This is a genomic window from Neisseria sp. P0020.S003 (genome assembly GCF_051957095.1).
Taxonomy (GTDB): Bacteria; Pseudomonadota; Gammaproteobacteria; order Burkholderiales; family Neisseriaceae; genus Neisseria; species Neisseria subflava.
The window spans coordinates 1-53,447 of sequence record NZ_JBQCWU010000015.1 but is presented as its reverse complement, the minus strand read 5'-3'; the positions used below and the strand labels follow the sequence as shown (position 1 = coordinate 53,447).

Below are 53,447 nucleotides of genomic sequence, written 5' to 3'. Positions count from 1 at the left end.
GCTGCTGGCTGCGTATATGCAGGTAGTGGAGTACGGCTTGGTATTTGAAGTGTAATGTATATTTGCTCATAAAAAAACTGCACCTTGTGAGTTGGAGGGGATGTCCAACTTTTGGGGTGCAGTTCAATTTTCAGACGGCCTTTTTTATAAGAAAGATTTAATGTATCAAATTCCAAGCCATCTTGGCGGCAATCAGCAGCAACATGATGCCGAAGGCGATTTTGAGTTTTCGGGCGGGCAGCTTGTGCGCCGTTTTTACGCCGAGCGGAGCAAAGAGGATAGTGGCAACGCTCAATATGGCCACGGCCGGAAGATAGATAAAGCCTGCTGCGCTTTCAGGCAGGTTGGCAATATGCAAACCGTTGGCAAAATAGCCGATGGTACCGGCAATCGCAATCGGCCATGCTAAACCTGAAGATGTGCCGATGGCACGGTGCGCCGGAAAGTTGCAATACAGTAGAAATGGAACGGATAGTGAACCGCCGCCGATACCGACCCAACTTGAAGCCGCCCCAAAAAGCGTGCCGACGGCTGTCAGGCCGGGGAGGGCAGGCAGGGTGCGTGAAGGTTTGGGTTTGGAATCGCGTAGGGTTTTGAGTGCGATAAAGGCAAGAAATGCAATAAAGAAAACCTGCAAAGCCAGCGTCGGCATATATTTTGCCGTTGCCGCGCCGAGGAGTACGCCGAGTATCATGCCCGGCGTCATCCGGCGGACGGTCGCCCAATCGATGGCATACTTTTTATGTTGGGCGTACATGCTGGAGAAGGTGGTAAACACCATTACGGCAAAGGAAGTGCCAATGGCGAGATGCTGGGCATAGGGGTGGCCACCTATGCCTTGCAGCTGCAACGCCCATAAGACAACGGGAACAATTAACGTGCCGCCGCCTACGCCGAATAATCCGGCAATAAAGCCCGCCGCGCTGCCGACGGCGAGCAGGGAAAGGATGATGTCCCAAGACCACATTTCAGACGGCCTTATCGTGTTTGTGAGTTTTGTAGCGTTTTTTAAACCAGCGGATGACTGCCATCACATAACCGGACAGGCTGTAACCGAGGAAGAACAAGAAGAGGACGAGCGAAGGCTTCCAGTTGATGAGCAGCAATACCAACACGGCCAATACCATGCCCATAAACGGCACTTGGCGGCGGATGTTGATTTCTTTGAAGCTCCAAAACGGAATCTGCACAATCATGGAAATACCGGCAAACAGGGTAATGCCCAATGCCCACCAATGCACGCCGGGGAAGCGTTCGATGCTGTGGTTGACCCAAATCAGGCCGACAATCAACGCAGCGGCGGTCGGGCTTGGAACGCCGATAAACCAGCGTTTATCGACTTTTCCGATGAGCGTGTTAAACAGCGCCAAACGCAGGGCGGCGCAGGCGCAGTAGATAAAGGCGACGGAATAACCGATTTTGCCAAACTGCCAAAGTTGCCATTTGTAGGCAATCAGGGCAGGCGCCACGCCGAAGCTGACCATATCGGCAAGGCTGTCGAGCTGTTCGCCGAACGCGCTCTGGCTGTTGGTCAAACGGGCAACGCGTCCGTCCATGCCGTCGAGCAGCATGGAAAGGAAAACTGCAATCGCCGCCGTTTCATAACGTCCGTGCATGGACTGGGTAATGGCGAAGAACGCGCAAAACAGTGCGGCGATGGTAAAGGAATTGGGCAGCAGGTAAATGCTGTTTTTGCGGATGGAGTTGCGTGGAGGAATCGGATTTTCTGTATTTTGTGCGTTGTCCATAATGTTTCCGTATATGCTGCGTGTGCAGATGAGGCATTATACCGCATTGGTTGGTTAAGGATTTTTAAAAGGCAGACATAGTTTCACTTCAATCGCATAAAGTTTCAGACGGCCTTTATTTTGTCAGTCAAATAACTCGCCCTGCGCCTGCTCTTTGGTTACGCGTACGTCGGTTTCGCCGTCGGCAAAAGTGATGTGCAGTTTCTGCCCTTGTTTCAACATATCGGCATTGCGGATGACTTGTCCGCGTGTGTTTTTGACGACCGAAAAGCCGCGCTCCAGAATATGTTGCGGCGATACGGCTTCGAGCAATGCGGCTTGGGCGGTCAGGCTTTGACGTCGGTGGACAAGCAGCTGGCGGAAGGAGTGCGACAAGGCCGTCTGAAAGCGGTCGATATTTTGTGTGTAACCAGAAACATCAGGACGGCAATGTTTCAGGGTTTGGGTTTGGCGTTCAAAACGGGCGGTGTGGGCGCGGAGGTTTTGCGTCATCGAGTAAGACAGCGTTTGCGCCAGCTTGCTGATTGAGGCGCGCTGCTCGTCAAGTTTTTGGCGCGGATGACGGATTTGCCGCGCCAGCCAGTCGAGTTTTTGGCTGGCATCGAAATAGCGTTGTTCCAAAACGGTTTTCAGACGGCCTTGCGCTTGGGCGAGGCGATGTAGCGATTCTTGGCGGTTGGGGCTGACCAGCTCTGCCGCGCCGGTCGGTGTCGGTGCGCGTACGTCGGCGACGAAATCGGCAAGCGTGAAATCGGTTTCGTGTCCCACGCCGCTAACGACCGGAATCGCGCAGGCTTCGATGGCGCGTACAACCGGCTCTTCATTAAACGCCCACAAGTCTTCAATGCTGCCGCCGCCGCGACAGACAATCAGCACATCACATTCGGCGCGTTGCGAAGCGGTTTTAATCGCTTGGGCAATTTGCAATTCGCTGCCTGTGCCTTGTACGGGCGTCGGATAAACGATAACGGGGATTTCGGGCGCGCGGCGGTTTAAGGTGGTCACGACATCGCGCAAAGCCGCCGCCGCCAGGCTGGTGACGATGCCGATACATTGCGGACGGGCAGGCAACGGTTTTTTGCGTTCCGCTGAAAACGCGCCTTCCGCCTGCAACTGCGCTTTCAATCGTTCATAGGCTTCGTAAAGCTGCCCCAAACCTTTGAGCCGTACTTCGTTCACGGTAATTTGAAATTCACCCCGCGCTTCATAAATGCTGATTTTTCCTGATACTTCGATATGGTCGCCTTCTTTCAAAGGCTTCGCCAAGCGCATGGCCGCACCCTTAAACATCGCGCAACGCACCTGCGCGCGGCTGTCTTTGAGCGAGAAATAATAATGTCCGCTGGCGGCACGGGTCAGGTTGGATACTTCACCGGCAATCCACAAGCCTGCGAGATGGTCTTCCAGCAAGGCTTTGGCAAGGGCGTTGAGCTCGGATACGGAAATGGAGGAGGGCGAGAAAAGTTCGGACATTGCGAAACGGAAAAATTTGGGAAAGCTGAATTATAAGGGTTTTAGAGCGACTCGTTGTATTCGTTTTCATGAAACTTGCGCCGTTTGTTTTAATATTATCAAAGCCGCATGTTCAGACGGCCTTGTCTGGGCGGGCTTGTGTTATATTATCGTTTGATTTTCGCCTCAAAAGCCGTGCGTATGCCCAAACTCCACCAAATTATCGAAAGCCATTGGCAATCTCCCAATCCGTTTCTGTCTTTGCTGTTAAAACCATTGTCCAAGCTGTTTGCCAAAATTGCGGTGAAACGGCGCGATGATTTTGTTTCAGGCCGTCTGAAAAGCGAAAAATTACCTGTGCCTGTGGTGGTGGTCGGTAATATCCATGCAGGCGGAACAGGGAAAACGCCGATAGTTGCCGCACTGGTGTCGGGTTTGCAGGAAAAGGACATTAAGGTCGGCATCATCAGCCGAGGTTACGGGCGCAAGAGTAAGACGGTTCATGTATTGAATACAGCCAGTAGTGTGGCAGATGCAGGTGACGAGCCTTTATTGCTGTTTCGCCAAACCGGTGCGCCGACGGCGGTAAGCAGCAGCCGTGCAGAAGCAGGCAGGGCATTGCTTGCAGCGCATCCTGAGCTTGAATTGATTGTGGCCGACGACGGCTTGCAACATTATGCCTTGCAACGCGATATGGAAATTGCCGTATTTCCAGCGGCAGATACTGGTCGCACCAATTTGGATTTACTGCCCAACGGCAGCTTGCGCGAACCTTTGTCTCGGTTGGCTTCCGTTGATGCGGTCGTCGTCAGTGGCGGAAAAGCAGATACGGCATTCAGGCCGTCTGAAAATATGTTTGCCAGCCATATTGAAACAGGACAGATTTACCGTTTGAACAGGTCGTCTGAAAAATTGGATTTGGCGGGTCTGGGAAATCAAACCGTCGCCGCCGTCGCCGGTATCGCCAAGCCGGAGCGTTTTTTCAATACGTTGCAAAGCATGAATATTGCTTTAAAACAAACCGTTGCCTTACCTGATCATGCAGATATTACGGCGGCGGATTTGCCGAATGCAGATGTGGTGATTATCACGGAAAAGGATGCGATCAAATTTTCAGACGGCCACGGTCTGAATCATGTGTGGGTCTTGCCTGTTTATGCGATAATTGAGCCGGGTTTGGCGGCGTTTGTATCCGCGAATGTTTCAATCTAAATGCTTATAGATGTTTCACAGATGTTTTAAAGATGATCTTCAAACTACGCGATAGGAGTAAATCATGAAGTTAAAATATTTGTTGGTCGCTTGTGCAGCTTTATTTGAATCTACTCAAAGCCTGGCTGCTAAACCAAGTGATGAATCTGCAATGAAATGGTTGGAGATTCAAGGGATAAGCAATAATTATAGCGAAAAAGTACAACGTTCTTTGGAGATGGTGAATAAAGAAGACAATGAACGCTTGTTAACGATGACGCCCAAAGCTCAAAAAGCGCAGATGAAGGCGGTCATCAGCCGTTATATGAAAACATGCAAGACGATTTGAGCCGCCCTGAGTTGAAAAAGCAATGGTTGGATGAAGAAAAGCGTGCCGTACAGAAAGTATTTACACAAGAAGAAGTCGATGTAACCAACCGTTTTTTCTCTTCGGCTCAGGGGAAAAATATTTTGAAAAAGATAAGAAGTTTACAACAGCATGGTGGAAATCTTGAGGATATGTTGAGCCAATCGGATATAGAAAAGATGGCTGAAGCATTTGGGCATGGTGCCGGTAAGTCTGCGCTCGAAAAAGTCAAACATTTCGATAAGCTGAGTGATGAGATTATCCACAAAACCATGAGTCAAAACTACCTCAATGCAAGCGATAAATATACGCCCGCTTTTGAGGCACAAACGCGTGATATTTTGTGTAAGGGCAATAAACATTCTTCGGAATGTGCCAAATAATTTTCCGACTATCTGAAAATATTTTTTTATTGAAAAGGAGAAAAAATGAAACTGAAAACTTTATTGTTGCCTTTTGCTGCTTTGGCCTTGTGTGCCAATGCGTTTGCCGCGCCGCCCAGTGATGCGTCGCTGGAAAAATGGTTAAATACGCAGCATTATGAGCAAGATATTGAGATAATTTTGAATGAGATTTTTCAAGAGGGATTTAAACCGCTTTCCGATACCTTGGTGGCTGAAGTCTCCAAAGAAAAAAAGGGAGAAGTAGAAAAAGCAGTTGTTCGTTATCGGGATATTGTTGTAAAGGAGGCGTTTACGCCTGAATTGAAACAGAGCATCCGCAACCGATTGTTGAAAAGTGCTAAAGCATCACTTACCCAAAAAGAAGTCGATGCTATGATTGCCAATCCGTCCAGTAAGGCTGTTGAGTCTTTCCTTGATAAGAATATGGGCGGGCTGGAAGAATTATTGCCGAAAAAAATACAGGAAGCTGCAGATTGGCATAAGCCTGAGTTTATCAAAGAATGGAGGCGGATTGCTTGCGGTGGCAAAAATCCTGAGCCAGTTTGTGCAAAATCTGATTCAAGTAGCAAGCGATAACTTCGAACTGTCCGAATCATTTCAGACGACCTTGATATAACTACCGAAAGTAAACCCCATGGAAAAAAAATTCTTAGACATCCTCGTTTGTCCTGTGACTAAAGGCAAACTCGAATACCATCAAGACAAACAGGAATTGTGGAGCCGTCAGGCAAAGCTCGCTTATCCGATTCGTGACGGCATCCCTTATATGTTGGAAAACGAAGCACGAGCGTTGAGCGAAGAGGAACTGAAAGCATGACCGAATTTGTCGTATTGATTCCGGCGCGGTTGGATTCTTCACGTTTGCCGGGAAAGGCTTTGGCCGATATTCACGGTAAACCGATGGTTGTTCGCGTTGCTGAGCAGGCGGCGAAAAGCAAGGCAGCGCGTGTTGTCGTTGCCACCGACCATCCCGATATTCAGACGGCCTGTCAGGCGCATGGTGTCGAAATGGTCATGACTTCCAATCAACACGAAAGCGGTACAACGCGCCTTGCCGAAGCGGCCAATACGCTGAAACTGCCGCAGCATCTGATTGTTGTGAACGTACAAGGCGACGAGCCTTTAATCGACCCTGAGCTCATCAACCGTACAGCCGAAGTTTTGGTTGAAAACAATGTGCAAATGGCAACTGCCGCCCACGAATTGCACGATTTTGACGAGTTTATGAATCCTAACGTCGTCAAAGTCGTCCTCGATAAAAACCGCAACGCCATCTATTTCAGCCGCGCCCCGATTCCTTATCTGCGCGATGTGATGCGTGCCGAAAAACGCGAATTGCCTTCCGAAACAGCCGTTTTACGCCACATCGGCATTTATGCCTATCGTGCAGGCTTCCTGCAACGCTATTCGGAAATGGATGTTTCTCCTTTGGAAACCATCGAATCGCTGGAACAGTTGCGCGTCCTGTGGCACGGTTATCCGATTGCTGTTGAAATCACCCAAGAAGCGCCTGCTGCCGGTGTGGATACGCAGGAAGATTTGGACAGAGTACGTGTTGCGTTTAAAGCTTAAGGCCGTCTGAAAGGAAAAGACATGAATGATTTCCGCCATTTGAGCCGTGAAGAACAAAAATTGCTTGCCGAAGTAGCGAAGCTGGTAAGAGAAGACGAGCAAGAATTCAACTATGACATGTTGAAAATAGAGGCGCCGGAGCAGGCCAGCGGCGAGTTTTGGTTCCGCATGGCAGAAATGCTCAGCACTTTACCGCCCAACCAGTCGTTGGACTTGCGTATGAACGGCGGACGTTTGACCGTTGCTGTATCGATTTTGTCGGTATTGCTGCAAGACAATCCCGATATTCCGCAGCTTTGGGCACAAAAAATCATTGCGCTCAACTATTTGGCTCATGGCCATCAAACCCGTGCAATCGGTTTGGCGCAGCAGCCTGACAAAGCAGCGGAAGCCAATGAGGAAGAATATTTGGCGAAAGCCTTATCGCAAAACTTGCTTTCCACTTTGAAAGACGCAATAGAGCGATTCCCTGAAGACTTATGGTTTATCGAAATGCGCGACGATGCATGGAAGCATTTCGGCCCGAAAGAGGCCGTCTGAAGTTTTGAACGATAAACACAAGCTGTGTAAAATTATCTGAACATTAAATCCGTCAACCAAAAGGACTCATCATGAAAGTATTATTGTTGGGCGCGCCAGGCGCCGGCAAAGGCACACAGGCTCAATTCATCACTGCTGCATTCGGCATTCCTCAAATCTCTACCGGCGACATGCTCCGCGCTGCCATCAAAGCAGGCACTCCGCTGGGTTTGGAAGCAAAAAAAATCATTGATGAAGGCGGTTTGGTACGCGACGACATCATTATCGGCATGGTTAAAGAGCGCATTGCCCAAGACGACTGCAAAAACGGTTTCCTGTTTGACGGTTTCCCACGTACATTGGCACAAGCCGAAGCCATGGTTGAAGCCGGTGTGGATTTGGATGCCGTGGTTGAAATTGATGTGCCTGACAGCGTGATTGTCGACCGCATGAGCGGCCGCCGCGTGCATTTGGCTTCCGGCCGTACTTATCACGTTACCTACAATCCGCCTAAAGTCGAAGGCAAAGACGACGTAACCGGTGAAGACTTGATTCAACGCGACGACGACAAAGAAGAAACCGTGAAAAAACGCCTTGCCGTTTACCACGAGCAAACCGAAGTTTTGGTTGATTTTTACAGCAAACTGGAAGGCGAACACGCGCCTAAATACATCAAAGTTGACGGCACCCAAGCAGTAGAAGCCGTGAAAGCCGAAGTATTGAAAGGTTTGGGCAAATAAGTTTTGCCGAAGTAAAATCATGAGGCCGTCTGAAAAAATATTTTCAGACGGCCTTTTGTGTACAAAAGCTGTTAAAATCGAAGCTATAACCGTTTATCCGCAGGCATCTTATGAATCCCTTGATCTCCGACTTCCAAACTCAGCAACAACGTACTCCCGTTATCGTCGCCCTCGATTTTGCCAACGAAAAAGATACGCTCGGATTTGTCCGCAATCTTGACCCGACACTGTGTCAAATCAAAATCGGCAAAGAGCTGTTTACCGCAACCGGCCGTAGTTTGGCAGAAAGCTTAATCAATCAAGGTTTCAAACTTTTCCTCGATTTGAAATACCACGATATTCCCCACACAGTCGCTCAGGCCTGTAAAGTTGCCGCCGATATGGGCGTTTGGATGGTCGATATGCACGCCTCAGGTGGCCGCCGTATGATGGAAGCCGCAGCAGAAGCCGTTGCCGGATATCAAACCCAGCCGCTCTTGATCGGCGTAACCGTGTTGACCAGCATGGAACAAAGCGACTTGGCAGAAATTGGTTTGAACATCGCCCCTGAAGAACAAGTCATCCGCTTGGCGAAACTAGCGCAAAGTTCAGGTTTGGACGGCGTGGTATGTTCCGCTCAAGAAGCCGCACCATTGCGCCGCGAATTGGGACAGGATTTTGTCTTGGTCACGCCGGGTATCCGCTTGGACGTTGCAGGCAATAATGACGACCAACGCCGCATCATGACACCGGCTGAAGCCTTGGCTGCCGGTTCAACCTATTTGGTAATGGGTCGCCCGGTAACCAAAGCTGCCGATCCGGTAGCGGTATTGCGTGAAGTCAATCGAGTAGCCAACGCTTAAGGCCGTCTGAAGTATGAAGGCGATTATAATTGGTGCCACAGGAGCGACAGGGAAATCTTTGTTGCCTCTGCTGGCTGCTCATTCAGAAATGGAGCGTATCGACTGTTTCGGTCGCAGGCATCCCGACTTTTCACATCAGAAGCTGAATAGTCATCAAATTGATTTTACTCAGCCTAATATTTGGCACGAAGAAGTGCAGGGCGATGTATTGTTTGCCTGCTTAGGCACGACTTTGAAAGCGGCTGGCAGTAAAGAAGCGCAATGGGCTATCGATTATGAAGCGAATCTTGAATTTGCCAAAGCAGCCAGACAAAACGGCGTCAATGCTTTGGTTTTGGTTTCCGCTTCCGGTGCAAATTCTGCTTCGCGCCTGTTTTATCAAAGGATGAAAGGCGAATTGGAACAAGCAATTATCGCTTTGAATTTTCCGCACCTTATTATTTTCCGCCCGCCCTTATTGATTCGTCCGAATAGCGATCGATTGGGTGAGAAAATTGCCGAACGGATTTTTCGCGTACTCAACCGCATCGGCATGCTGAAAAGCCAACGTCCGCTTGCTGTCGAAAAATTGGCACAAGCCATGCTGAAAGCGGCGTTGTTGTCATCTCATGAACAGGCGTCGTACTCGAAAAACCATATGCAGGTATATGAGCCTCAAGATATTTTTAGGCTGTTAGATCAATAATCTGATAACAAGCCTTACACAGAGATTTTAATGGAGCCAGTATGGTAACCAAGTTCCAACAAGAAACCCTCAAATCCCGTTTTGCACAAGCCAAAGTCCTTGTTGTCGGTGATGTGATGCTCGACCGCTATTGGTTTGGCGATGTGTCCCGTATTTCTCCTGAAGCCCCTGTGCCGGTGGCGAAAATCGCCCGTATCGACCAGCGGGCGGGCGGAGCGGCGAACGTTGCGCGCAATATCGCTTCGTTGGGCGGCAAAGCTGGGCTGCTGTCGGTAACCGGCGATGACGAAGCCGCCAATGCGCTCGACGCGCTGATGGCGCAGGACGGCGTTACCTCCTATCTGATGCGCGACAAGCAAATTGCGACTACTGTCAAATTGCGCGTTGTTGCCCGTAATCAGCAGCTTATCCGACTTGATTTTGAAGAATCGCCTCATCGTGAGGTGTTGGAACAAATCAAGCATCAATATCGAGAAGTGTTGCCTGAATACGATGCCATTATTTTTTCAGATTACGGCAAGGGTGGCCTGTCGCATATTTCCGATATGATTGATTGGGCGAAACAGGCTGGTAAACCCGTTTTAATCGACCCGAAAGGTGATGATTACGAAAAATATGCCGGCGCTACGCTGATTACGCCTAACCGTGCAGAGCTGAAAGAAGTGGTGGGAAGCTGGAAAAACGAAAACGATTTGACCGAAAAAGCCCAAAATCTGCGCCGTCATCTCGACTTGACCGCTATTTTGCTGACCCGAAGCGAAGAGGGTATGACCCTGTTCAATGAGGGTGAGTCGATTTATCAGCCTACACGGGCCCAAGAAGTCTATGATGTATCCGGTGCGGGAGATACCGTTATTGCCGGAGTGGGCTTGGGTTTGGCTGCTGGTTATACCATGCCCGAAGCCATGCACCTTGCCAATACTGCGGCAGGGGTTGTCGTAGCGAAACTTGGTACAGCGGTTTGCTTGTTTACCGAATTGACCAAGGCGTTGGAAGAGCAATAATTGCTGTTTCAGACGGCCTTAAAATCTAAATGCCGTCTGAAAATGGAGTTGGAAAATAATCCAGACAGACAAGTTTTTATTTTCAGACGGCATGATTTCTTCAAGGCCGTCTGAAAAATCAAAATAAAGGAAATTCATTATGACCATTATCGTAACAGGCGCGGCCGGCTTTATCGGCAGCAACATCGTCAAAGCACTTAACCAGCGCGGTATTACCGACATTGTTGCCGTCGACAATCTGAGCAAAGGCGAAAAATTTAAAAACCTTGCCGAGTGTGAAATTGCCCATTATCTCGATAAACACGAATTTATCCGCCAAGTGCGCGGTCATCTTCTGCCTTACGACGATATCGAAGCCATTTTCCATCAAGGCGCATGTTCCGATACCATGAATCATGACGGCCTTTACATGATGGATAACAACTATCAGTACACGCTCGATCTCTTGGATTGGTGTCAGGATGAACGTATTCCATTTCTTTATGCTTCCAGCGCTGCTGTATATGGCAAGGGCGAAATCTTCCGCGAAGAGCGCGAACTGGAAAAACCGCTCAATGTATATGGCTACTCTAAATTCTTGTTTGACCAAGTGTTGCGCCGCCGTATGAAGGAAGGTCTGACAGCCCAAGTTGTCGGCTTCCGCTACTTCAATGTTTACGGACAACAGGAGCAACACAAAGGCCGTATGGCGTCAGTCGCCTTCCATCATTTCCACCAATACCGTGAGCATGGCTATGTCAATCTGTTTGGTGCCAATGACGGCTATGGCAACGGCGAGCAAACACGCGACTTTGTCAGCGTAGAAGACGTGGCCAAAGTTAACCTTTACTTCTTCGACCATTCTGAGCTTTCAGGCATCTTCAATCTCGGTACAGGCCGTAGCCAACAATTTAACGAACTTGCCGCCGCAACCGTCAACGCTTGCCGTGCAGCCGAAGGCAAGCCTGAAATGAGTTTGAAAGAGTTGGTTGAAGAAGAACTTATCCGTTATATCCCATTCCCCGATGCACTTAAAGGCAAATATCAGAGCTTTACTCAAGCGGATATCACCAAGCTGCGCGAAGCCGGGTATAAAGAAGAATTCTTGGATGTAAAACAAGGTATCAGCCGTTACGTTAAATGGATGCTGGAGAACTTGGTTTAATAAATAGTACAGTAATGTTGTCAGAGAATAAAACCGACTTACCTTTTTGGGTAAGTCGGTTTTATTTTACTAAGATAGTATAAAAATTTAGTTGTATTCTTAGTGATGGGTAGTTGCAATACGGTTAATTTGCCAATCTAAAAATTGAGTGTAAACACTACCTCGTTCAATAAAAGGTATATCTTCAGCAGGTGGTTGGCTGATTTCAGCTTCTGCTGTTTGCAGCCCCTGATTATCCCAACGATGGAACTCCTGATTGTTTAAATTATAAAAACCATGTTTGGTGATTAAAACTTCAGGATTATAACCATAGCCACACCATGAGGAATCAACAGTAGGTGCAGTCAAATTACAACCGGTTTGATAATAAGGTATTTCTGATAGGCTAAGATTATATAACGTTGGCAAAATGTCTTTATGTGAGCCTGCCCGCTCAGGATGATATTCTGCATTGGAGCGGTAAGTAGGTGGAACATAAAGATAGAATGGTACACTGTGGCCAAGGGCAATTTCATTAGGTGCAGGATAACTGATTGCTCGCATATTATGGTCTCCAGTTGCAGCAATAATAGTATCCGGTGCAATAGATTTTGTATGACTAATGAAGCGTCCAAGTTGGTCGTTGCTATATCGGAATGTGTTAAAAATCTCATTCAATTCTTTTCCTGTTGCTAGACTGGAAAGTCGCTGTTTTTCTTGCTCAGTGAGATGAAAATCTTTAGTTGGGTTAGGTTTAGGTAATTGATATGGGGGGTGATTAGTTACTGATAGCATCATGACGAATACGGGGGTATTATTTTTTTTTGCTTGTTTCAACTCGTCTTCTGCATATCGGAACATAAATTCATCAGGTACTCCCCATGTGCTGGATTGGGCTTCAGGGTAGCGTGCTTTGATCGCATTTTCATCAATAATTTCATGTACACCCAAATGACGCAGAAAACTATCAAAATCACGCCACCCCCCATTACCGGCAGTGATATACACAATACGATATCCTGCATCAAGATATGGTTTAAACATGTTTCCAGGAAAAGTTTTATTTTTAGCAGCAGATTGGCTAAGGTTAAGGCGTGGGCTACGAATAAAAAAACGGTGTAGTGAGTCGCTAGTGCCATCACCCTCAGAGATAAAACGTGAATAAACCCAATCTTCTTTCCAATGTTTATCTAATTCACCTAATAGATCTCGTTCAGGCGTATTTAGAGAAAGCAAGTGAGTGCTCATACTTTCCATAACAGCAAATACAACGTTGGGCTTATGTTGTTCAACAATCAAATTTTTATTAGTTTGTGTAAATAAGCGATTTAAATTGGCATCAGCTTTTTGATTTTGTAGACGATTCATCAGTTCAATACCATCTGAATCGGTAACTTCGATAAAATTATTACTGTTTCGATGTTCTGCAAAAGCCCAATTTAAAGAAATTAGTGCATTGGGAACTAATTTATTTATTTGCGGTAAGGTTGAAATTTGCATGGAGGTTTGTCGTAAAGGGAATTTACCAAATGAACCACGTATACCAATACTTAAGATTAAGATAGGTATCATTATGATAGCAACCCAAGTTGCTTTGCTTGTAGTAGTAGCAGAAAAAGAGCATCTGTTAATTTGGGAAAAACATTTCCAAAAAAGTGTTACTGCTATGGCTAAAGCAATTAATCCCCAAATAATTGGAAAATCGGACCAAATAGTTTTGAGTACGGCTACAGTATCTTCCTCTGCAAGACCAAAAATAAAAACATCGAATTGGCGTTCGTAGACTCCATAATAAAACCAATTCCCTATAGTCAGAGCAGAAACGATAGATAACAATACTGTAGACAATAGAGCTTGAATCCGTCTATATGCTACAACAGTTTTTGAATTTAATAAGCTGAATAATCCCAGTAAAAATGGTAATGCCGTTAATACAGAAGCAGCTTTGATATCAAATAATAACCCTTTGAGCATAAGCTGGATAATATCCTCGGAATAACGACTACGGATATCATCTGATAGATAATATTGTGACATTAAACACCGTTCAATAAAAAGAATTAGAACAGTGCAAAGCCATAATGAAAAAGAATTACATAGAATTTTTTTGTAGGTAAGTAGACGAGACATTTTTTAGATATGTAATAAGTATTTAAAACGGCGTTATTTTATAACCTTTTAAGGGTTTTAAACTAGCATATAATTTTTATAGAAATCATATGATATGATGATTTGAGTTTGGAAAGGAGATAGACTGGTTTAAATGAATTTCTTGTCCTAGATAGAATAGTGGGTATTTATAACTACAAAGCTGTTAATGGGCTATCTTTTCTATTATTAGGCGTGGGTACTAGACAAAAAAATAACCGCTTAAAAGCGGTAAATGGTGCCCGGAGCCGGAATCGAACCGGCACGGCCGGTTTAGGGCCGACGGATTTTAAGTCCGTTGTGTCTACCTATTTCACCACCCGGGCGTAGACAATAAATCGAGAGATTGGAGGCGGGGGCGCGGATTTTAACCGGCCTATATAAGGGTTGCACCCCTTATAGCATAAACACTCTGCCACCCCGCCATGAAATGGATGGAGGCGAGAGTCGGAATCGAACCGGCGTAGACGGATTTGCAATCCGCTGCATAACCACTTTGCTATCTCGCCAAATAAACTACTTTGGAGTGTTTGTAGTATTGAAACTGGAGCGGGAAACGAGTCTCGAACTCGCGACCTCAACCTTGGCAAGGTTGCGCTCTACCAACTGAGCTATTCCCGCGTATTCGGATGCATGATTTAATGGAGCGGGAAACGAGTCTCGAACTCGCGACCTCAACCTTGGCAAGGTTGCGCTCTACCAACTGAGCTATTCCCGCATTTGAGTGCATCTGAAATTAAACTGGAGCGGGAAACGAGTCTCGAACTCGCGACCTCAACCTTGGCAAGGTTGCGCTCTACCAACTGAGCTATTCCCGCATATTGAAAAAGAACAATCAACAAGTAATCAAGATGGAGCGGGAAACGAGTCTCGAACTCGCGACCTCAACCTTGGCAAGGTTGCGCTCTACCAACTGAGCTATTCCCGCTCTGATATTTGTTGCTTCGTATATCGAAGAAGACGCAATTATTATGGATTTAATCGTGTGCGTCAAGTGTTTTGTTTTTATTTTTTTAAAAATTTTATTTGAATTCTTTCCACGCCATTTTCAGGTAGTAGCACATAGACCAGATGGTTAATACGGATGCTATAAACATCAATATGTTACCAATGAGATAGAAAGGGTCGTTATATTTGTCCGTACCGATAAGCAAAAGGAAGATGGCAATCATTTGGGCAGTGGTTTTGAATTTGCCGATAGTAGCTACGGCGACGCTGCCGCGTTTGCCCATTTGTGCCATCCATTCGCGCAGGGCGGAAATGGTAATTTCTCGGCCGATAATAATCATGGCGAAGATGGCGTATGTTCTGCCAAGGCTGACGAGCAGGAGTAGGGCAACGGCAACCATGAGTTTGTCGGCAACGGGGTCAAGGAATGCGCCAAAGTCGGAGGTTTGTTTCCAGCGGCGTGCCAAAAAGCCGTCAAACCAGTCTGTAACAGCTGCGAGTGCAAAGATGATGGCGGCTGTCCAGTTGACGGTTTGTGGTTGAATCCATGTGTTCGGTAAGTAGAATAGGATGGTGAACACGGGGATTAATAGGACGCGCATCCAGGTAAGTAAAATAGGTATGTTCCAAGGCATAGTTTGGGACCTTTTGGACGATGTGTCGGATTGTCCATTATAGCTTATTTGCTCGCTGGGCTTTTTAGAGTGTTGTTTTTTTGTCGACAAGTAACGTGGGCATAGGATTTTGTTATGCGGGTTGTGAAGGAAGTCTGCTAAGGCCGTCTGAAAAATGGGTTGTTGAGGGGTGTAAATATTTTTGGGCAGGTAAGTGGCTGCAAAATAGTGAGCAACGAGGTCGGCTTGCTGCTCGATATTGAGTTGGTTGAAGTGAGGCAAAGGCATGGGATAGGCGTAAGCTGTGCGTTTCCTATATCCGCCTTTGAGCATAATGAATAAACCGGATAACCAAACTTTGTGACCGCGCTGGTGTTGCCAGACGTGTGTCAGTTCATGAATCAGCCAGATTTTGTAGGTGATGCCGGCTTGAGTGAAATCATCAGGGCAGTGTTTGCGTGGGAAATATATATTTCCATTGGGGGCGATAGCGGTATTGGGGTTGGGCAGGAGGGGGATGCCGCGATATATTTTTATGCGGTTGAAGTCTATGCTGTCGGCAAAAACCTGTTTTGCCATACGGACTTCGTTTTCGGTCAGTCTGCGCCAATTGGAAAAAATCATATTTTAAAGATGATAGAGGATATAAAGATTTTCAGGCCGTCTGAAAGGTTTCAGACGGCCTGAACATGGGATTTATTGTTCTTCTGAAGCGGCTTGTTTGCCGTTGTCGAACAATTTGTCCATAGGCGTCAGATTAACTGCGTTGCCTTGGCTGACTATCCATTTGTTTTCAACACGCCACACGCCTGAGGTATCTTCAACTCGCAAGTACCAATGGTTGGTTTGGTGGAGGGGTTTGAAGATGGCTTCGTATTCCATGCGGCCGTTTTGTGGTTCGGACGTTACGGCGCGCAGCTTGACGGTTTGGTCGTCAGCTTTGCGTGTCGGGTGCATCAGCAGCAGGTTTAATGGCTGTTTGGGATCGAATTGTCCACTGACGAATACTTTGGCTGCATTCATGTCCGGACTGATTAAAACCTGCACCTGAATCTGCCGTTTAACGGCTTCTTCATCGCGGTGAAGCTGGATTTCGATGTGTTTGCCGTCTTTATAGTAATCGTCGGAAACCAAGTCTGTCGTATGTTCTTTTGCGACGAAGAACATGGAAACGCTGGCGATAACGACAAAGATGGGACCTGCCATCAGCACCCAAGGCCAAGTGTGTTTATACCAAGGCTTAGTGGGATTGGGTTTGGACACCGTTGTTATTCTCCAATAAAGGTTGCTTTTTCATTCAAGACAGTCGGTTCGGCATCAGCGGCATCGGTTTCACGATATGTGAAAGTAAATTCAATCGGCTGGCTGCCTTTTTCGGCGTACTCAGGAATGGTGGACACTTGAACCGGAATGGTCACGGTTTCGCGTGGCGCAATTTTAATACCGTTTTCTGGCAAGCCGGTCAAGGCGATATCATCAAAACCTTTGACTGTGGCAGTAACGGTCTGCTCATGTTCACTCTTATTAATAATGCGTAGGTTGTAGGCATTTTCCAACCAGCCTTGGCTGTTTTCACGCACCATCACGCCGCGGTCTTTCAGAATATCCACTTCGATCATTTTACGGGTAGAAATGCCGGTTAAGAAAGCAATAATAACTACAAACAATACTGCACCATAACCTGCGACACGAGGGCGTTTCAGGCGTTTTTTGATGTCGCTTTCAGGGTATTCATGCTCCATTGCGCCTTCGGTAGTGTAACGGATCAGGCCGCGCGGATAACCCATTTTGTCCATGATTTCGTCACAAGCATCAACACAGGCTGCACAACCGATACATTGGTATTGCAGGCCGTCGCGGATGTCGATGCCGACGGGGCAGACTTGTACGCACATGGTGCAGTTGATACAGTCGCCCAAGCCGCTGTCTTCTTTGTTGGCGGTTTTTTTGCGTGCACCGCGAGGTTCGCCGCGTTCGGTATCGTAGGAAATAATCAGCGTGTCTTTATCAAACATCGCACTTTGGAAGCGTGCATACGGGCACATATGCAGACACACTTTTTCGCGCATGATGTGGGCAAAGAAGAAGGTCATGAATCCGTAAAACGCTGCGGCAAACATTGCACCGCCGCCTGCTGCTCCGGTGAATAAATCGGGAACAAACTGGCGGATAGGGACAAACCAGCCTGCAAAAGTGATACCTGTCCACGCACAGACAAGGAAAATCAGTAGGTATTTGGTGGCCTTAATGCGGATTTTAGTAAAGTTCCAAGGCGATTTTTCCAGTTTTAAACGTTTGTTGCGGTCGCCTTCAACTAAGTTGTCGATCCAAAGCATGATTTCGGTGTAAACCGTTTGCGGGCAAGAGTAGCCGCACCACAAACGACCGGCAATGGTTGTCCACCAAAACAGGCCGAAAGCACAGATCATTAACAGCAGGGCAAGATAAATTAAGTCGCCCATGCCCAGTGACAGGCCGAAAATGAAAAAATGACGGTCAGGGATATTAAATAAAACTGCCTGACGGTTACTCCAGTTAAACCATGGAATTACGTAAAATACAAACTGGGTCGCCAATACGGCGGCGATACGAAGTTTGGCAAAGCGTCCTTCTGCTTTTTTTGGATGGATGCGTTCGCCTTCGGGATGAATTTGAATTACGCTGGATTTGGGTTTGGAAGGTTTGGGCGGAGTGGCTTTTGCCGTTTTTTCTGTTGAGGGTGTGGTGTTTTCAGCTTGGTTTTCGGGTGACATAATCAGTGTTCCTTAATCGAAGTGCACACAAGCCTTTTGTCATGGTAGTAGTTTGATGCGAGTATTTTCAGACGGCCTTGGGCGTGCATATAAAATCATAACATTTGACTCTATGCAAAGCAAAAGCGGGGCTTGCCCTTAACAATAGTTGCGGTACTCTTGCTTCATACAAGGCCGTCTGAAAAGAGCAGTATTCAAAGACTTACGGAATAAGCGCTGGTTTATGCTTATAGTGATTTCCTATTTATCTGATAAAAAATTTACAACATACTGTTTCAAAACGAAATAACAGTTAATATCATCTATCCTGTCCATTTCAGACAGCCTATTGGAAATCATGCCGTCTGACAATGCAAATATAAAAGGCTATTCTTGAAAGCACGGCTGATTCAGGCGATAATCGACACACTTTTTTCAAATTCCCAATCTTGTCCAAGGAAGGTCAAACCATGTCTCAACTGGCAAACGCAATCCGTTTCCTCTCAGTCGATGCCGTACAGAAAGCCAACTCCGGCCACCCGGGTGCGCCTATGGGTATGGCGGAAATGGCGGAAGTATTGTGGACGAAGTTCCTCAATCATAATCCGGCCAACCCGAAATTCTACAACCGCGACCGTTTTGTCCTCTCCAATGGTCATGCTTCCATGATTCTTTACAGCCTGTTGCACCTGACCGGCTACAACGTTTCTATTGATGATCTGAAAAACTTCCGCCAACTGCACAGCAAAACCCCCGGTCATCCTGAATACGGCTACACCGACGGCGTGGAAACCACTACCGGCCCATTGGGACAAGGTATTGCCAACGCTGTGGGCATGGCTTTGGCCGAAAAAATCTTGGCTGCCGAATTCAATAAAGACGGCTTGAACATCGTTGACCACCACACCTACGTCTTCATGGGCGACGGTTGCATGATGGAAGGCGTGTCGCACGAAGCCTGTTCGCTCGCCGGCACTTTGGGCTTGGGCAAGCTGATTGTTTTATATGATGACAACAATATTTCCATCGATGGTAAAGTGGATGGTTGGTTTACCGAAAACATTCCGCAACGTTTTGAAAGCTACGGCTGGCATGTGATTCCAAATGTAAACGGTCATGACACTGATGCCATTCAGACGGCCATTGAAGCGGCCAGAGCCGAAACCGGCAAACCTTCCCTGATTTGCTGTAAAACCTTAATCGGTAAAGGCAGTGCCAACAAAGAAGGCAGCCATAAAACCCACGGTGCGCCTTTGGGTGCGGACGAGATCGAAGCCACGCGCAAACATTTGGGTTGGGCTTATCCTGCGTTTGAAATCCCTCAAGAAATCTATGCAGCATGGGATGCAAAAGAAAAAGGCGCGAAACTTGAGGCTGAATGGAACGAACTCTTCGCTCAATATCAAGCCAAATATCCTGCCGAAGCCGCAGAATTTGTGCGCCGCATGGATAAAAAACTGCCTGAAAACTTCGACGCTTACGTTCAAGCCGCATTGAAAGAAGTGTGCGCCAAAGCAGAAACCATCGCCACCCGTAAAGCCAGCCAAAACAGCATCGAAATCTTAGCAAAAGAGCTGCCTGAATTGGTGGGCGGTTCTGCCGACTTAACCCCGTCCAACCTGACTGACTGGTCAAACAGCGTTTCCGTTACCCGCGAACACGGCGGCAACTATATTCACTACGGCGTGCGCGAGTTCGGCATGGGCGCAATTATGAACGGCCTTACCCTGCATGGCGGTGTGAAACCATTCGGCGCGACTTTCCTGATGTTCAGCGAGTACGAACGCAACGCCCTGCGTATGGCTTCACTGATGAAAATCAACCCTGTATTTGTGTTCACCCACGACTCTATCGGTTTGGGCGAAGACGGCCCGACCCACCAACCTATCGAGCAAACTGCCACTCTGCGCCTGATTCCAAATATGGATGTATGGCGTCCATGCGATACCGTTGAATCTTTGGTAGCGTGGTCTGAAGCCGTTAAAGCGGCCGATCATCCGTCCAGCCTGATTTTCAGCCGTCAAAACCTGAAATTCCAAGCGCGTGATGAGCAACAGTTGAACGACATTAAACGCGGTGCTTATGTAATCAGCGAAGCTCAAGGCAATGCGCAAGCTGTTGTAATTGCTACCGGTTCTGAAGTTGAATTGGCTCTGGAAGCGCAAAAGGTATTGGCAGAACAAGGTATTGCCGTGCGCGTTGTTTCCATGCCTTCTACCAATGTATTCGACCGCCAAGATGCCGCCTATAAAGCCGCGGTTCTGCCGGAAGGCTTGCCACGCGTAGCCGTAGAAGCAGGACATGCCGACGGTTGGTATAAATACGTCGGTTTGAACGGCGCGGTGGTCAGTATCAACCGCTTCGGCGAGTCTGCACCTGCTGACTTACTGTTTAAAGAATTCGGCTTTACCGTAGACAATGTGGTTGCCACTGTTAAATCCGTTTTGTAAATCAGATTTTTGATTGAGATAAAAAGGCCGTCTGAAATTTCAGACGGCCTTTTATTTTTTAACCGGTTAAACAGTTTCTGCTTCAGGTTTGACCTTGCTTTTCTTAAACTTCAACACGGCTTCTTCTTTTGCCGCATCCCAGTCTATCCGTACGAAGCCGCCGTCGGCGAGTTTGCCGAACAGGAGTTCGTCGGCGAGTGGTTTGCGGATTTTTTCCTGAATCAGGCGGTTCATCGGGCGCGCACCCATTTGTGGATCGAAACCCTTTTCCGCCAGATATTTGCGCAATGCCGGTGTGAATTCGGCTTCGACTTTTTTGTCGAGGAGCTGATGTTCGAGCTGGAGCAGGAATTTGTCCACGACTTTAACGATGATGGGCTCGGACAAGGGTGCAAACGGGATAATCGCGTCCAAGCGGTTGCGGAACTCGGGTGTGAAGAGTTTGTTGATTGCCTGCATTTCGTCGCCGCGTTCGCGTTTGGCGGTAAAGCCGAGGCTGGGTCGGCTGAGGCTCTCCGCGCCTGCGTTGGTGGTCATAATCAGGATGATGTTGCGGAAGTCGGCACTCTTACCGTTGTTGTCGGTCAGTTTGCCTGCGTCCATGACTTGCAGGAGGACGTTGAAAATGTCGGGGTGGGCTTTTTCGATTTCGTCCAAGAGCAACACGCAATGCGGCTGCTTGTTGACGGCTTCGGTTAAAAGGCCGCCTTGTTCAAAGCCGACGTAGCCCGGAGGAGCGCCGATGAGGCGCGATACGGCATGGCGTTCCATGTATTCGGACATATCAAAGCGTTGCAGCGGTACGCCCATCGAGTAGGCAAGCTGTTTGGCGACTTCGGTTTTGCCGACGCCGGTAGGGCCGGAGAAGAGGAAACTGCCTATCGGTTTGTCGGGCAGGGCAAGGCCGGAGCGCGACATTTTGACGGCGGCAACCAGCGCGTCGATGGCGTTTTCCTGACCGTAAACCATGTTTTTCAAATCGCGGCAGAGGAATTGCAACACTTGTTTGTCGTCGTGCGACACGGTTTTTTCTGGAATCCGCGCAACTTTGGCGATGACGGTTTCGATTTGCGCTTTGCCGATGACTTTTTTCTGTTTGGATTTGGGTAAAATCCGTTGCGCCGTTCCTGCTTCGTCCATCACGTCGATGGCTTTGTCGGGCAGGAAACGCTCGTTGATGTAGCGGGCGGAGAGTTCAGCGGCGGCTTCAAGTGCGCCTTGCGTATAGCGGACTTGGTGGAAATCTTCAAACATCGGTTTCAAGCCGCGCAGGATTTGTACGGTTTCGGAAACGGTGGGTTCGACCACGTCGATTTTTTGGAAGCGGCGGCTTAAGGCGTGGTCTTTGTCGAAAATGGTGCGGTATTCGTCGTAGGTGGTCGCGCCGATGCAGCGCAATGAGCCTTTCGCCAATGCAGGTTTGAGCAGGTTGGACGCGTCCATCGTGCCGCCGCTGGTGCTACCCGCGCCGATGATAGTGTGGATTTCGTCGATAAACAAAATGGCGTGCGGGATTTTTTCGAGCTGCTTTAAGACGGACTTGACCCGCGCTTCAAAGTCGCCGCGGTATTTCGTGCCCGCCAAAAGCGAACCCATATCCAGCGCGTACACTTCGGCTTCTTTCAGCGCGTCGGGAATGTCGCCGTTGACGATTTGATGCGCCAAGCCTTCTGCCAGCGCGGTTTTGCCCACGCCTGCCTCGCCGACCAAAAGCGGATTGTTTTTACGGCGGCGGCACAGGATTTGCACCAGTCGTTCCATTTCGTGTTTGCGACCAATCAAAGGGTCGATACGGCCGGCTTTGACTTCGGCGTTGAGGTTGACGGTGTAGTCGGAAAGGGAGCCGGTTTTCTGTTCCGCTTCCTCGCCCTCGCGTCCCAGGCCGTCTGAATCATTGCCATCCTCGTCATCGGGCGAGCCATGGGCAATGCAACGCAAGACTTCAAAGCGCGTAATGGATTGCAATTTGAGGAAATAAACGGCATGGCTTTCAGATTCGCTCATCATGGCAACCAAAATATCTAAAGGCTCTACTGCGGCTTTGCCGGCAGACTGGGTATGCACCATTGCCCGTTGGATGACGCGTTGGAAGCCCAATGTCGGCTGGGTTTCGACCGTATCTAGAAGATGATCGGGAATTTGCGGCGTGTTTTCAGCAACGCTGGCCGCAAGCTGCTCGGACAGGACTTTTAAATCCGCACCACACAGTTTCAAGACGTTCGGCACAGCCGCATCTCCTTCTATCAGCACCAAAAGCAGGTGTTCCAAGCTGATAAACTCATAACGAGCGTTGCGTGCTTCACGATAGAGCAGTTGCAGGATGTGTTCCAATTCGGGTGAAAGCATGATTTAAACCTCTTCGACTATACATTTGAGCGGATGCCCTTCAGCTTTGGCACGTTCCATAACCTGATGTTGCTTGGTCTGGGCAATATCGCGCGTGTAGGTGCCGCACAGGCCTTTACCTTCGTGGTGTACCAGAAGCATGACGGCCACTGCCTGTTCCTGTGCAAGCATAAAGACTTCGGTCAGGATTTCGACGACAAATTCCATGGTGGTGTAATCGTCGTTCAATAAAAATACGCCGTAACGTTTCGGCGGCTGTGTGTTGATATCGCTGAGCAGGGTATCGGATTGGTGGTCGGTATTCGGATGGTTCATAATCTTAGGTTTCAGTTTTCAGACGGCCTGTTTTAGAGTGTAAACCGTTTTCTGTTGTATTTCGGCAATTTTTTTCTATTTTCCCACTTTTTTGAAAACATAGCTTGACGTTTTGTCTTAACAAATGTAAAAAGACAGTTAAGCAGAAGTTGGCACTCGACCACGTATGCAATACGGGGGAGAAACGCTGAACGTTTTAGTTTGCTGTATGCCTTGTTTTGCTGATTTTGTTAATTTTTAAGTATAGGAAGTTTCTAATGGCAACCGGTATCGTAAAATGGTTTAACGACGCTAAAGGTTTTGGTTTCATCACTCCTGATGAAGGTGGCGAAGATTTGTTCGCTCACTTCTCAGCGATCAACATGGATGGTTTCAAAACCCTGAAAGAAGGTCAACGCGTATCTTTCGACGTAACCACCGGCCCTAAAGGCAAACAAGCTGCTAATATTCAAGCTGCTTAATCAAATGCACGGCGTAAGCTGTAAAATCATGGCGGGGTTTCCCGCCATTTTTTATGGGCGTTCGGGTCAAAAATTATGAATCAAAATTCATCTTATCAAAATGCTTTAAACCAGTTGGACGAGCTTATCCGTCATTTTCGCAGCGAAGGCGAGGTCAGCTGCGCCGTTGCCGAGCGTGAAGACCAAATCTTGATCCGCCTTGCCGATTTGAAACTGGATTTGCGCCCTGAAGATGAAAAAGCGATTGCTGATATCGACCGCTTTTACCGCCGCCATGTTTTAAGCGAATAAACGTTTCAAAACCGTTTGCCGTTTTATTTTTTAAGCATGCCTGATAAAATAGGCCGTCTGAAAAGTTTGTAAAGAATCAGCACAATGAGTATTGCCAATAATAAAAAAGCCTTTCACGATTTCTTTATCGAAGACCAAATCGAAGCCGGTATAGTATTGGAGGGATGGGAAGTCAAAGCCATCCGCGCTGCACGCGTTCAATTAAAAGAAAGCTATATCTACTGGAAAAAAGACGCATTCTATTTGGTGGGTTGCCACATTACCGCATTGCCCACTGCCTCGACACACGTCAAACCCGATCCTGTCCGTCCGCGTAAGTTGTTGTTGAAACAATCGGAAATCAACAAGTTAATCGGCAAAACAGAACGTGCCGGTTATACGATTGTGCCCTTAAACCTGCATTACACCCGCGGTAGAATCAAAGTGGAAATCGGTTTGGCTAAGGGTAAGAAACAGCATGACAAACGCCAAAGCCTGAAAGAAGCGGATTGGAAGCGTGAGAAACAGCGTTTAATGAAAAACGTACGTTGATTTTTTCAGACGGCCTTTTTATAAAGGCCGTCTGAATATTTATTGTTTGAAAATTTTAAAAAGGAAAACAGATGAAAACTATGATTTTAGCCGCGGCTTCTGCCGTATTGTTGTTGGGCGCGTGTTCCACTACGGAACAACGAGTATTGAAACCTGAAGAGCTGACCGGCATCAAACATGTCTGCATCATTCAAAATGCAAAAGTAAGACCGCATGATTTGGATCGTGCTTTGTCTAAAGCTTTGGCAAAACGCGGCATTGGCAGCACTATTGTGACAGCGGATAACCGCGGCAAACTGTATGATTCTTCTTGCCCGTATAATCTGCGTTACAAAACCAAAGGCAATAATGAAATCTTGCGTAAAGGCGTATTTGTGTTGAGAAGCACGAAGTACGCGGTTTCGACTGTCAGCTACTCTTTGAACGATGAAAACCACTTCCGAACCAACCCTGATTTGGTGAAACAGGCTGAAGGCGTTGTGGCCAAATTGTTGGAAAAAAACAGCAAATAAAAGCCAGAATAAAAAACCGGCTTGCCGTGATATGGAGAATATCGGGCAAGCCGGTTTTATTTTCAGACGGCCTTAAATGGATTTGATTTTTTCCCAAAGGGTTTTGACCGTACCTTGATAGTAGATTTCGGAAGTGCAATAGACTGTTTCTAAAGCACATTGTCCTTGTGAGCCGTATTTTTTGATGCACTGGTTCAAGGCAATTTGATGTACGGTTTTGAAACGAGGGGAGGTAATGGCTACCACGTTTTGAGCAGTCAATTTGCCCATGGCTTTAGGGTAGGCAACAGCGATACAGGTGTTGTGCAGAGGGACAACTGTTTTACAGCCTGTTGCTTGACCTGCGCCGATACCGGCTAAGGCATCTTGGCCTTTGCAGAATGTTTCGAGTTCGGCTGTTGCATCCAGTTGGGTGGCATTTTCTTTGGTGGTTTTGATTTGCAGCACTTCATTGCTGTCGGCAGGGTTTTGCCACATCGCCAGGTAGCCGTAAGTATCGGCAGCCAGGGCGGCAGGAGTCAGTGCGCAAAGGATAAGTGTCGTTAGTGTTTTTTTCATGTTTGTTCCCTGTTTGTTGGGTATTTGTCGTTATTATAAAGCAAAAGTACTTATTTGATATAAATTTGCTTTTAAAATGAATATTTGAGTGTGGCAGATAGATTATAGGCCGTCTGAAATTTCAGACGGCCTTCTATTATGTTTTAAAGAATAGGGCGTAGCTTAGAGGCTCATACGCCGTGGCGGTAGAGCCAACGCTCGGCATCCAGCGCGGCTTGGCAGCCGGAAGCTGCGCTGGTGATGGCTTGACGGTAGGTATGGTCTTTGACATCGCCTGCCGCCCATACGCCTTCGATATTGGTTGCGCCGACATTGTCGCCGGTACCGCCTTTGGTTTTCAGGTAGCCGGTTTCATCCATATCGAGTTGGCCTTTGAAGATATCGGTGTTGGGTTTGTGGCCGATGGCGATGAAAACGCCTTTTACAGCGATTTCTTCAGTGCTGCCGTCATTGTGTTTCAGGCGTGCACCGGTAACGCCACTTTCGTCGCCCAAGATTTCATCAACCGAGCTGTTGAGCTTGAGGATGATTTTTCCTTCTTCGACGCGTTGCATCAGTTTGTCCACCATGATTTTTTCAGCACGGAAGCTGTCACGGCGGTGAATCAGGGTAACGGTGTTGGCGATATTGGCAAGGTAGAGGACTTCTTCCACAGCGGTATTGCCACCGCCGACTACGGCAACATCTTGTTTTTTATAAAAGAAACCATCGCAAGTTGCGCAGGCGGAAACGCCTTTGCCTGCAAAGGTTTCTTCGCTTGGCAAACCTAAATATTTGGCGGATGCGCCGGTGGCAACGATGAGCGCATCGCAGGTGTATTCGCCCATATCGCCTTTGAGGGTAAACGGACGGTTTTGCAAATCAACGGTATGGATTTGGTCGAAAATCATTTCAGTACCGAAGCGTTCGGCATGAGCTTGGAAACGGGCCATCAGTTCCGGACCTTGTACGCCTTCTGCGTCGGCAGGCCAGTTGTCCACTTCGGTGGTGGTCATCAGTTGTCCGCCTTGCTCAACGCCGGTAATGATCACAGGGTTGAGGTTGGCACGGGCGGCATAGACGGCGGCAGTATAGCCGGCAGGGCCAGAGCCGAGGATGATGAGTTTATGATGGTTGCTCATGATGGTTTCCTTGCTGATAAATGATTGAATTTTGTCGTATCTAAGCTTTCAGATGGCCTGAATTTTACTTGAATCTGCTGCCGTCTGAAATATGTTTGTTGCTTGGGTTTAGTGGCTGTCTTTCCATTGATAGTATTTTGAGCCGAGGAAAGAGCCGAGTTTGCGCAGGAAAGGCTGGGTAATGATATTGCTGTGGCGCAGTTGCTCAAAAGGTTTCAGACGGCCGTCATCGCCCATGATGGCTTCGGCAATCGCCAAACCGGCAATGCCGGTAATCGCCATGCCGTGTCCGGAATAGCCTTGGGCGTAGAAAATGGTAGGGGCAAGGCGGCCGAAATGTGGGGCGAGGTTGCGCGTAATGTCGCATTCGCCGCCCCAAGAATGCTCGATTCTGACATTGGCAAGTTGCGGGAAAACTTTCAGCATGTCTTGGCGGACGAGTTCGGTCATGCGGTCAGGGTCATCGATAAACTCGTTGTCTTTGCCGCCGAAGAGCAGGCGGCCGTCGGCGCTGAGGCGATAGTAGTCGAGGACGTGGCGGTTGTCGCAGATGGCCATATTGTTGCGGATCAGGTCTTTGGCGCGTTCGCCCAGAGGCTCGGTGGCGATGATAAAGGTGCTGACTGCAATGGCTTTTTGTTCCAATACTTTGAATTTCGGGTGTAAGCCTGCATAAGTGTTGACGGCATAAACGAGGTTTTTGCATTCAACGCTGCCATTGGGCGTATGAACCAGCCAGCCGTTATCGCATGGCTCGATACGCGTCATCGGGGATTGCTCAAAAAGTTGTGCGCCTGCATCGGCTGCCGCTTTGGCAATGCCCAGGGTGTAATTGAGCGGGTGCAAGTGGCCGGATAAAGGATCAAATTGCGCGCCTTGATACATATCGCTGGCAAGTTGCTGCTTCAGAGTGGCTTTATCCCAAAGCTGGTAATGGCTTGCGCCATAATGTTTTTGGGCGTGCTCATGCCATTGTTGCAATTCTTCCCAATGCTGAGGACGGACGGCGACGGTAGCGTAGCCGCGTTGCCAATCGCATTGGATGTTGTGTTTTTGAATACGCGAGTCAACCAGTTCAACGGCTTGCAGAGATTGCTGCCAGAACCATTGGGCCTGTTCTAAACCGACTTGTTTTTCGATTTCTTCCATGCCACAGGCAAAGTCGCTGATGACTTGTCCGCCGCTTCGGCCTGATGCGCCGAAACCGATACGGGCGGCTTCAAGTACGATGACTTCATGGCCGTTTTCGGCAAGAGGTAGGGCGGTGCATAAGCCGGACAGGCCGCCGCCGATAACGCAGGTTTCAGTTTTCAGACGGCCTTCAAGCGTCGGATAAGACGGATGGGGATTGGCCGTGCTGACATAGTAGGAAGGAAGATATTCTTTGAAGCTGGGATTGATCATGATTTGAGCTTTAGGTTGGTTTTCACTTCATTGAAATTGGTTTTCAGACGGCCTGGAATGTGGGTTTGGGTTCAGGCCGTCTGAAAGGATAAGATGCAGTTAATAAAACAGGCTGTTCCGACACTTTATCGAACAGCCAGTCTGCATATTAGGCGGCTTTCTCGGCTGCCAATTTTTCTTGGCGGTAGGCTTCGGCAGCCTCGCGTTCCCGTTTGGTTGCTTGACGCATCATCCAGTAGTTGACGACAATCACCAGCGTACCGATGATACCGATCAGGATAGTTGCTAAAACGTTCATCTGAGGGTCAAGGCCGAGTTTGATTTTGGAGAAAATCACTTGCGGCAATGTCGATGAACCCGGGCCTGACAGGAAGGAGGTAATCACCAAGTCGTCCAAAGACAGGGTGATGCCCAAGAGGAAGCCGGAAGCAATCGCAGGGGCAATCAGCGGCAGGGTAATCACGAAGAAAATCTTCAGCGGACGGGCACCCAAGTCCATAGCCGCTTCTTCCAAGGATTGATCCAATTCCACCAAACGCGAGCGGATAACGACGGTAATGTACGCCATGCAAAGCGTGGTGTGGCCGAGGAAGATGGTGAAGAAGCCGCGATCGAAGTAGAGCGATTGCAGCAATTCACTGCCTTGCAGGAACATTTGCACCTGAATAATCAACAGCAGCATGGACAAACCGGTAATCACATCAGGCATCACCATAGGTGCGGAAATCATACCGGCAAACAGGGTGCTGCCGCGGAAGCGCTTGATACGTGCCATGGCGTAACCTGCCAATGTGCCGAGTGCTACGGCGGCAAGTGAGGAAACGATGGCGATACGCAATGACAGCCAGGCCGCTTCCAAGATGGTGTCGTTTTCCATCAATGCGCCGTACCATTTGGTTGAGAAACCGCCCCAAACGGTAACCAGTTTGGATTCATTGAAAGAATAGATGACCAAAACCACCAGCGGAATATAGAGGAATGCCAGCGAGAGCAGGAGCATCAGTTTCAAGAACCAGGATAATTTGGTTTTCTGCATTATTTGCCTCCTTCTTCCAATTCGCGGTTTTCATAGTGCTGGAACAGGGCAATCGGTACAACCAGCAGGGCAACCATAACGACGGCGACGGCAGAAGCCAGCGGCCAGTTGTTTTGGTCGAAGAATGCCTGCCACAATACTTTACCGATCATCAGGTTTTCAGAACCGCCCACCAATTCAGGAATCACAAATTCGCCGACGGCCGGCACGAAGACCAGCATAGAGCCTGCAATGATGCCTGTTTTGGATAAAGGCAGGGTAATGGTAAAGAAGGATTTGATCGGACCTGCGCCCAAGTCGGAAGCAGCTTCGAGCAGACGGTTGTCCAGTTTTACCAGTTGTGTGTACAGCGGCAAAATCATAAACGGCAGATAGGCGTAAACCATCACCAAATTCAGCGAGAAAGCATTGTAGAACAGGTTTAAAGGCTCGCTGATGATTCCGTATTTGATTAAGAAATTATTGATGATGCCGTTGTGTCCCAATAAACCCATCCATGCGTAAACACGCAACAGGAAAGAGGTCCAGAAAGGCAGCATGATTGCCAACAGCAGGCCGTTGCGCGCAGCCGGATTGGCGCATGAAATGGCATAAGCGGTCGGATAACCAATCAGCAGGCAGATGATAGTCGTTGTCAGCGCAGTCTTAATCGAAGACCAGTAGGTCATCAGATAGATATTGCTGTTTTCACTGTCGCCAAACGGATTGAGCGTATTCCAAAAATTTTGGAAGATGTCGGCGTAGTTCTGATAGCTGATGGCAATGTTCAGACGGCCTAAATCTTCATCAATCGTTGTCAACGGCGTAAATGGCGGAATGGCGATTTCTTGTTCGGCAAAGCTGATTTTCAAGACGATGGCGAACGGAATCAGAAACAGCACCAAGAGCCAGATATACGGCACGGCAATCACTGCACGCTGTCCAGGGCGGCGGAACAGTTTATTTTTCAGTTTTTTAAGGTTCATCGCATTTCCCTCAAATTAACTGAACAGAGGTGTCGGTTGGTTTTCAGGCCAGCTGATATAGACGGTTTCATCCCAAGTCGGCGGCGTAATGTTACGCACATACCAATAAGGTGCGGGAACTTGGCTCTTGACGACACGGCCGTTGGCGAGTTTGATGTGGTAAATCGCAAAGCTGCCCAGGTAGGCAATCTCTTTGACTGTGCCTTGAGCCCAGTTGTGCGCGCCTAAGTGTTCTGGTTTTTCTTTGTGCAAATCAATGTCTTCAGGGCGGATGCTGATCCAAATTTCATGGTCGTTCGGAACGCCCAAGCCGTGGTCGATGCGGACGTGGTTTTCCAAGCCGTCACATTTGACGATGGAGAAATCGGCGCGGTCATCAACAACGACGCCGTCAAAAATATTGGTTTCGCCGATAAATTCGGCAGTAAAGCGACTATTAGGATAATCGTACACGTCGCTAGGCGTACCGACTTGTCGCAATTGGCCGTCAGACATAATGGCGATACGGGTAGCCATGGTCATCGCTTCTTCTTGGTCGTGGGTAACCATGATGCAGGTTACGCCGACTTGTTCCAGCGTGTTGACCAATTCCAGTTGGGTTTGTTGGCGCAGTTTTTTATCGAGTGCGCCCAAAGGTTCGTCAAGCAGCAGGATTTTAGGACGTTTCGCCAGGCTGCGTGCCAAAGCGATACGTTGTTGCTGACCGCCGGAGAGTTGGTGCGGCTTGCGTTTGGCGTATTTGGTCATTTGCACTAGGCGCAACATTTCTTCCACTCGGGCGTCGATTTCGCCTTTAGGCATTTTGTCTTGTTTCAGACCGAAAGCGATGTTTTGCTCAACGCTCATGTGTGGGAACAGAGCATAGCTTTGGAACATCATGTTGATTGGGCGCTCGTACGGAGCAAGCTTGGTAATGTCTTGGCCGTCGAGAATGATTTTGCCCTGATTTGGGCTTTCCATGCCTGCCAACATGCGCAGCAGCGTGGATTTGCCACTGCCTGAGCTGCCCAAAAGGGCAAAGATTTCATGTTGGTAAATGTCCAAGTCGATGTTATCGACAGCGTAATTGTCACCAAACTTTTTTACCAAGCCTTGGATTTGCAGATAAGGTTTGGCTGAAGACGCAGTGGTTGCGGTCATAATGGCAATACTCCAAAAAGAAAGACGAGTACCGGCAAAACGGATTTTCGAATGGGTGATAAAAAGCTGTTTGATTGCTGGCGGGAGTCGGACGGAGGCCGTCTGAAACTCTTGTAAAGCGCACGGGCAGCGTGGATAGAAAGCAGTTTAAGCCTAAGCTTTTGCTCTCGGCAAACTCGATATTATATTAGCCTAAGCCTCATAGGGGCAATATGAAATTGCTTGTATCGGCTGATTTGAAACAAATATGAAAGGAAAGGCAGGCAGGGAAACACGATAGTAAAAATGGGTAACGTTGTTTTTCTGCACAAAGTGGCTTAATTGTTATTTATATGTCTTAAATAATTATTCAAAATAGAATAAAATACGCAAATTGCATTTATTTGCTAAAACCATAATGGATTACGTTTTATATCGGGCGGGGCAGTTTGCTCAAAATTGAAACTAAATCCGCTATATAAAAAATAAAGGGACTGACGTAGATTAGCAGTTATGCTAGGCTACGAAAATGCAGATAACCAATTGTAAATTAAGAAAGAGAGTTCAAAAGAAACTACTTGAATTTTTTGTACTTCAAGTTACCGCCCGTTCCGCTGCCGATATTTTGGGCATTCAGCCCAACTCCGCTATTCTGTTCTACCGCAAAATTCGTATGGTTATCAGCCATTATCTGGCCTTGGTTGCCGATGAGGTTTTTGAGGGCCCTGTCGAGTTGGACGAAAGCTATTTCGGCGGACGGCGTAAAGGCAGACGTGGTCGCGGCGCGGCAGGAAAAGTGGTTGTCTTTGGTATTCTGAAACGCAACGGACGGGTCTATACCGTTGTGGTGGATAATGCCAAGTCTGAAACGTTACTCCCTGTCATCAAAAAGAAAATCATGCCGGACAGCATTGTTTACACGGATAGCCTGAGCAGCTACGACAAGTTGGATGTGAGCGGTTTCATCCATTACCGCATCAACCATTCCAAGGAATTTGCCGACCGTCAGAACCACATTAACGGCATTGAGAATTTTTGGAATCAGGCAAAACGTGTCTTGCGAAAATACAACGGAATCGATCGCAAATCTTTCCCGCTATTCTTGAAAGAATGCGAATTTCGATTTAACTTCGGCACACCGTCTCAACAGCTTAAAACCCTGCGGTATTGGTGTGGAATTTAGGGCTAATCTACGTCAGCCCCAAAATAAAAGGGAAAATATGAGTATCAAAGAATGGCCCGAGGGGGAGCGGCCGCGCGAGAAGCTCTTGGCGCATGGTGCGGCGGCGTTGAGTGATGCGGAGTTGCTGGCAATTTTATTGCGTGTTGGAACGCGCGGTATGAGCGCGGTTGATTTGGCGCGTTATTTGTTGAGTGAGTTTGGCAGTTTGGGGAAGCTGATGAGTGCGGATGCCAAAACACTTTCTGCTTATAAGGGCATGGGCTTGGCGAGTTATACTCAGTTTGCAGTGGTCAAAGAAATCGGGCGGCGGATTTTGGGTGAGGATTTGCAGGAGCAGATTGTTTTGTCAAGCCCAAAATCGGTTGCGGATTATCTGCGCCTGCATCTTGGGCATGAAAAAATCGAGGTCAGCGTTGCTTTGCTGCTTAACCGTCAAAATCAATTGATTGCGGTACGGGAATTGTCGCGCGGTACGGTGGCGGAAAATACGGTTTATATCCGTGAAATCGTCAAATTGGCATTGGATGAATATGCCGACAGTTTGATTTTGGCACACAACCATCCGGGCGGTTCGGCAAGGCCGTCTGAATCTGATGTACAGTTTACAGAGCGTTTGAAACAGGCTTTAAGTTTGGTCGATATTACGCTGTTGGACCATTTTATCGTGACGGCAAAAGAAACCTGCTCTTTGCGCGAACAGGGCTATATGTAAGGATGAATGTTCAGACGGCCTCAGTAGGATTGGTTACCTTACGAGGCCGTCTGAAGGATTATTGCGTTACTTCGTTGGAGGACTCTTCCTTATAGATGATTTCTTCCGATTTTGGCTTTTCTTTGCTCTTTTCCTTCTCTTTTTCTTTATCCTTGTCTTTTTTACCGTCGGGAATGGCGGCATCAATCACTGCCCCCGTTCCTTTGACAACCAATTTTCCGGCAGTCAGGATGGTTGTAGCAGCCAAATCGACAGCCGCACCTACAACGCAGCCGTTAAGCGTCAGACAAAGGGAAAGTGCCGGAATCAGGCGTTTTGTGCATCTCAATGACTGCATCCGCAGTGTCCTTCGTGATGATGGCCGCATCCGAGTGCTTCTTGCCAAGCGTCATCGTCGCCGTCAAATTCTTCAACTTCGTCAAATTCGCCGTTTTCTACCATGCTTACCAGCTCTTCCAAGCTTTCTGCGCCTTCTACCCAAAAGCAGGGAATATCGGGCGGTGTGTCAGGGGCAAGCAGGGCAGCCTGTTGGTTGTGCCAAGCAATCCAATAGCCGTTTTGCGTTTGTACGAATACGGCATCGGGATGGATGGTTTCGTTTTCGGTATTGACCAGCATTCTGGCGGCGATATCGGTTTGAAAAGGTAAGGTTTGCATGATGGTTTGAGAATGTGAGAAAAGAAAGTATTGTAACATGGCAAAAACAAACGCACCGTCTGGGTCAGGCGGTGCGTTTGTATCTCGGCAACTTGGGTGCAGTCAGTTTAGAGTGTCGGCCGCACCGGGAATGTCATTCCGTCAAGATTATTTGTCGTCGTTAGCCAAAACGAAGCGGTAAATAGCCGCGCCAACTGCTGCGCTGGCAATAGGAGCCAACCAGAACAACCACAGTTGTTCAACAGCCCAGCCGCCTTGGAACAAGGCAACACCGGTAGAACGTGCAGGGTTAACAGAAGTATTGGTTACAGGAATGCTGATCAAGTGAATCAGGGTCAGCCCCAGGCCGATGGCGATAGGAGCGAAGCCGGCCGGAGCCAGTTTGTCGGTAGAACCCATGATGATTAGGAAGAATGCGGTCAGGACGAATTCGATCAGCAAAGCGGCCATCATGTCGTAACCGTTAGGAGAGTGCTCGCCGAAACCGTTGCTGGCAAAGCCGGAGACAGCAGCATCAAAACCGGTTTTACCGGAAGCAATCAGATACAGAACGCCCGCAGCGGAAATCGCACCGATAACTTGGGATACGATGTAAGGCAACAGGTCTTTACCGTTGAAACGGCCGCCGATAAAGAGGCCGACGGAAACGGCAGGATTGAAGTGGCCGCCGGAAATGTGGCCGACAGCGTAAGCCATGGTCAGTACGGTCAAACCGAATGCTAAAGCGACACCGGCAAAGCCAATGCCAATGCCAAGTTCAGGGTAGGCTGCTGCCAAAACTGCGCTGCCGCAGCCGCCGAATACCAGCCAGAAAGTGCCGAAAAATTCTGCAAAATATTTTTTCATTTGTTTTTCCTCGTAAAGGGTGGGGTGTTGCCGAAGGCATGAATCATAATAATATTGTTTCTAATCGAAAAACGGATTTACCTGTTTTTTCTGGTCTTTGACAAAAGGCCGTCTGAAAATGGCGACGAATGGATAGAGGGATATATCTTGCAGGTCGAATTTTGTTTATTGAGGCTGGGTTTATTTAATAGCGAAGCAAATGCCGCTAATGCAAAAGCATTTGGTTTTGTAAGAAATGCCGTTTATAGATTACTTATTTGCTCGGAATCTCTGAATCCATTATCTGATTTAAAAAGGCCGTCTGAAAGTTTTCAGATGGCCTTAATTTTAAACAAGGATAAATTAATCCAGATGGTCGCTGCTTTGCGCCAAGATGGTGCGGTTGCCGTTGTTTTCCGCCGGGGAAACAATACCGTCGGCTTCCATTTGGTCAATCAGGCGGGCGGCGCGGTTGTAGCCGATGCGCAGTTGGCGTTGGATATTGGAAATGCTGGCCTTACGCGATTTTAAGACAATGGAAACGGCTTCGTCATACATGGGGTCGAGGTCGCTGTCGTTGCTACGGCTGGTGCCGGTAAAGTCTTCAGTGGAACCGTTGCTCAAAATATCGTCGATATAGTCAGGTGCGCTGAATTGTTTCAAGTATTCCACTATGCGGTGTACTTCATTGTCGGATGCGAATGCGCCGTGTACGCGTTGCGGATAACCGGTGCCGGGCGGCAGGAACAGCATATCGCCTTGGCCGAGCAGGTTTTCCGCACCCATTTGGTCGAGAATCGTGCGACTGTCGATTTTGCTGGACACTTGGAAGGCAATGCGTGTCGGAATATTGGCTTTAATCAGGCCGGTAATGACATCCACGCTTGGGCGTTGGGTGGCAAGAATCAAATGGATACCGGCTGCGCGGGCTTTTTGGGCAAGACGGGCAATCAGTTCTTCAATTTTCTTGCCTGCAGTCATCATCAGGTCGGCAAATTCATCTACCACGACCACGATAAACGGCAGTTTTTCCAATGGCTCAGGATTTTCAGGCGTGAGGCTGAACGGGCTGCCGATTTTTTCGCCACGCGCGGCGGCTTCGGCAATTTTTTGGTTGAAACCGGCAAGGTTGCGCACGCCCATAAAGCTCATCAGGCGGTAGCGTTTTTCCATTTCGTTGACGCACCAGTTCAGGGCGTTTGCGGCCAGCTTCATATCGGTTACGACGGGGGCGAGCAGGTGCGGAATGCCTTCGTAAATGCTCAGCTCCAGCATTTTCGGATCAATCATAATCATGCGCACGTCTTCAGGCGTTGCTTTGAAGAGCATGGACAGAATCATGGCGTTCACGCCTACGGATTTACCCGAACCGGTCGTACCGGCAACCAGCAGATGCGGTGCTTTGGCCAAGTCTGTCACAACAGGCTGGCCGGTAATGTCTTGGCCGAGAGCGAGGGTCAGTTTGGATTTGGATTCGGTAAACGCAGGAGAATTGAAGATTTCGCTTAAGCGGATCATTTGGCGTTTCGGATTAGGCAATTCCAAACCCATGCAGGTTTTGCCGGGGATGGTTTCCACCACGCGGATGGAAGCCACGCCAAGCGAGCGCGCCAAGTCTTTTTCGAGGTTCAAAACGGCACTGCCGCGCACGCCGACATCAGGCTCGATTTCGTAGCGCGTAATGACCGGGCCGGAATAGGAGTCCATCACTTTGACTTTAACTTTGAACTCCGCCAGTTTTTCTTCGATGGTAATGCTGTTTTCCAACAACTGTTCTTCAGTTTGCGATGCGCTTGGGTCAAACTGCGGCGGCAGAAGCAGGGCGGTAGTCGGCAGGCGTGCATCGGTAAGTGTTGCCGAAGTTGGAATAGCTATGCTTGGTGTATCCTCTTGAACGCTTGGTTCTACGGTTTGAACAGGCGGTTCAACGACTGTCTTTGTATATTCAGATGGCCTTGCGATTGTTTCAACAGATTCAACGGGTTCAATAGCTTCAACCGCTTGAATAGCTTCTGCTTCCGGTTGTACAGTTGCTTCCGGCTCACTATCGAATTCCGTTTCTTCGACGGCAGATTCGCTGATTAAATAATCGTGGATACTGCGTTCAGGCTGATTGCTGACATGCGCATTGACTTGTGCATAAAAAATCGGCACTTGGATTTTATGTTCAAAAGCAGGCGGTTCGGGGATATCAATCGGCGCAATCGAGGTTTGGAAAACGGGCGGCTCAGGAATATCGGTTTTAGCCATAGGGACAACCGGTACGGCAGGCGGCTCGACTACGGTTGCGTTTGGCGCGGCAGGTCGGGAGATATAAGGGGATTTTTTAACAGGCGCAGCCGGTTTCGGACGGGACGGCGTTGCCGGTGCGGCAGGTCGTGGTGCAACAGCTTCCGTGGCAGCTTGTTTACGCGCCCATCTTTCGGCGGCCGCTTCGGTATAGCGGACTTGACGGCGCAAGCTGGCAGGACGGCTGATTTGTCCCAAGTTGGCCAAAATTTCGTCATTTTCGATGGTGCGCGGAGAGTAGCCGCGTAATGGGGCGACGGCCTCGGCCAGTTTGTGGCGGGCGGCGGTGCGGCGGGCAAGGTTGTTGTGAATATCTTCCGCTTGGATTTCAGAAGGGAATGCCTGCATGGAAGTATAGGGGAGGATGGCTTCTTTTTCGGCAGTTCTTAAGGCCGTCTGAACGGTTTCGATATGCGGCGCATTGGCTTCTGCCACGCGGACATTATTGGCACGCGCCAAGGCACGTTCGCGTGTGCGGCGCAAGATAGGGTCGTTATAGTCGATGATTTCCATGCCGGTCATCGGCAGGGATGAAGCGCGCAATAATGGGGTTTCGACTTCGTCTTTGTAAATTGGCGCATTTTTTTCGGCCAAATGCTCGTTCCATTCTTCAACCGCTGCTTCGTGCAGGGAACGGGTGGCTTCTTCTAATGTGATTTCTTCAAAATTGCTGTTTTGCACCAAAGACGGGCTGTATTCGGGCGTTTCCATCTGTGCAAACGGCGTTATTTTAGGAATACGTTCCGGTTTGGCAGATTTGCGGGTTTTAGGTGCAACTTTGATTTCTTCTTTGGTAGCTGTGATGTGTTCCAGCTCTTCGGTAAACGGTTCTGCTGCGTGCTCTTCGTTTGTTTCGGCGCGTTTCATTTTATTGTGTTCGAGCACGGAAAGCAGGCGGATGCGGGCAATTTTATGGTTGTCGGCAGTGCGCTTGTTCATGCTGAACAAACGTTTCAGGCTGTCCAGTTGGTCGGAAAAACCGACTGGGCTGTCTTCTTCGTTTATTTCTTCTTCGTCGCCACTGAGTCGGGCCAATTCTTGGCGCCACTTTTGCTCTTGTTTCTGGCGCCACCAGAACAAGCCGGCTATGACAGCCAGCAGAATTAAAGCTAATATTGTCCAAAGCATGCGTCCATCCCCTTAATTAAACGGCAAAGTCCGTTATTCTAACGCTTTTTTCGGGTAAACAAAACCAGCCGAAACAAGCTTTAACGACAAAGGCAGACAGGATTGTCAAAGCTGTGGCTTGAGACGCGTATAATAGGCCGTCTGAACATTTTGCGGATGAGATGATGATTTTTCAAAACGGATGGTTTCCCGTTGGTGTCGTGATGGCGGCATGGCCTGTGTTGCTGGTGATTTTTGCTTTGTGTGCAAAGCAGGCATGGGTGTCGGTATCGCAGCATCGTTCCGCATTCTTGGTGGCTGCCGTGATGTTGCCGCTGGCTTGGAGTTTGAATGCCTCCCCGGAAAGCGGACAACTGGCCGGCATGAGCTATCATCTGCTTGCTTTAAACCTGACGGCTTTAATGCTGGGCACCTCTACTACATTCTGCCTTGGCGTTTTACTGTTTTTTCCATATTTGTGGCTTTGGGGCGATTGGCATATGTTTCCCATCAACGCCTTGTCCGTATTGCTTCCGCCTTTGTTGGTGAACTTGGGTTTCCGCCATTGGGTATCGCGTTTGCCTGCCAATATCTTTATCTTTATTTTTCTGAATGGTTTTTGGGCTGCGGCGGTCGGCATGGTGTTTACCGGTGTAATTTTGGTTGGTTTGTTGGACTGGGTAGATGTGTTTGATACGGCGGTATTATGGAAAACCGCTTTTCCTGTTTTCTTCTTAATCGCTTGGGCGGAGGCATTTTTGAGCGGTATTTCAACAGCCATTTTTATCGCGCTCAAGCCGCAATGGATTTGTACTTTCGATGACGACAGGTATTTGAAATCCGCGCCTAAGATTTGGCAGTAAGACATGAAGGCATCCTTGCTTGGTTTTCAGACGGCCTAATGACCGGATGGCCTGTTTTTTGAATTGAATGTTTAACTTATTATGTTTGCTTATATTTTTCCCATTGTTTGCGGTGCCGCTGTCGGGGCTGTATTGCGTTGGCTGTTTGGCTTGGTGCTGGTGTCTTCTGCGCCTTTTCCTATCGGTACTTTGGCGGCAAACTGGTTGGGCGCGCTGCTGATCGGCGTATTGGCGGAACTCTTAACCGATCCGCAATGGCGTTTGCTTTGGATTACCGGCTTTCTCGGCAGCTTGACCACATTTTCAGGTCTTTCAGTGGAGATGGTGGGTTTGATGCAGGCGCAACGTTGGGGTATGGCTTTGATGGCAACCTGTCTGCATGTTTTCGGTTCGTTTGGTTTGACGGTGCTGGGGATTAAATTGGCGCAGATTTGGAAGTAAACAAAAACAACAGGGTGCAAAATAGCACCCTGTTGTTTTTTATAGGCATTTAATCAATGCCAATAGGTAAATAGACGGTTTCTTGACAATAGGTTTTGCCGGACTCGCTTAAGTGTGCCGGTTTGTAGGCGGCAAAGGTGTAGGTCAGGTCTGCGCGGAATGTGTCGGGATCGGCTTCGGCGGTGTCGCAGTTGAGGCCGGTGGGAATATCGAGGGCGACTTTCAGGCCGTCTGAATGATTGAGTTGGCGGCAGAGGGCGGCGATTTCGGTTGGAAGCGCGCCGCTGAAGCCTGTGCCGAATATGCCTTCGATAATGATGTCGTAACCTTTTGTCAGACGGCCTTCCAGTTCTTGTGCGGATATCAATTCAATGTGGGGCAAACCGTTGAGGCGTTCGCGATTGGTTTGAGCCAAGGGGGAGAGGTTTTCTCCGAGTGAAAACAGAATGTCGATGTGCCAACCTTGCGCCTGCATATATCTTGCCATGACTAGTCCGTCGCCGCCGTTGTTGCCTTTGCCGCAAACGATCAGGGCTCGTCCGGCTTGAGGATGGCGCCGCATCAGGTCTTGCGCGGCAGAGCTGCCGGCGTTTTCCATCAGTTGGTCGAAGCTTGTGCCTTTATCGACGGCTGCTTGTTCGCGTTCGCGCATCTGGGCGGCGGTATAGACTTTCATGATTGGCTCTCTTTGCAGGAAGTTATTTGTCGGCGGTATTCATCAGGCGCAAGGCTTTCAGACGGCCTATTTCTTTTTGATATTCCACCAGTCCGATAAATGTGCCGTCTCTGCTGTACACACGGATGGGCTGCTCGGCGGAAATGTCTTCGGTAAATTGGGGACGTTGGCCGTTTTTGAGCATGGTAACGGCGTAGTCGTTTAATTTCAGTTTGGGGAAATGTTGCACCAAGACATCGCAAGGCAGCAACAAGGCATCGCGTTCGGCTTCGTCCAATTCTGCCAAAGCTTCGAGCGTGTGGCTTTGGGCAATGGTAAAGCCTGCGGTTTCGGTACGGCGCAGGGCGGTCAGGTGGGCGAATGTGCCGATGTGTTTAGCGATGTCTTCGCTGAGAGTGCGGATGTAAGTGCCTTTGCTGCAACGTACGTCTATCACGGCTTTGGGTGCATCAAATTCAGTGATATCAATGGAGTAAATCGTAATATCGCGCGCTTTGCGTTCGATAACGATGCCTTTGCGTGCGTATTCGTACAGCGGTTTGCCTTCGTGTTTGAGGGCGGAAAACATAGGCGGCACTTGGCGGATGTCGCCTGTTAAGGCTTGGCAGGCCGTCTGAAATTCGGACAATGAAATATCGGCGCGTGCGGTGGCAACGATTTCGCCTTCTGCATCGCCCGTACTGCTGGCTTCTCCCAGTTTCAGCGTGGCCGTATAGGCTTTGTCTGCATCAATCAGATATTGGGCGAACTTGGTCGCTTCGCCGAAACAAACAGGCAAAAGCCCTGTGGCTAAAGGATCGAGTACGCCAGTATGCCCGGCTTTTTCGGCACAGAACAAGCGCCGCGCTTTTTGCAGGGCTGTGTTGCTGGAAAGGCCTTCGGGTTTGTCGAGAAGAAGAACGCCGTTAACCGGGCGTTTGGTGGGTTTGGTTGTCATAGCGTTTTTTTAAGGAATATGCCGTCTGAAAAAAAATAGCTTTATATTTTCAGACGGCATTTTTATTTTTAGTCGAACCATTTAAAGCGGTAAGTTGTCCGCTTGATTTTTATAAATGGAAATGAAGAAACTTCAGAAACCTCTACAGATTTTGGTTGCATGGTTTGCTTTGCCAATGTTGCGGTTACCGTTACACTTTTGAAAAGTTGGTCTGCATCTATCAGTTCTTTCGTAGTTACCTTATCTGCTTTCAAGAAGCTTTCGTTGCTGATATCGGCAGTCTGATCCATATTAACTTGAGATTGGTATCGTAATGTTATCTCTTGATCAGTCTGATTTATCAATTCATAAGAACTTGTTTGAATATACGGTATGCCTAAGATAGAAAAATTTTTCTGAGATGGGGCAGGTAGCTTGTCAGGGTTAATATCCGCCCAAAGCCATATCCAGTAACCCCATGGATTGTCCATCTTTTTTTGTTTTATGGCATTTTGTATTTCTAGATTGTTTAATTCCTCCAAGTCGTCTTTACTAATACTTTTCTTCTCAAGGCTTATTTTCTTTGATTGAGTGTAAAAATCTTTCCAGTTGAGAATATCAACAGCTTGTCCTGATTGATTAATTAGTAAAATAAGGGGTGGCAGAGCTTGCGAAGAGAGTACAGCTTCTTCGCTAGGTTTGTAATCATTGATAGAAATAATATTACGGTTGCCGTAAGACAGTACAAAGTTGCTTATTCCCCGTTTGGTTAATTGAATGAAATACCTATACTCTATCACGTCGGATGAAACATCATTTGTTTCTGTCACGCCATATGGAATATCAGTTATCTCTGTTACTTCGGCTTTATTTTGCTTCCAATTAAAAGATAAAGGCGTGGAAAAGGCATAGGATGCTGTTGCAAATAAAATAGATACAAGCCATTTTTTCATCATAGATTTCTTAATCTTCAACCGGTTTTTCCGCCGCCACTTGGTCGATCAGGCTGGAAATGCTCATGCCGCGTTCGAGTGATTCATCGTATTTAAAATGCAGCTCGGGCGTTTTGAAGAGTTTGATGCGTTTGGCCAATTCGCTGCGCAAATGGCCTTTGGCGTGTTCCAAAGCTTCTTCTGTGATGTCGCGTGTGCTGTCGTCGAGGACGGTGTAGAACACGGTTGCGTGGCTGTAGTCGCGGGTGACTTCGACTTCGTTGATGGTGATGAAACCGGCGCGCGGGTCTTTCAGGCCGGTGCGGACGAGTTCGGCAAGCTCGCGCATGATTTGTTCTTTGACACGGTCTTGGCGGGCGTAGCCGCGTTGGGGTTTTCTCATGGTTTTCCTTGATGTATGGCAGGCTGTCGTTTTCAGACGGCCTGCGGTTTGGATTTTGAAAAGCTGCCTATTATAACGGAGCGCGGTTTATTGTGCTTGAACCGAGAAAGGCATATCGATTTTTTGCCATTGCGCGCTTTCGTAGTCCAGCGCATCGGCGATGAGGGGGTGTTGCTCCAGCCATTGGGCGTTGATGCGCAAGATAAAGCTGTGGTTGTTTTCATCGACGCGAAGCTGGGTTTGCGGTGGCAAATCAAGAGGCAGGCGCGAGCGGCAGAAGAGGGCGGCCAGGCGCAGGGACAATACGGCACACCACATGATTTCGTTGTTGCCGATAATGTCCGCCATTTTCTTGAGGTCGCCGCGATGGCCGATAACCAGTTGTGCCAAAATGGTTTGCTCTTTGCGTGAGAAGCCCGGCATATCGGCGTTTTCGAGAATGTAGGCGGAGTGTTTGTGATAACCGGTATGGGCAATATCCAAGCCGATTTCATGCAAACGACCTGCGCGGCTGAGGTATTGGTTCCACAGGGCAAGCTCTTGAACGGTTACGTTTTTGGCGTGGCACAGACTGTTCATAAAGGCTTGCGCGGTATCGGCAACGCGTTTGGCTTGGTTGAGGCTGACGTGGTAGCGTTTTTGGAACTCTGCCGTTGTCTGTTCGCGCATATCGACATTGAGGCTGCGGCCGATTAAGTCGTAGAACACACCGTCGCGGAGTGCGGCCTCGGTAACGGTCATTTTAGTCAGCGAGAGTTCTTCAAAAGCCGCCATCATCACGGCCAATCCGCCCGCAAAAACTTCAATGCGTTCGGGTTTGAGGTTTTCAAATTTGGCTTTTTTAACCGAACCGGCTTCGATAATCCTATCGGCAAGATAACGCATGCCTTGGGCGGTAATGTCGGCTTCTTGCGGCAATTCGACCGCCAAAACGTCGCGTATGGATTTTGCCGAACCGGAGGTGCCGATGGCGAAATCCCAACCGGTACGCTTCATCATTTTGCTGATGCGCTGGATTTCGATACGCGCGGCGGAAACGGCGGCTTGGAAATCTTTGGCGGTTACTTTGTTTTGGAAGAAGCGCATGCTGTACGTTACGCAGCCCAAAGGCAGGCTTTCTGTGGTCAGCGGTTGCAAATCCGAGCCGATGACAAATTCAGTCGAGCCGCCGCCAATGTCGATAACCAGCATTTTGTCGCCTTTGGGCGGTAAGGTATGCACTACGCCGGTGTAAATCAGACGCGCTTCTTCACGGCCGGCGATGACTTCGATGGGGAAGCCCAGCGCCGCTTCGGCACGGGGCAGGAATTGGGCGATGTTTTTGGCGACACGGAAAGTGTTGGTGGCCACCACGCGCACGTTTTCAGGTTGGAATCCGCGCAGGCGTTCGCCAAATTTTGCCAAACATTCCAAGGCTTGTTCTTGAGAGGCTTCGCTCAGGTTTTTTTGTTCGTCCAAGCCGGCGGCAAAGCGAACCATTTGTTTGAACGAGTCGATGACTTTCAGCTGGCCGTTGTTGTTTTCACAAATTTGCAGGCGGAAACTGTTGGAACCCAAGTCGACGGAGGCTAAAACGTTGGCGGGAGTGGTGGTCATAAAAAATACCGGTTGATTAGAAAAACCTAAATGTTACTTGAGGCGGTATCACTTGACAATAAAAGGTATACAGCTCTTTGATTCTACTCATAGATGTATTTTATAATGCTGATTTTAAGCAAGTATATCAAAGGCCGTCTGAACTTTTCAGACGGCCTAAAAAGAGAAAACACATGAAATCGGAAAACCAAGATTCCTTATTTTTATCGCGCCGCCGCCTGTTACAAGTCGGCGGAGCCATGCTTTTGACGCCTGCGACCGCATGGGCGGGGGCGCAACGTGAAGAAACGCTGGCCGATGATGTGGCTTCCGTGATGCGCAGTTCGATTAATAGCGCCAGCCCTGCGCGGCTGGTGTTTGCCGATTCGAGGGAAGGGGAGCGTTGGTTGGCGGCGATGTCTTCACGATTGGCACGTTTCATTCCCGATGAAGGCGAGCGCCGCCGCCTGTTGGTCAATATTCAATACGAAAGCAGTCGTGCCGGCCTCAACACTCAAGTGATTTTGGGCTTGATTGAAGTGGAAAGTGCGTTTCGCCAATATGCGATTAGCGGCGTGGGTGCGCGCGGTTTGATGCAGGTGATGCCGTTTTGGAAAAACTATATCGGCAATCCGTCGCACAACCTTTTCGATATCCGCACCAATCTGCGCTATGGTTGCACCATTCTTCGCCATTACAACAATATCGAAAAAGGCAATATTGTCCGCGCTTTGGCAAGGTTTAACGGCAGCTTGGGCAGTAACAAATATCCGAATGCCGTGTTAGGCGCGTGGCGAAATAGATGGCAGTGGGGTTGATTGGGGATAATGGGATAGGGCAGATCTTGCGTGACGTTGTTTTTTTTTAAAACCGTTTTATACCGATGAAGCAGGTTTGCGATAAACGGCTTGCGATTTGACTCCATGCAATTCCTTTGAATCCTGTATAATCAGAAAATCTGTTAATTCACACTTTCAGACGGCCTTTCGCAAACTTAAGGCCGTCTGAAACATTATTTATGGCAAGAGATAACCGCATTCAAATGTTTCCGCACGAGTGGCGTGCCAGTACCACACTTTCCGGCGTTTACGCACTGCGTATGTTGGGGATGTTTTTGGTGTTGCCTGTCTTGGCGATGTATGCCGCTTCGTTGCCCGGCGCAGAAAACAATAAAGCGCTGGTCGGTATGGCGATGGGTATTTACGGGCTGACACAGGCTTTGCTGCAGCTGCCTTTGGGCATGGCTTCCGACAAGTTCGGCCGTAAAAAAGTGATTTATGCCGGCCTGATTGTGTTTGCAGCGGGGAGTTTTTTGGCCGCAGTTGCCGACAGCCTGCAGATGTTGGTTGCCGCGCGTGCCATTCAAGGCGCAGGTGCCGTCAGCGCGGCGGTAACGGCTTTGCTAGCAGATTTGACCCGTAACGAAGTGCGGACGCGTGCGATGGCGATGATCGGTCTGAGTATCGGCTTGACCTTTTCCGTCAGCCTAGTGCTTGCGCCGATGATTGCCAGCTTTATCGGCGTATCCGGCCTGTTTGCGCTGACCGGTATTCTGACTGTAATCAGTATCGGCGTGGTTGCCTGGATGACGCCTGATCCGGAAGTGTCAAAAATGCATGAAGACACGCAGGCGCAGCCTTCTCGTATGGGCGAGGTATTGAAAAACCGCCAACTGCTCAATCTCGACTTCGGTATTTTTGCCTTGCATGCGGCGCAAATGGCTTTATTTACCGCATTGCCGTTTGCCATGACGCAGTTGGGTTTGGAAAAAATCCATCACTGGCGAGTCTATCTGCCGTCAACCATTACCGGCCTGATTATTATGGTGCCGCTGATTATCGTCGGCGAAACGCGCAACAAACTCAAACAAGTGTTTATTCTTGGTATCGTCTGCATTGCCGCGGCGCAAATCGGTTTGCTGTTCGGAATGCACTCGGTATGGTTGATTACCGCTTATCTGATTGTTTACTTTATTGGTTTCAATGTGTTGGAAGCCAGCCTGCCGTCTATGGTGTCAAAAATCGCTCCGTCCGATTTGAAAGGCACCGCTATGGGCGTGTATAACACCATGCAGTCGGTCGGCTTGTTTGTCGGCGGCGCAACCGGTGGTTTATTGTTCCAAAAATACGGTTTTGCAGGCGTATTTGCCTTTTGTAGCGTATTGATGTTGCTGTGGCTGGTATTGGCAGTCATTTCGCCTGCACCGAAACCCGTCAAAAACCTCAGCTATCCGCTTAACGCCGAATGGCAACAAAATCCGGATTTGCTCTACCAAAAATTGACCGAAATTGAAGGCGTTGAAAGCATTAGCTTTAGCGCAGACAAACAAACCATTTATATCAAGGCCTTGCAAAAAGGATTTGACCAAGAGGCCGCCGAAAAAATTATCACAGGAGTGTAAAATGTCATTGAATAAAGTTATCCTCATCGGCCGTCTCGGCCGCGACCCGGAAGTCCGCTATATGCCCAACGGCGAGGCCGTCTGTAACTTCAGCATTGCCACCAGTGAAACGTGGAACGACCGCAACGGCCAACGCGTAGAACGTACCGAATGGCACAACATCACCATGTACCGCAAACTCGCCGAAATCGCCGGTCAATACCTGCGTAAAGGCAGCCAAGTGTACCTGGAAGGCCGTATCCAAAGCCGCAAATACCAAGGCAAAGACGGCATCGAGCGCACCGCTTACGACATCATTGCCAATGAGATGAAAATGCTCGGCAGCCGCAACGACAACAGCGGCGGCGCACCATACGATGACGGCTATAATCAAGGCGGTCATTCAAGCCAAAGCAGCTACCAACAAGCGCCACAACAGCAATACCAATCTGCTCCGGCTCAAGAACCCCCAGCCGCCCCAGCCCGTCGTCCTGCCCCGGCACAACCGACCGCTCCGGTTGATGATATCGACGACGATATTCCGTTCTAATCATTGAACAAATACAAAGGCCGTCTGAAAAATATACCTTCAGACGGCCTTTTAAATGATTTAAAAGAAAATCCTACATTTGCACCGAGCCGCTGACGGTCAGGCTGATCTCTTCCGAACCGGGGGAGGCAGGTATGCCATCTTCTATTCCTGCAGCCATCTCTGCGACGGGGGCTGCCCGCAGCATTTTGGCGCGTGCAAAATCGCCGCCGACTTGGCGGTTGCCGATATGGCCCAGGTTGAGTTTAACGATTTTGTAGCTGGAGAAGCCGAGCGTTTGGGCGAGATTTTGGGCGCGATCTTTGAAGCGCAGGATGACGGCTTTGCTCAGTTGGTCGACGGTTTCTTCGCGTTTTTCTTTGGATACGGAAAATGAGGAGCTTTCCAAAACGGCGATATTGATGCTGTCGGCAATCAGGCGGTTGAGTGCTTCAAAGTCTTTGCTTTCTACTTTGAAGTAGGCGTGTTCTTCCCAGCCGGTTTGGGTGCGTTTGCTGTTGGTGTATTGATAGCGCGGGGATGCGTTGTGCTCCATCAGCTCGGCTTTAAATTTGCTGTTTTGGGAGATTTTGTTGAACTGGTTGAATTTCTTCATGAAGGCTTGGTTGACGGCTTGACGGTCTTTGCCTTCTGCGTTGATGCTGAAATGCGCGGTCATGATATCCCGTGGCACTTCCATGTTGGCGGATTCGGAAAATTCAACGATGTTGTAGTTGAGGCTTTCTGCTGCAACGGGCAGGGAGGCGGCTAGGAGTAGGGCGGTAAGGGTTGGGCGGAGCATTTTGGTTTTCCTTGTAATGCGGATTTTAAAAAAGTAATTTAGCATGAAAGATAGAAATGTTGGCTTTGGCAAGCGTAAGGATTTGTATGGGTTGAGGCCGTCTGAAAAGAATTTACTTTGTATCCATCAAGCCAACTTCATGGGGATTGAGGCGGGCTTTTTCTTCTTGGCCTAAGCCGACCAATTTCCGTAGGCGGGTCATGTAGGCATTGACGTCAAGGCCCCGTCCGTAGCGTTGTGCTTCCCAGATGGTTTCTGCCAATGCTTCCATCATATCGTGTTCGGCTTTGACCCAGTCGCCGTTGTAACGGGCGCAAAGTTGTTGGTGGATAGCATGGATGCCCGGGGGCTGGTCGATGGTGCTTTGCTCTTGCAGGGAAAGGTGTAGCGACATGTGTAGGAATGGGTTGCTTTCGCCGTCTTCGGGCAACCATTCTTTATCTAAATATTGTTCGATGTCTTCGAGATAGTGTCCGTATTCGGGATGGGCTTCGATAATGCGCAAAGCTTTTTGTTGTAGGCCGTCCAATTGGAGCGGCGCGAGCCTGTGTTGCCAGACGTGGGCAAAGAATCGGCGGACATCGTGGGTGTTTACGTCATACATGATGGGTGTAATTTGATTTTGGGATATGTGATTATATAGCGATTGCGATAAAAAAGGCCGTCTGAAAAATATGTTTTCAGACGACCTTTGTTTTGCAGGGTTTAGCGGCGGTCGATGATTCGGTAATACACTTCGCCGTCTTGGACATAGCCCAATTCGACGCGGGCAATTTCGGCAATGGCCTCTTGTCCGTGTGCCAAGTCTTCAACTTCTGCATTAAGGAAATTGTTGCGCAAAGTGAGTGTTTGGTTTTTTTCTTCCTGACGGACGAGCTGCTCCTGCAATTCTTCCGTATGCCCGACGCTGCCTTTACCAAACCAAAGGCTGTACTGACAGCACAAAAGTGCGAAGGTTAAAACAAAAGTCACCCACTTCATACAATCAATATCCTATATTCTGCTTATTTGCCCAATTGGTAGAATGCGGCTTTGCCAGGGTAGTAAGCGGCTTCGGCCAATTCTTCTTCAATGCGCAACAATTGGTTGTATTTCGCCATGCGGTCAGAACGGGACAGGGAGCCGGTTTTGATTTGCATACAGTTGGTGGCAACTGCCAAGTCGGCAATGGTGCTGTCTTCGGTTTCGCCGGAACGGTGGCTCATTACGCTGGTGTAGCAGTTGCGTTTTGCCAAGTCAACGGCTTTCAGGGTTTCGCTCAAAGTACCGATTTGGTTTACTTTAACCAGCAATGCGTTTGCCACGCCTTTTTCGATGCCTTCAGCCAAGATTTTTGGATTGGTTACGAACAAGTCGTCGCCGACCAATTGAACTCGGCCGCCCAATTTTTCGGTCAACAGTTTCCAGCCTTCCCAGTCGTTTTCGTCCATGCCGTCTTCGATGGAAACGATTGGGAATTCGTTAACCAGGCCTTCCAAGTATTCGGCAAATTCTGCGCTGGTGTAAGAGCGGCCTTCGGCTTCCAGATGGTATTGGCCGTCTTTGTAGAACTCGCTGGATGCGCAGTCCAGGGCGAACAATACGTCTTCGCCTGCTTTGTAGCCTGCGGCTTCGGTTGCTTCGACGATCAGTTGCAGGGCTTCTTTGTGGCTGTTCAGGTTAGGTGCGAAACCGCCTTCGTCGCCCACGGTAGTTGGGAAGCCTTTGGCATCACACAGTTTTTTCAGTGCGTGGAAGATTTCGGCGCCGCAACGCAGGGCTTCGCGGAAAGATTTTGCGCCGACAGGCATGATCATGAATTCTTGGATGTTCAGGCTGTTGTTGGCATGTTCGCCGCCGTTGATAACGTTCATCATCGGAACAGGCAGAGCCATTGGGCCTGCGCCGCCCAAGTAGCGATACAGAGGCAGGCCTGCATCTTCAGCAGCTGCGCGTGCTACGGCCATAGAAACGGCCAAAGTGGCGTTGGCACCCAAGTTGCCTTTGTTTTCAGTACCGTCCAATTCGATCATGATTTGGTCGATATAAGATTGTTCGTTGGCATCGATACCGATGAGGGCTTGTGCGATTTGGTTGTTGACGTGGTCAACGGCTTTCAATACGCCTTTGCCCAAGTAACGGGATTTGTCGCCGTCACGCAGTTCCAAAGCTTCTTTTTGGCCGGTTGATGCGCCGCTAGGTACGGCTGCGCGTCCCATGACGCCGGATTCCAACAATACGTCACACTCTACGGTAGGGTTGCCGCGGGAGTCCAAAATCTCGCGTGCAAAAATATCAACGATTGCGCTCATGAATATCTCCAAATAGGATGGTAAAAGAAAAGTAGCTTTGTTACGTTTCAGACGGCCTTAAGGATGATTGCCAAAGTCTGATGAATGCAGACATTATACCGTCTTTGCCAAGTATGGTATCGGAGTCGGTATGAAACCGACTGTAAGTTTGTTTCACGTCAATATCGCTCAAACAAACATAAGCCGTATAGTGTAACATTTTTTACCCTTTTTAGGGTGAAAAGCTGATTAAATCAGGCATAAGGCCGTCTGAAAAACGGATTAGTCTTCGCCCAAAATCATTGAGCCTACACCGTCATCGGTCAGCACTTCCAAGAGCAGGGCGTTGGGAACACGGCCGTCTATGATATGCGTGGCTTTGACGCCGCTTTTGGCGGCTTCGACGGCGGAGGCAATTTTAGGCAGCATACCGCCGTACAGCGTGCCGTCTTCAATCAGTTCGTCAATACGGCTTGGCGTCAGGGTGGTCAATAATTTGCCTTCTTTATCCAGTACGCCGGGGATATTGGTCATCATCAACAGTTTTTCGGCCTGAAGTTTTTCCGCCAGTTTGCCGGCAACCAAGTCGGCATTGATATTGAACGCTTCGCCGTTTTGACCTACGCCGATGGGGGCGATGACAGGAATGCAGCCGCGTTCGACCAAGCCTTCCACCAAACGGGTATCGATGTCGGCCACTGTGCCGACTTGGCCGATGTCCACGCCTTTTTGTTCTGGCGTGTCGATCAGGAGTTTTTCTGCTTTGATGAAGTGGTTGTCGCGGCCGGTAATGCCGACGGCGCGACCGCCGAAGGTGGTAATCATGGAAACGATTTCTTTATTGACGTGTCCGCCCAAAACCATTTCGACAATGTCCATGGTTTCGCTGTCGGTCACGCGCATGCCTTGAACAAATTCTCCTTTTTTGCCGACTTTTTCCAACATTTCATTGATTTGCGGGCCGCCGCCGTGAACGATGACGGGATGCAGGCCGATTAGTTTGAGCAGGACGACATCGCGTGCGAAACCCTCTTTTAAAGCAGGTTCGGTCATGGCGTTGCCGCCGTATTTGATGACGATGATGGAGCCGGAAAAACGGCGGATATAAGGTAAAGATTCGGCAAGGACGCGCGCCTTGATGGCAGGGGAGACAGATTGTTGCTGGGTCATGGTTTCAACCTTGTTTCATGATTTCGGCCTTATCTTAATCCCAAAGGCCGTCTGAAACAATGTTTCCAAGCGCTTGAAATCCTGTTAAATCAGTTAAATGGTTGAAACCAGCCTCATGCAAACGGTAAAATGACGGTTTGCTTCGGCCTCTTCGCCGATTACTAAGGATACCCATGATGAAAATCAGCACCCAATTCGATGCCGGTTCGGTCGTTGTCAAAGACTTGAGCAACCCTGCCGATATCCGTCTCGCCCTGCGTCCCGACAATGCTTCGGAGTTTGCCCAATGGTTTTACTTCCGTTTGCAGGGTGCGGCCTATCAAAACTGCGTGATGCATTTTGAAAATGCGGCGGACGCGGCGTATCCTTTAGGTTGGGAGGACTATCAGGCTTGCGCCTCTTATGACCGCCAAAATTGGTTCCGCGTGCAGACCAGCTACGAAAACGGCGTGTTGACCATCAACCATACGCCTTTGTCCAACAGCGTTTACTACGCTTATTTCGAGCCTTATTCCAACGAGCAGCATTTGAACCTTTTGGGCGATGCGCAGGGCAGCGGTTTGTGCCGTATCGACGATTTGGGCAGTACCGTTCAAGGCCGCGATATCAATCTTCTGACCATCGGCAACCAAGTCGAAAGCGACATGAAAGTCTGGATTATCGCCCGTCAGCATCCGGGCGAAACCATGGCGGAATGGTTTGTCGAAGGTTTGCTGGGCCGCCTGCTTGATCCGCAAGATCCGACCGCGCGCATGCTGCTTGACCGTGCGACTTTCTACATTGTGCCGAATATGAATCCGGACGGTTCTGTGCTGGGCAATTTGCGTACCAATGCTGCCGGCGCCAATCTCAACCGCGAATGGGAAAACCCGACTTTGGAGCGAAGCCCCGAAGTCTTTACCGTCCGCGAAAAAATGATGGAAACCGGCGTAGATTTGTTCTTGGATATTCACGGCGATGAAGGTCTGCCGTTTGTCTTTGTGGCCGGCACCGAAGGCGTGCCAAACTACAACGAGCGCATCGAAGCCTTGGAAGACCAATTCAAACTTGCGCTGCTCAATGCCAGCCCCGATTTCCAAGACGATTACGGCTATGACAAAGATGCGCCGGGTCAGGCAAACATGACTTTGGCGACCAACTGGGTCGGCAATCATTTCAACTGCCTTGCCTATACTTTGGAAATGCCGTTTAAAGACAATGCCAACCTGCCGGACGACGATTTCGGCTGGAACGGCCAACGTTCGCTGCGCTTGGGCGAGGCAATGTTGTCTGCTATTTTGAATGTGGTTGGCGATTTGCGTTAAACCATTCGACACCGCATACAGGCCGTCTGAAAGTTCAGGCTTTCAGACGGCCTTTGAGATAAGGAGCACACATCATGATAATACATCCCCAGTTTGATCCGGTGCTGATCAGCATCGGCCCGCTTGCCATCCGCTGGTATGCCTTGAGCTATATTGTCGGCTTTATCCTGTTTACGATTTTGGGCCGCCGTCGTATCGCGCAGGGCAATTCTGTGTTTACTAAAGAAACACTCGACGATTTCCTGACTTGGGGTATCCTGGGCGTCATCTTGGGCGGCCGTATCGGCTACGTTTTGTTTTATAAATTTTCCGACTATCTTGCCAACCCTTTGGATATTTTCAAAGTTTGGGAAGGCGGCATGTCGTTTCACGGCGGCTTCTTGGGCGTGGTCGTTGCCATGTGGCTGTTTGGCCGCAAGCACAACATCAGTATCTTGAAATTGATGGATACCGTTGCGCCGCTCGTACCGCTGGGCTTGGCTTCCGGCCGTATCGGCAACTTTATCAACGGCGAACTTTGGGGTCGCGTGACCGAACTCAATGCTTTCTGGGCGATGGGTTTCCCGCAAGCGCGTTACGAAGATGCGGAAGTTGCGGCGCACAATCCTTTGTGGGCCGAATGGCTGCAACAATACGGTATGCTGCCGCGCCATCCGTCTCAGCTTTACCAATTTGCCCTTGAAGGCATTTGCCTGTTTGTCATTGTTTGGATTTTTTCTAAAAAACCGCGTCCGGCCGGTCAAACAGCAGCATTGTTCTTGGGCGGTTACGGTTTGTTCCGCTTTATTGCCGAATTTGCCCGCCAGCCTGACGACTATCTCGGTCTGTTGACCTTGGGCTTGTCCATGGGTCAATGGTTGAGCGTACCGATGATTGTATTGGGTGTGATTGGTTTTGTTTGGTTTGGCCGTAAAAACAGTGTTGCCAAAGCATAAATAAAACAATAAATAAAGGCCGTCTGAAAACTGAACTGCACCCCAAAAGTTGGACATCCCCTCCAACTCACAAGGTGCAGTTTTTTTATGAGCAAATATACATTACACTTCAAATACCAAGCCGTACTCCACTACCTGCATATACGCAGCCAGCAGCGTACCGCAGACCACTACGGCATTTCCCGAACCCACCTGAGACGATGGATACGCGCCTATCAAGAAGGCGGTATCGGCGCACTCGAACATCCCCAATCCAAAACCATGCCCCAACACCGCAAAA

At 48.9% G+C, this 53,447-nt stretch carries 56 protein-coding genes and 6 tRNA genes; 27 read left to right on the top strand and 35 right to left on the bottom strand.

All coding sequences use genetic code 11. From position 1 onward, the window contains the following. Window positions 1–157: 157 nt before the first annotated feature. The 3 genes from ACTHTQ_RS08760 to xseA all read right to left on the bottom strand — a co-directional run bounded on the left by ACTHTQ_RS08760 (window position 158) and on the right by xseA (window position 3,221). Window positions 158–967 (bottom strand): sulfite exporter TauE/SafE family protein, encoded by an 810-nt coding sequence (locus tag ACTHTQ_RS08760; RefSeq protein WP_440363675.1) that lies wholly within the window; start codon window positions 965–967, stop codon window positions 158–160. Between the two features lies 1 nt (window position 968). Further along, complete coding sequence (pssA, locus tag ACTHTQ_RS08755; RefSeq protein WP_440363674.1) at window positions 969–1,748, bottom strand: CDP-diacylglycerol--serine O-phosphatidyltransferase; 780 nt, start codon at window positions 1,746–1,748, stop codon at window positions 969–971. A 123-nt stretch (window positions 1,749–1,871) separates the two neighbouring features. Continuing rightward, entirely contained in the window at window positions 1,872–3,221 is a 1,350-nt protein-coding gene (gene xseA, locus ACTHTQ_RS08750) for an exodeoxyribonuclease VII large subunit (RefSeq protein WP_440363673.1), read from the bottom strand. Window positions 3,222–3,401: 180 nt separating this feature from the next. On the opposite strand from xseA, the gene lpxK reads away from it, so the two are divergent. The 12 genes from lpxK (at window position 3,402) to rfaD (ending at window position 11,668) form a co-directional block, all read left to right on the top strand. After that, on the top strand, window positions 3,402–4,412 hold the full coding sequence (lpxK, locus tag ACTHTQ_RS08745) for a tetraacyldisaccharide 4'-kinase (RefSeq protein ID WP_440363672.1): 1,011 nt from the start codon (window positions 3,402–3,404) through the stop codon (window positions 4,410–4,412). A gap of 64 nt (window positions 4,413–4,476) precedes the next feature. After that, window positions 4,477–4,740 (top strand): hypothetical protein, encoded by a 264-nt coding sequence (locus ACTHTQ_RS08740; RefSeq protein WP_440363671.1) that lies wholly within the window; start codon window positions 4,477–4,479, stop codon window positions 4,738–4,740. Next, window positions 4,725–5,141: a hypothetical protein gene (locus tag ACTHTQ_RS08735; RefSeq protein ID WP_440363670.1), complete on the top strand. Its 417-nt coding sequence runs from the start codon at window positions 4,725–4,727 to the stop codon at window positions 5,139–5,141. The genes ACTHTQ_RS08740 and ACTHTQ_RS08735 overlap by 16 nt, the downstream gene beginning before the upstream one ends. A gap of 45 nt (window positions 5,142–5,186) precedes the next feature. Beyond that, window positions 5,187–5,738 (top strand): DUF2059 domain-containing protein, encoded by a 552-nt coding sequence (locus ACTHTQ_RS08730; protein ID WP_440363669.1) that lies wholly within the window; start codon window positions 5,187–5,189, stop codon window positions 5,736–5,738. Window positions 5,739–5,796: 58 nt separating this feature from the next. Further along, a complete protein-coding gene (locus ACTHTQ_RS08725; protein WP_003679524.1) occupies window positions 5,797–5,979 on the top strand; it encodes a Trm112 family protein in 183 nt (60 codons plus the stop codon). Continuing rightward, window positions 5,976–6,734, top strand: coding sequence for a 3-deoxy-manno-octulosonate cytidylyltransferase (gene kdsB, locus ACTHTQ_RS08720; protein WP_440363668.1), 759 nt, complete (start codon window positions 5,976–5,978; stop codon window positions 6,732–6,734). The genes ACTHTQ_RS08725 and kdsB overlap by 4 nt, the downstream gene beginning before the upstream one ends. Before the next feature lie 21 nt (window positions 6,735–6,755). Further along, entirely contained in the window at window positions 6,756–7,274 is a 519-nt protein-coding gene (locus ACTHTQ_RS08715; protein WP_440363667.1) for a 3-deoxy-manno-octulosonate cytidylyltransferase, read from the top strand. 71 nt (window positions 7,275–7,345) lie between these two features. After that, window positions 7,346–7,993 carry an adenylate kinase gene (adk, locus tag ACTHTQ_RS08710; RefSeq protein WP_003746105.1) on the top strand — a complete coding sequence of 216 codons (648 nt, stop codon included), beginning with the start codon at window positions 7,346–7,348 and terminating at the stop codon, window positions 7,991–7,993. Between the two features lie 110 nt (window positions 7,994–8,103). Then, a complete protein-coding gene (pyrF, locus tag ACTHTQ_RS08705) occupies window positions 8,104–8,835 on the top strand; it encodes an orotidine-5'-phosphate decarboxylase (protein WP_003682925.1) in 732 nt (243 codons plus the stop codon). A 13-nt stretch (window positions 8,836–8,848) separates the two neighbouring features. Beyond that, window positions 8,849–9,520, top strand: a complete 672-nt coding sequence (locus tag ACTHTQ_RS08700) for an NAD(P)H-binding protein (protein ID WP_440363666.1) — start codon at window positions 8,849–8,851, stop codon at window positions 9,518–9,520. Between the two features lie 41 nt (window positions 9,521–9,561). Beyond that, a complete protein-coding gene (rfaE1, locus tag ACTHTQ_RS08695) occupies window positions 9,562–10,524 on the top strand; it encodes a D-glycero-beta-D-manno-heptose-7-phosphate kinase (RefSeq protein ID WP_440363665.1) in 963 nt (320 codons plus the stop codon). Window positions 10,525–10,663: 139 nt separating this feature from the next. Then, window positions 10,664–11,668, top strand: coding sequence for an ADP-glyceromanno-heptose 6-epimerase (gene rfaD / locus ACTHTQ_RS08690; RefSeq protein ID WP_440363664.1), 1,005 nt, complete (start codon window positions 10,664–10,666; stop codon window positions 11,666–11,668). Window positions 11,669–11,767: 99 nt separating this feature from the next. On the opposite strand, the gene ACTHTQ_RS08685 is transcribed toward rfaD, so the two are convergent. From ACTHTQ_RS08685 to ccoG, 10 genes are all read right to left on the bottom strand, one after another. Further along, a complete protein-coding gene (locus ACTHTQ_RS08685) occupies window positions 11,768–13,777 on the bottom strand; it encodes an LTA synthase family protein (RefSeq protein ID WP_440363663.1) in 2,010 nt (669 codons plus the stop codon). A gap of 254 nt (window positions 13,778–14,031) precedes the next feature. Then, a tRNA-Leu gene (locus tag ACTHTQ_RS08680) sits at window positions 14,032–14,121 on the bottom strand. Between the two features lie 109 nt (window positions 14,122–14,230). Then, window positions 14,231–14,304, bottom strand: a tRNA-Cys gene (locus ACTHTQ_RS08675). A 36-nt stretch (window positions 14,305–14,340) separates the two neighbouring features. Next, a tRNA-Gly gene (locus ACTHTQ_RS08670) sits at window positions 14,341–14,416 on the bottom strand. A gap of 21 nt (window positions 14,417–14,437) precedes the next feature. Next, window positions 14,438–14,513 (bottom strand) — tRNA-Gly (locus ACTHTQ_RS08665). Between the two features lie 24 nt (window positions 14,514–14,537). Continuing rightward, window positions 14,538–14,613 (bottom strand) — tRNA-Gly (locus tag ACTHTQ_RS08660). Window positions 14,614–14,647: 34 nt separating this feature from the next. Further along, window positions 14,648–14,723, bottom strand: a tRNA-Gly gene (locus tag ACTHTQ_RS08655). Window positions 14,724–14,817: 94 nt separating this feature from the next. Next, window positions 14,818–15,378, bottom strand: a complete 561-nt coding sequence (gene pgsA, locus ACTHTQ_RS08650; protein ID WP_036472256.1) for a CDP-diacylglycerol--glycerol-3-phosphate 3-phosphatidyltransferase — start codon at window positions 15,376–15,378, stop codon at window positions 14,818–14,820. Between the two features lie 675 nt (window positions 15,379–16,053). Next, on the bottom strand, window positions 16,054–16,620 hold the full coding sequence (locus ACTHTQ_RS08645) for a FixH family protein (RefSeq protein WP_440363662.1): 567 nt from the start codon (window positions 16,618–16,620) through the stop codon (window positions 16,054–16,056). Between the two features lie 5 nt (window positions 16,621–16,625). Next, on the bottom strand, window positions 16,626–18,110 hold the full coding sequence (gene ccoG / locus ACTHTQ_RS08640) for a cytochrome c oxidase accessory protein CcoG (protein ID WP_440363661.1): 1,485 nt from the start codon (window positions 18,108–18,110) through the stop codon (window positions 16,626–16,628). Window positions 18,111–18,559: 449 nt separating this feature from the next. Between ccoG and tkt the strand changes: the two genes are divergently transcribed. Next, complete coding sequence (tkt, locus tag ACTHTQ_RS08635; protein ID WP_440363660.1) at window positions 18,560–20,539, top strand: transketolase; 1,980 nt, start codon at window positions 18,560–18,562, stop codon at window positions 20,537–20,539. A 66-nt stretch (window positions 20,540–20,605) separates the two neighbouring features. On the opposite strand, the gene clpA is transcribed toward tkt, so the two are convergent. Both clpA and clpS read right to left on the bottom strand, forming a co-directional pair. Continuing rightward, window positions 20,606–22,885: an ATP-dependent Clp protease ATP-binding subunit ClpA gene (clpA, locus tag ACTHTQ_RS08630; protein ID WP_440363659.1), complete on the bottom strand. Its 2,280-nt coding sequence runs from the start codon at window positions 22,883–22,885 to the stop codon at window positions 20,606–20,608. A 3-nt stretch (window positions 22,886–22,888) separates the two neighbouring features. Further along, a complete protein-coding gene (gene clpS / locus ACTHTQ_RS08625; RefSeq protein WP_003679561.1) occupies window positions 22,889–23,200 on the bottom strand; it encodes an ATP-dependent Clp protease adapter ClpS in 312 nt (103 codons plus the stop codon). Window positions 23,201–23,457: 257 nt separating this feature from the next. On the opposite strand from clpS, the gene ACTHTQ_RS08620 reads away from it, so the two are divergent. From ACTHTQ_RS08620 to ACTHTQ_RS08605, 4 genes are all read left to right on the top strand, one after another. Beyond that, window positions 23,458–23,661: a cold-shock protein gene (locus tag ACTHTQ_RS08620; RefSeq protein ID WP_003682902.1), complete on the top strand. Its 204-nt coding sequence runs from the start codon at window positions 23,458–23,460 to the stop codon at window positions 23,659–23,661. 75 nt (window positions 23,662–23,736) lie between these two features. Further along, a complete protein-coding gene (locus ACTHTQ_RS08615; protein WP_003679564.1) occupies window positions 23,737–23,952 on the top strand; it encodes a hypothetical protein in 216 nt (71 codons plus the stop codon). A gap of 84 nt (window positions 23,953–24,036) precedes the next feature. Continuing rightward, entirely contained in the window at window positions 24,037–24,483 is a 447-nt protein-coding gene (gene smpB, locus ACTHTQ_RS08610; protein ID WP_003679566.1) for an SsrA-binding protein SmpB, read from the top strand. Between the two features lie 71 nt (window positions 24,484–24,554). Beyond that, the gene (locus tag ACTHTQ_RS08605; RefSeq protein WP_250579398.1) at window positions 24,555–24,995 is read left to right on the top strand and encodes a hypothetical protein; all 441 of its coding nucleotides are present in this window, start codon (window positions 24,555–24,557) and stop codon (window positions 24,993–24,995) included. A 72-nt stretch (window positions 24,996–25,067) separates the two neighbouring features. On the opposite strand, the gene ACTHTQ_RS08600 is transcribed toward ACTHTQ_RS08605, so the two are convergent. The 6 genes from ACTHTQ_RS08600 to ACTHTQ_RS08575 all read right to left on the bottom strand — a co-directional run bounded on the left by ACTHTQ_RS08600 (window position 25,068) and on the right by ACTHTQ_RS08575 (window position 31,219). Further along, window positions 25,068–25,553 carry a DUF4189 domain-containing protein gene (locus tag ACTHTQ_RS08600; protein ID WP_440363658.1) on the bottom strand — a complete coding sequence of 162 codons (486 nt, stop codon included), beginning with the start codon at window positions 25,551–25,553 and terminating at the stop codon, window positions 25,068–25,070. Between the two features lie 170 nt (window positions 25,554–25,723). Continuing rightward, window positions 25,724–26,674, bottom strand: a complete 951-nt coding sequence (gene trxB / locus ACTHTQ_RS08595; RefSeq protein WP_440363657.1) for a thioredoxin-disulfide reductase — start codon at window positions 26,672–26,674, stop codon at window positions 25,724–25,726. 108 nt (window positions 26,675–26,782) lie between these two features. After that, window positions 26,783–28,078 carry an NAD(P)/FAD-dependent oxidoreductase gene (locus tag ACTHTQ_RS08590; protein ID WP_440363656.1) on the bottom strand — a complete coding sequence of 432 codons (1,296 nt, stop codon included), beginning with the start codon at window positions 28,076–28,078 and terminating at the stop codon, window positions 26,783–26,785. 148 nt (window positions 28,079–28,226) lie between these two features. Further along, window positions 28,227–29,114, bottom strand: coding sequence for an ABC transporter permease subunit (locus ACTHTQ_RS08585; RefSeq protein WP_003679574.1), 888 nt, complete (start codon window positions 29,112–29,114; stop codon window positions 28,227–28,229). Then, window positions 29,114–30,079, bottom strand: a complete 966-nt coding sequence (locus ACTHTQ_RS08580; RefSeq protein WP_440363655.1) for an ABC transporter permease subunit — start codon at window positions 30,077–30,079, stop codon at window positions 29,114–29,116. Before ACTHTQ_RS08580 ends, ACTHTQ_RS08585 begins: the two co-directional genes overlap by 1 nt. A 15-nt stretch (window positions 30,080–30,094) precedes the next feature. Next, window positions 30,095–31,219: an ABC transporter ATP-binding protein gene (locus tag ACTHTQ_RS08575; protein WP_003685445.1), complete on the bottom strand. Its 1,125-nt coding sequence runs from the start codon at window positions 31,217–31,219 to the stop codon at window positions 30,095–30,097. A gap of 508 nt (window positions 31,220–31,727) precedes the next feature. Here ACTHTQ_RS08575 and ACTHTQ_RS08570 point away from each other — a divergent pair. Both ACTHTQ_RS08570 and radC read left to right on the top strand, forming a co-directional pair. Continuing rightward, window positions 31,728–32,381 carry an IS1595 family transposase gene (locus ACTHTQ_RS08570; protein ID WP_250600160.1) on the top strand — a complete coding sequence of 218 codons (654 nt, stop codon included), beginning with the start codon at window positions 31,728–31,730 and terminating at the stop codon, window positions 32,379–32,381. 37 nt (window positions 32,382–32,418) lie between these two features. After that, window positions 32,419–33,093 carry a RadC family protein gene (radC, locus tag ACTHTQ_RS08565; RefSeq protein WP_440363654.1) on the top strand — a complete coding sequence of 225 codons (675 nt, stop codon included), beginning with the start codon at window positions 32,419–32,421 and terminating at the stop codon, window positions 33,091–33,093. Between the two features lie 58 nt (window positions 33,094–33,151). Here radC and ACTHTQ_RS08560 read toward each other — a convergent pair whose 3' ends face one another. The 4 genes from ACTHTQ_RS08560 to ACTHTQ_RS08545 all read right to left on the bottom strand — a co-directional run bounded on the left by ACTHTQ_RS08560 (window position 33,152) and on the right by ACTHTQ_RS08545 (window position 37,992). Next, a complete protein-coding gene (locus tag ACTHTQ_RS08560) occupies window positions 33,152–33,430 on the bottom strand; it encodes an NF038104 family lipoprotein (protein WP_070633387.1) in 279 nt (92 codons plus the stop codon). Continuing rightward, entirely contained in the window at window positions 33,418–33,750 is a 333-nt protein-coding gene (locus ACTHTQ_RS08555; protein WP_049323479.1) for a hypothetical protein, read from the bottom strand. Before ACTHTQ_RS08555 ends, ACTHTQ_RS08560 begins: the two co-directional genes overlap by 13 nt. A 147-nt stretch (window positions 33,751–33,897) precedes the next feature. Further along, window positions 33,898–34,596: an aquaporin Z gene (gene aqpZ / locus ACTHTQ_RS08550; protein WP_440363653.1), complete on the bottom strand. Its 699-nt coding sequence runs from the start codon at window positions 34,594–34,596 to the stop codon at window positions 33,898–33,900. A 342-nt stretch (window positions 34,597–34,938) separates the two neighbouring features. Beyond that, entirely contained in the window at window positions 34,939–37,992 is a 3,054-nt protein-coding gene (locus ACTHTQ_RS08545) for a DNA translocase FtsK (RefSeq protein ID WP_440363652.1), read from the bottom strand. Between the two features lie 164 nt (window positions 37,993–38,156). Here ACTHTQ_RS08545 and ACTHTQ_RS08540 point away from each other — a divergent pair, with 164 nt between their 5' ends. Together ACTHTQ_RS08540 and ACTHTQ_RS08535 are read left to right on the top strand one after the other, a co-directional pair. Further along, a complete protein-coding gene (locus ACTHTQ_RS08540) occupies window positions 38,157–38,834 on the top strand; it encodes an energy-coupling factor ABC transporter permease (protein ID WP_440363676.1) in 678 nt (225 codons plus the stop codon). A gap of 81 nt (window positions 38,835–38,915) precedes the next feature. Then, complete coding sequence (locus ACTHTQ_RS08535) at window positions 38,916–39,275, top strand: CrcB family protein (RefSeq protein ID WP_440363651.1); 360 nt, start codon at window positions 38,916–38,918, stop codon at window positions 39,273–39,275. A gap of 49 nt (window positions 39,276–39,324) precedes the next feature. Here ACTHTQ_RS08535 and ACTHTQ_RS08530 read toward each other — a convergent pair whose 3' ends face one another. From ACTHTQ_RS08530 to ppx, 5 genes are all read right to left on the bottom strand, one after another. Then, the gene (locus ACTHTQ_RS08530; protein WP_440363650.1) at window positions 39,325–39,951 is read right to left on the bottom strand and encodes an NAD(P)H-hydrate epimerase; all 627 of its coding nucleotides are present in this window, start codon (window positions 39,949–39,951) and stop codon (window positions 39,325–39,327) included. Window positions 39,952–39,973: 22 nt separating this feature from the next. Then, window positions 39,974–40,888 carry a tRNA pseudouridine(55) synthase TruB gene (gene truB, locus ACTHTQ_RS08525; protein WP_440363649.1) on the bottom strand — a complete coding sequence of 305 codons (915 nt, stop codon included), beginning with the start codon at window positions 40,886–40,888 and terminating at the stop codon, window positions 39,974–39,976. A 68-nt stretch (window positions 40,889–40,956) separates the two neighbouring features. Continuing rightward, window positions 40,957–41,823: a hypothetical protein gene (locus ACTHTQ_RS08520; RefSeq protein ID WP_440363648.1), complete on the bottom strand. Its 867-nt coding sequence runs from the start codon at window positions 41,821–41,823 to the stop codon at window positions 40,957–40,959. Window positions 41,824–41,830: 7 nt separating this feature from the next. Continuing rightward, entirely contained in the window at window positions 41,831–42,202 is a 372-nt protein-coding gene (gene rbfA, locus ACTHTQ_RS08515; RefSeq protein ID WP_003685554.1) for a 30S ribosome-binding factor RbfA, read from the bottom strand. An 87-nt stretch (window positions 42,203–42,289) separates the two neighbouring features. After that, on the bottom strand, window positions 42,290–43,798 hold the full coding sequence (ppx, locus tag ACTHTQ_RS08510) for an exopolyphosphatase (protein ID WP_049351631.1): 1,509 nt from the start codon (window positions 43,796–43,798) through the stop codon (window positions 42,290–42,292). Between the two features lie 173 nt (window positions 43,799–43,971). On the opposite strand from ppx, the gene ACTHTQ_RS08505 reads away from it, so the two are divergent. The 3 genes from ACTHTQ_RS08505 (at window position 43,972) to ACTHTQ_RS08495 (ending at window position 46,707) form a co-directional block, all read left to right on the top strand. Then, window positions 43,972–44,595 carry a lytic transglycosylase domain-containing protein gene (locus ACTHTQ_RS08505; RefSeq protein WP_039863563.1) on the top strand — a complete coding sequence of 208 codons (624 nt, stop codon included), beginning with the start codon at window positions 43,972–43,974 and terminating at the stop codon, window positions 44,593–44,595. A 200-nt stretch (window positions 44,596–44,795) separates the two neighbouring features. Continuing rightward, on the top strand, window positions 44,796–46,178 hold the full coding sequence (locus ACTHTQ_RS08500; protein ID WP_314052802.1) for an MFS transporter: 1,383 nt from the start codon (window positions 44,796–44,798) through the stop codon (window positions 46,176–46,178). Between the two features lies 1 nt (window position 46,179). Continuing rightward, window positions 46,180–46,707, top strand: a complete 528-nt coding sequence (locus ACTHTQ_RS08495; RefSeq protein WP_003685741.1) for a single-stranded DNA-binding protein — start codon at window positions 46,180–46,182, stop codon at window positions 46,705–46,707. A 73-nt stretch (window positions 46,708–46,780) separates the two neighbouring features. On the opposite strand, the gene ACTHTQ_RS08490 is transcribed toward ACTHTQ_RS08495, so the two are convergent. From ACTHTQ_RS08490 to argB, 5 genes are all read right to left on the bottom strand, one after another. Next, window positions 46,781–47,488: an SIMPL domain-containing protein gene (locus ACTHTQ_RS08490; protein ID WP_440363647.1), complete on the bottom strand. Its 708-nt coding sequence runs from the start codon at window positions 47,486–47,488 to the stop codon at window positions 46,781–46,783. A 112-nt stretch (window positions 47,489–47,600) separates the two neighbouring features. Beyond that, window positions 47,601–48,092: a DUF1841 family protein gene (locus ACTHTQ_RS08485; RefSeq protein ID WP_070749616.1), complete on the bottom strand. Its 492-nt coding sequence runs from the start codon at window positions 48,090–48,092 to the stop codon at window positions 47,601–47,603. Between the two features lie 101 nt (window positions 48,093–48,193). Next, on the bottom strand, window positions 48,194–48,469 hold the full coding sequence (ftsB, locus tag ACTHTQ_RS08480) for a cell division protein FtsB (protein ID WP_003679613.1): 276 nt from the start codon (window positions 48,467–48,469) through the stop codon (window positions 48,194–48,196). 23 nt (window positions 48,470–48,492) lie between these two features. Then, window positions 48,493–49,779 (bottom strand): phosphopyruvate hydratase, encoded by a 1,287-nt coding sequence (gene eno, locus ACTHTQ_RS08475; RefSeq protein WP_440363646.1) that lies wholly within the window; start codon window positions 49,777–49,779, stop codon window positions 48,493–48,495. Window positions 49,780–50,040: 261 nt separating this feature from the next. Then, window positions 50,041–50,928, bottom strand: a complete 888-nt coding sequence (gene argB / locus ACTHTQ_RS08470) for an acetylglutamate kinase (protein ID WP_440345565.1) — start codon at window positions 50,926–50,928, stop codon at window positions 50,041–50,043. 173 nt (window positions 50,929–51,101) lie between these two features. On the opposite strand from argB, the gene ACTHTQ_RS08465 reads away from it, so the two are divergent. The 3 genes from ACTHTQ_RS08465 to ACTHTQ_RS08455 all read left to right on the top strand — a co-directional run. Continuing rightward, a complete protein-coding gene (locus ACTHTQ_RS08465) occupies window positions 51,102–52,232 on the top strand; it encodes a M14 family metallopeptidase (RefSeq protein WP_440363645.1) in 1,131 nt (376 codons plus the stop codon). A 74-nt stretch (window positions 52,233–52,306) separates the two neighbouring features. Beyond that, window positions 52,307–53,167 carry a prolipoprotein diacylglyceryl transferase gene (gene lgt, locus ACTHTQ_RS08460; RefSeq protein ID WP_440363644.1) on the top strand — a complete coding sequence of 287 codons (861 nt, stop codon included), beginning with the start codon at window positions 52,307–52,309 and terminating at the stop codon, window positions 53,165–53,167. Between the two features lie 87 nt (window positions 53,168–53,254). Further along, on the top strand, window positions 53,255–53,447 hold a 193-nt coding region (locus ACTHTQ_RS08455; RefSeq protein WP_440363643.1), incomplete at its 3' end, for a helix-turn-helix domain-containing protein.

Bases quoted from the DNA above. Each gene is read 5' to 3' on its own strand.
- tkt (WP_440363660.1), top strand. From the start codon at position 18,560: ATGTCTCAACTGGCAAACGCAATCCGTTTCCTCTCAGTCGATGCCGTA.
- ACTHTQ_RS08590 (WP_440363656.1), bottom strand. From the start codon at position 28,078: ATGATCAATCCCAGCTTCAAAGAATATCTTCCTTCCTACTATGTCAGC.
- ACTHTQ_RS08495 (WP_003685741.1), top strand. From the start codon at position 46,180: ATGTCATTGAATAAAGTTATCCTCATCGGCCGTCTCGGCCGCGACCCG.
- ACTHTQ_RS08555 (WP_049323479.1), bottom strand. From the start codon at position 33,750: ATGCAAACCTTACCTTTTCAAACCGATATCGCCGCCAGAATGCTGGTC.
- ftsB (WP_003679613.1), bottom strand. From the start codon at position 48,469: ATGAAGTGGGTGACTTTTGTTTTAACCTTCGCACTTTTGTGCTGTCAG.
- kdsB (WP_440363668.1), top strand. From the start codon at position 5,976: ATGACCGAATTTGTCGTATTGATTCCGGCGCGGTTGGATTCTTCACGT.
- ACTHTQ_RS08580 (WP_440363655.1), bottom strand. From the start codon at position 30,079: ATGAACCTTAAAAAACTGAAAAATAAACTGTTCCGCCGCCCTGGACAG.
- ACTHTQ_RS08760 (WP_440363675.1), bottom strand. From the start codon at position 967: ATGTGGTCTTGGGACATCATCCTTTCCCTGCTCGCCGTCGGCAGCGCG.
- lgt (WP_440363644.1), top strand. From the start codon at position 52,307: ATGATAATACATCCCCAGTTTGATCCGGTGCTGATCAGCATCGGCCCG.
- smpB (WP_003679566.1), top strand. From the start codon at position 24,037: ATGAGTATTGCCAATAATAAAAAAGCCTTTCACGATTTCTTTATCGAA.
- ACTHTQ_RS08715 (WP_440363667.1), top strand. From the start codon at position 6,756: ATGAATGATTTCCGCCATTTGAGCCGTGAAGAACAAAAATTGCTTGCC.
- ACTHTQ_RS08730 (WP_440363669.1), top strand. From the start codon at position 5,187: ATGAAACTGAAAACTTTATTGTTGCCTTTTGCTGCTTTGGCCTTGTGT.
- xseA (WP_440363673.1), bottom strand. From the start codon at position 3,221: ATGTCCGAACTTTTCTCGCCCTCCTCCATTTCCGTATCCGAGCTCAAC.
- ACTHTQ_RS08465 (WP_440363645.1), top strand. From the start codon at position 51,102: ATGATGAAAATCAGCACCCAATTCGATGCCGGTTCGGTCGTTGTCAAA.
- ppx (WP_049351631.1), bottom strand. From the start codon at position 43,798: ATGACCACCACTCCCGCCAACGTTTTAGCCTCCGTCGACTTGGGTTCC.
- ACTHTQ_RS08540 (WP_440363676.1), top strand. From the start codon at position 38,157: ATGATTTTTCAAAACGGATGGTTTCCCGTTGGTGTCGTGATGGCGGCA.
- rbfA (WP_003685554.1), bottom strand. From the start codon at position 42,202: ATGAGAAAACCCCAACGCGGCTACGCCCGCCAAGACCGTGTCAAAGAA.
- ACTHTQ_RS08600 (WP_440363658.1), bottom strand. From the start codon at position 25,553: ATGAAAAAAACACTAACGACACTTATCCTTTGCGCACTGACTCCTGCC.
- ACTHTQ_RS08560 (WP_070633387.1), bottom strand. From the start codon at position 33,430: ATGCAGTCATTGAGATGCACAAAACGCCTGATTCCGGCACTTTCCCTT.
- ACTHTQ_RS08700 (WP_440363666.1), top strand. From the start codon at position 8,849: ATGAAGGCGATTATAATTGGTGCCACAGGAGCGACAGGGAAATCTTTG.
- clpS (WP_003679561.1), bottom strand. From the start codon at position 23,200: ATGAACCATCCGAATACCGACCACCAATCCGATACCCTGCTCAGCGAT.
- ACTHTQ_RS08530 (WP_440363650.1), bottom strand. From the start codon at position 39,951: ATGAAAGTCTATACCGCCGCCCAGATGCGCGAACGCGAACAAGCAGCC.
- ACTHTQ_RS08615 (WP_003679564.1), top strand. From the start codon at position 23,737: ATGAATCAAAATTCATCTTATCAAAATGCTTTAAACCAGTTGGACGAG.
- radC (WP_440363654.1), top strand. From the start codon at position 32,419: ATGAGTATCAAAGAATGGCCCGAGGGGGAGCGGCCGCGCGAGAAGCTC.
- clpA (WP_440363659.1), bottom strand. From the start codon at position 22,885: ATGCTTTCACCCGAATTGGAACACATCCTGCAACTGCTCTATCGTGAA.
- argB (WP_440345565.1), bottom strand. From the start codon at position 50,928: ATGACCCAGCAACAATCTGTCTCCCCTGCCATCAAGGCGCGCGTCCTT.
- ACTHTQ_RS08725 (WP_003679524.1), top strand. From the start codon at position 5,797: ATGGAAAAAAAATTCTTAGACATCCTCGTTTGTCCTGTGACTAAAGGC.
- ACTHTQ_RS08485 (WP_070749616.1), bottom strand. From the start codon at position 48,092: ATGTATGACGTAAACACCCACGATGTCCGCCGATTCTTTGCCCACGTC.
- pyrF (WP_003682925.1), top strand. From the start codon at position 8,104: ATGAATCCCTTGATCTCCGACTTCCAAACTCAGCAACAACGTACTCCC.
- eno (WP_440363646.1), bottom strand. From the start codon at position 49,779: ATGAGCGCAATCGTTGATATTTTTGCACGCGAGATTTTGGACTCCCGC.
- ACTHTQ_RS08505 (WP_039863563.1), top strand. From the start codon at position 43,972: ATGAAATCGGAAAACCAAGATTCCTTATTTTTATCGCGCCGCCGCCTG.
- adk (WP_003746105.1), top strand. From the start codon at position 7,346: ATGAAAGTATTATTGTTGGGCGCGCCAGGCGCCGGCAAAGGCACACAG.
- lpxK (WP_440363672.1), top strand. From the start codon at position 3,402: ATGCCCAAACTCCACCAAATTATCGAAAGCCATTGGCAATCTCCCAAT.
- trxB (WP_440363657.1), bottom strand. From the start codon at position 26,674: ATGAGCAACCATCATAAACTCATCATCCTCGGCTCTGGCCCTGCCGGC.
- ccoG (WP_440363661.1), bottom strand. From the start codon at position 18,110: ATGTCACCCGAAAACCAAGCTGAAAACACCACACCCTCAACAGAAAAA.
- ACTHTQ_RS08585 (WP_003679574.1), bottom strand. From the start codon at position 29,114: ATGCAGAAAACCAAATTATCCTGGTTCTTGAAACTGATGCTCCTGCTC.
- ACTHTQ_RS08735 (WP_440363670.1), top strand. From the start codon at position 4,725: ATGCAAGACGATTTGAGCCGCCCTGAGTTGAAAAAGCAATGGTTGGAT.
- ACTHTQ_RS08535 (WP_440363651.1), top strand. From the start codon at position 38,916: ATGTTTGCTTATATTTTTCCCATTGTTTGCGGTGCCGCTGTCGGGGCT.
- ACTHTQ_RS08570 (WP_250600160.1), top strand. From the start codon at position 31,728: ATGCAGATAACCAATTGTAAATTAAGAAAGAGAGTTCAAAAGAAACTA.
- ACTHTQ_RS08575 (WP_003685445.1), bottom strand. From the start codon at position 31,219: ATGACCGCAACCACTGCGTCTTCAGCCAAACCTTATCTGCAAATCCAA.
- rfaE1 (WP_440363665.1), top strand. From the start codon at position 9,562: ATGGTAACCAAGTTCCAACAAGAAACCCTCAAATCCCGTTTTGCACAA.
- ACTHTQ_RS08620 (WP_003682902.1), top strand. From the start codon at position 23,458: ATGGCAACCGGTATCGTAAAATGGTTTAACGACGCTAAAGGTTTTGGT.
- pgsA (WP_036472256.1), bottom strand. From the start codon at position 15,378: ATGCCTTGGAACATACCTATTTTACTTACCTGGATGCGCGTCCTATTA.
- truB (WP_440363649.1), bottom strand. From the start codon at position 40,888: ATGACAACCAAACCCACCAAACGCCCGGTTAACGGCGTTCTTCTTCTC.
- aqpZ (WP_440363653.1), bottom strand. From the start codon at position 34,596: ATGAAAAAATATTTTGCAGAATTTTTCGGCACTTTCTGGCTGGTATTC.
- pssA (WP_440363674.1), bottom strand. From the start codon at position 1,748: ATGGACAACGCACAAAATACAGAAAATCCGATTCCTCCACGCAACTCC.
- rfaD (WP_440363664.1), top strand. From the start codon at position 10,664: ATGACCATTATCGTAACAGGCGCGGCCGGCTTTATCGGCAGCAACATC.
- ACTHTQ_RS08605 (WP_250579398.1), top strand. From the start codon at position 24,555: ATGAAAACTATGATTTTAGCCGCGGCTTCTGCCGTATTGTTGTTGGGC.
- ACTHTQ_RS08545 (WP_440363652.1), bottom strand. From the start codon at position 37,992: ATGCTTTGGACAATATTAGCTTTAATTCTGCTGGCTGTCATAGCCGGC.
- ACTHTQ_RS08685 (WP_440363663.1), bottom strand. From the start codon at position 13,777: ATGTCTCGTCTACTTACCTACAAAAAAATTCTATGTAATTCTTTTTCA.
- ACTHTQ_RS08500 (WP_314052802.1), top strand. From the start codon at position 44,796: ATGGCAAGAGATAACCGCATTCAAATGTTTCCGCACGAGTGGCGTGCC.
- ACTHTQ_RS08520 (WP_440363648.1), bottom strand. From the start codon at position 41,823: ATGATGAAAAAATGGCTTGTATCTATTTTATTTGCAACAGCATCCTAT.
- ACTHTQ_RS08490 (WP_440363647.1), bottom strand. From the start codon at position 47,488: ATGCTCCGCCCAACCCTTACCGCCCTACTCCTAGCCGCCTCCCTGCCC.
- ACTHTQ_RS08740 (WP_440363671.1), top strand. From the start codon at position 4,477: ATGAAGTTAAAATATTTGTTGGTCGCTTGTGCAGCTTTATTTGAATCT.